We start from the raw sequence: 56,512 nt of genomic DNA, 5'->3' as shown, positions 1-56,512 counted from the left end.
GGCGGCTTGATCAGGATCAGTTTTTTTGTAAAGCTTCTTTGTTCGTCTTTGGAAAGCGGAAGAAAAAGCGACCTGGAAGCATAAAGATGTCCGCGATAGAAGGGATCCGTATTAGCTCTGATTTCCCCCTTTCTCACCACTTCTGTCTGCTGATATTCAGAAAACGCCCATTCAAACAGATTTCTGTGATCCAGCCAGTCGTTGCCGTCATTGAGCGTGACCGCAATCAGATTCAGATGATTTTTTGAAGCAGTGGAAATCAGCGTGCGCCCGGCCGTTTTGGTGAATCCCGTTTTTCCGCCTGTCGAGAAAGAATATTGAGTGAGCATCTTATTTTTATTCCGCCAGACACGCATGCCCTCTTTATTAGTTGCCGCTGCCTTGTAAACTTTTGTTTGAACAATTTTTTGGAAAAGGGAGTGACTCATCGCGTACTGGGTGAGAATGGCCATATCTTCCGCTGTCGAATAATGATCGGGATTATCGAGCCCGTTCGAATTCGTAAAATGTGTATGCGTCATCCCGAGCAGCCGGGCTTTCTCATTCATCCTAAAGACAAATCCGGCCTCGCTTTGCCCCACTGCTTCGGCTATGGCTACTGCAGCATCGTTCCCGGAGCGGAGCATCAGACCGTAGACCAGATCCGCCAGCCTGATTTTTTCCCTTGGCTTAAGATAGATTGAGGACCCTTCGGTTTTGACGGCCTGGGGGCTTATCGTCACCATTCGGTTCATTTTGCCCGACTCGATGGCCAGGACGGCGGTCATTACCTTGGTTATACTGGCAATCGGAAGTTCTTCCGTACCGTTTTTCTCATATAAAATACGGCCTGATGAACGATCCATTAATACGGCTGCCTGTGCCGAGACCCCCGGTCCCGCACCGAGGGCCTGTCCGGGAAGAAAAGAAAAACAGATTGCCGTACAAAAGAAAATGCAGGCCGCTTTTTTTAACGTGACCCTCATGACACCCATCCCCTGTCCTGACGTTAATACAAACTTATGCTTGGACAGGCGGATTATGAGTATGAGTGAATCTTTTTCGTCGCTTTTTGAGAAACAGGGAATAGATAGGGGAGCAGGAAAAGAACGGGGCGGACCGCGCACGGCCCGGGCAGCGGGAGATCGATGCAGTCATAAACAAACGATCTCCCGATTTGTTTTCGAAAGGAGCGGAACGTTATAAATCTTTTATTGTTTCTTTATATTTATCGTAGAAAAGATCAAAAGCGTCAAGCTGCTCGTTCGGGTGGATCGTCTCATTCAACAGCGGCGGCAGGTCGTCGATCGTGTGCAGTCCGAAATAATCCAGAAAAACGGATGTGATTCCATAAAGAATCGCCCGTCCCGTCCCCTCGGCCCGACCGACTTCTTTAATCAGGCCCTTTGCCATCAGTGTATGGAGTGCTCTCTCCGACTTGACCCCCCGCACTTCTTCGACGGCTACCCGGGAAATGGGCTGCTTGTAAGCGATGATCGCAACCGTTTCCAGTGCAGCCTGCGAAAGCGGGGCCGTTTGGGGAATGGCCGTGAATTTTTCAGCGTATGCTGCCATAGAAGGCTTCGTCGTCATCCGGTAACCGTCCGGCAGGTCGACGATCATCAGGCCGGAAGCCTTGTTTTCCAGCCTGTCCTTTTTCAGTTTCTCAACCGTGTTTCTGATTTCTTTTTCGGAACAGTCCGGAATGACCCCTTTGATTTGATCCATCGTCAGGCCTTCTTCGCCGGTCAGATAGAGAAGGCCCTCAATAATTGAACACATCTGTTCCTGATTCAAACTGATCAGCTCCTTTTTCAAGCCCGACCACAATATCGGCAAAATTTGTTTCCTGCACACAATAGATTGCATTTTTTTTCATAAGTTCCAATAAGGCCAGAAAGGTAACGATCACGCTGGTCCGATCCGGACGGCGAAAAAAGGAATCGAAACGGATCGGGCGCCCGGCGCGCTTCAGAGCGTTGAGCATTTCGTTCATTTGATGTCCGATCGGAAGCGGCTGCCGGTTAATTTTTGTGTCAAGGGGCTCTTCCAGCCTTTTGCGGATCATCATCCGCTGAACGGCCTTCAGCATATCGTGAATCGTCGCCCGCCCGGATACGGGAATCGGCGCTGCGTCCCGGTTTGTATAACAGCTCAGATCGCTTGGAAGTTTTGAGAAAAGCTGCAGCCGTTCCGTCTCGTTTGTTCTCAGTGCCTCGGCCGCTTCCTTATAACGCCGGTAGTCGATCAGCTGCTGCATGAGCGCCTCACGGCTTTCCTCCGGATCCTCGTAGGATTCGTCCGCTTCTTCATCAGGCAGTGCAGGTTTCGGAAGCAGCATCCGGCTTTTCATAGCAACGAGCGTTGCAGCCATCACCAGATACTCGCTGGCTACATCCAGATTAAGTTTTTGCATCTGATGGATAAAATCCAGATATTGGTCGGTGATTTCCGCAACCGGAATATCGTAAATATCGATTTCCAGTCTCTTGATTAAATGCAGAAGCAAATCAAGAGGCCCCTCGAAAGCGTCAATTTTCACTGTGTACTCCAAACTTCATCCCTCTGATTCATGCCTGACGGCAATATCAACGCCTAAGCGTATGTATCCGTGCATCTGCTCCCAGCCAGTGCCGCCGGGTTCGCAGGGCCCGCCGGACATGGCCTGCTTTCTTTTATTCCGGTCCGTCCGGGGGAGACTTTCCCGCCCTCCGTAAAGTCCTGCCGCATGCAATCTGAGAGAGCAGATGGCTTCCCCCTGCTGAAATGAAAAAAGAAACCCTTACTCCTTGGTTTCTTTTTCTTCTTCACGGAAGCAGTTATCAAAATAAGATTTTATTGCGGCCGACGGCATCACCTGAACATTTTCACCGAGCGCCCCGCCCAGGGCAAGAATAATCGCCTTGCCGATGCCCTGGGCTCGATACGACGGGTTGACGCTGATATGTTCGATTTCCGCCTCATGGTCGTCCTTAAAATGGATACCGATCACACCGATGATGTCGTCCCCGTCTTTCCATAAAAACAACTGCCATTTTTCGTCTTCTTCGTACTTTTTTATCGTCTGCAGAAGCGCCTTTATCTCTTTCTCCGACGGGACAAAAGACAGCAAACCCATTGCTATCTTTTCATAACTCTTTTTGTAACGAATCAGCATTTTTTGACCCCTCATTACCACGAGATAATGAATTTTGCGCACGTGAACCTTCTTCTAAAATAGATCACGCTCTATATTATAACCAAAAGCGGTGAAAAGTGCATCTATAGAATCGGGGAGCCGGTTTCACGCCGCCTGAAGATGGAATCATTGGCGCGAAGAGAAGGTTCGCAGCGGTACATCGTTCCGAATCAGATCCTCATAAGTCTCTCTGCGCACGACAATGGATGCCTCTCCGTCTTCTACAAAAACAACCGCCGGATTCGGCAGCCTGTTGTAGTGGCTGGCCATCGAATATCCGTAGGCTCCGGTACAGAAAACAGCCAGAATATCGCCCATTTTGCACGATTCGGGAACAAAAGCATCCTTAATCAGGACGTCGCCGGTTTCACAGCATTTTCCGGCAATCGTTACTTTTTTTTCCGCCGGTTCATCGGCACGGTTCGCACAGATGGCTTCATAATTTGCCTGATACAGAGCCGGACGGATATTATCGGTCATTCCTCCGTCGATGGAGATGAATTCCCGGATACCCGGAATAGTTTTTGACGAACCGAGCGTGTAAAGTGTCGTTCCTGCTTCGCCGACGATCGAGCGGCCCGGCTCAATCCAGACCTCGGGTATACAGAGGGAATGGCGTGCACACTCATCCTCAATCGTGTCGGCAATCACGTCAATGAAGCGGCCGATCGGAAGCGGATGGTCCTTGCTGGTGTACTTGATTCCGAATCCGCCGCCGACATTCAGTACCTTCATGCGAAAATGCATGTGGTGTTCCCACTCGTTCATATGGCTGAAGAGTGCCCGGATAGCTCTGATAAATCCCTCCGTCTCGAAAATCTGTGAACCGATATGACAATGGAGGCCCTTCAGAATAAGATGCTCAGAATGGAGAGCCAGGAAGACGGCCCTTTCGGCCATTCCGTTGTCCAGATTAAATCCGAACTTGGTATCGTCATGCCCGGTCATAATAAATTCATGTGTATGTGCTTCAACCCCCGGTGTGATCCTGAGCAGAATCTCTATTTTCTGTCCTCTTGCGGCACACATCTGCTCAAGCATGCTCAATTCCGAAAAATTATCAACGATGACCGTGCCTATTTTGGCATCCAGGGCCCGGGCCAGCTCATCCGCCGATTTGTTATTGCCGTGAAAGTGGATACGTTCCGGCGGGAATCCCGCTTTCAGAGCGGTATAGAGTTCGCCGCCTGAAACGACATCGAGCGAAAGGCCGAAATCACCCGCGAGCTGAATCATCGCGAGCGTTGAAAAAGCCTTGCTGGCATAGGCAATCTGCCAGTTCAGGGCGCTGTGTCTGGAAAAGGCCTCCTGAAACAGCCTGATTTTCTGTTTTATCAGTGCCGTATCATAAACATAAAGCGGCGTTCCGAACTTTTCCGCAAGCCGTACGGCATCCGATCCGCCGATATAAAGATGACCGTTTTTCCCAATCGTTTGTGTCCCGTGCAAAGAAATCTCCTCCCTCCGTCATGCCGATACACATTCGCCCGATTTCCGTTTCATCGCTTCGTCGATTCAGAGGATGCCCGGGGCGATAGCACAAATAAGACCTGTATAGCGAAGTGTATACAGGCCCTGTCGTATCTGTTCGCCCGAAAAGTGCTCCAACGCTTCATCATTTATCGGCAGTGAGACCGACGGCAGCCCGGCAGCCTGCCCCTGGGAAAAAAGACGTTCCGGCAAGTTGATCTTTCCGGAATGATGTCTGCTTCCCGGGCTCCCATTCCGTACTCATTCGCCTTGCTCCTCATATCTGTTGAAAGGATGATCGTGTGTGAAATTTAGTGTCAGTGTACCATGATCGGGAGATAAAGACAAGTTTTAATTCGGTTTGCTTTTCGGCGGCTGCCGATATTTATCAAGCGGACGGACAATACTGGGGCGGAGCACAGATGTCGGCATCGCCCGGCGCATCAGTATATTGTAGAGGCCGGTCGGGTTAAAGGGGATAAACGGCCATAGATAGGGTGTATTCAGATTTTTCACATGCGAAAGATAGATGATGGTTAAAGTGATTACAATCATGAAACCGGGTACATGAAAAAAAGCGACCGTCAGGATCAGCAGGATCCGGATAATTTTATTGGCCAGCTGCAGATCATAGCTCGGCGTCGCGAATCCGCCGACCGCGGAAACGGAAGTATAGAGAATCACTTCCGGTACGAAGACGCCTGCTTCGATGGCAATCTGTCCGATCAGGACGGCGGCAATTAGGCCGAGTGCCGTCGAGAGCGGCGTCGGCACATGGATCGCAGCCATCCGCAAGGTTTCGATACCGACCTCCGCAATCAGGATTTGAACGACCAGCGGAATATGAAAGTCTTTTTTGTCCGGTCCGATGAAACTCAGCTGTGACGGGAGCAAATGATCCTGCACGAGCAAAAGCCAGAGAGGCACGAGAAAAATAGAGCCGAATATAGCAATAAAACGCACCCACCGTTCAAATGCGCCCGATATGGTGACCTGCCGGTATTCTTCGGCATGCTGTATATGATGAAACAATGTGGTCGGCAGAATCATGGCACTGGGAGAAGTGTCCGTAATCATAACGATGTGGCCCTCCAGGATGTGTGCGGCCGCTACATCCGGACGTCCGGTGTAGCGTGCGAGCGGAAACGGATTCCATCCCTGTTTAAGAATAAATTCCTCCACAGCGTTGTCCGCCATCGGAATTCCGTCGATTTTGATAGACTGAAGTTCTTTTTTTATTGTTTTAATCAGGCCCGGGTTGGCCACATCCTTTAAATAGCACAGGCTCACATCGGTTTTCGACCGCAAACCGACCTGGATTAAGTCGCTGCGAAAGCGCGGATCGCGAATCCGGCGGCGGATCAGGCCGGAATTTTCAATAATATTTTCTGTAAATCCGTCTTTTGATCCGCGGACGACTTTCTCGACCTCAGGTTCTTCCGGCTGGCGTCCGGGATAATGGCGCAGATCGATGCTGAAACCGCTCGTCTCGCCGTCAACCAATACGATCATTCGTCCGGTGAGCAGCCGGTCGACCGCGTCATCGATCGTCTGTATCTCCTCGACCTGTTCGTGAACAAGATGCTGCTTAATTTCCTGAAAAACATCGGAAACGTGCTCATTACGGTTGGAGAGGCGCATAAACTCGCGCATCATAACGACTAAAATGCTCGTATCCATCAGACTGTTCGTATAATAAATCTTGCTTTCCCGCCCGAGTATCTTAATGCTGCGCTCGCCCATGTCAAAATTGGCCGGACCGAAATCAAAGATCCGATACATTGTTTGGGAATTTGCGCTGATATCGGCACTGATCGGTGTCTTTTCATCCTGCTTTTGCATAGCCTCTGACTCCCCTTTGACTTTTCGCCTATCCTCTCGGTTTGAAGAAAAGTGCGATAAGAAATCCGAACAAAATAGCCGAAGTGATACCGGAAGAGGTCAGCTTAAAAATTCCGATTGCAATTCCGAGATAACCGTGTTTATGTCCCTCCGACATCGCACCGTGCAGGAGAGAATGGCCGAAACTGGTGATCGGAACCGTCGCCCCGGCCCCGGCAAATTCAATCAGTTTATCGTAGAGACCGAATGCGTCGAGCACCGCACCGAGAACGACAAATGAGACAACAACATGAACGGGTGTGAGCTTGAAAACGTCTAAAAGCAGCTGCCCGATTACGCATATAGCACCGCCGATAAGAAAAGCATAGAGAAAAATCATTCTGCTCCCACCTTTGCCGTTTCAAGAACAACCCCGTGGGCAATGCACGGAATGGTATCTTTCTGTTTCGCCGTTGCATTATTGAGAAGCGCTCCCGTAGCCACGACCAAAACCCGCTTCAGGGAGCCTTCGGCCAGTCTTTTGTACAAATAACCGTAGGTCACCACTGCGGAACAGGCGCATCCGCTTCCTCCCGCACCGACAGGCTGGTCCGGGCTGTAGATCATCAGTCCGCAATCCTGATGTACATCCGTAATATCCAGTCCCTTTTCAATCAGCAGTTCCCTCAGGATCGGAACGCCGACACTTGAAAGGTCGCCCGTCACAATCAGATCGTAATCTTCGGGCACCCGGCCTGTGTCCTGAAAATGAGCCCAGATGGTGTCCGCGGCTGCAGGGGCCATGGCCGACCCCAGATTGTTCGGATCCCCGATTCCCCAGTCAATGACTCTGCCGATTGTCGCCTCGCTCACCCGGACTTTACCCGGTTCTTTTGTCACGATTGCCGCACCCGCTCCGGTCACCGTGAACGTTTGGGTTAAATTGGAAGGCCCTCCGTATTCTGTCGGATTTCGGAATTGGCGCTCGGCCGTCGCATTATGACTGCTGACCGCGCAGAGGACATTGTCCGCAAACCCGCTGTCGACCAGCTGTGCCCCGGCCGCCAGCGTTTCCATTGACGTTGAGCAGGCTCCGAACATGCCGAAAAAAGGAACCCGGTTTTCCCGTGCAATAAAATTGGAAGTCACCGTCTGGTCCATAAGATCTCCTGCCAGAAACAAATCCATGTCCCCTTCTATTTTTCCCGCTTTGGCAAGACAGTAAGAGATCGCCCGCCGCATCAAAGTTTTCTCTGCTTCGATCCAATCCTTTTCTCCGCAGTTCAGCGATTCATAGGCTTTGTCAAAATTTCCCGAAAGCGGACCGCGCGACTCGAGCGGTCCGACCGTTGTTCCGGTTGCGGCAAGAAAAATCGGGTGATCAAACCGCCATGTTTGTTTTCTCAGCTTGCTCACTGGCGTTTCCTCCTCTCTAGAAAATCTGCTCAATAAATAGACGGATGATGCCGAGGACGGCTGCAGAAACGACTCCGAAGACGATCACGGCCCCGGCCAGCGAAAATAAATTGGTTGCGATGCCGAGGACGATCCCTTCATTTTTGTGTTCCAGAGCCGCACTGGTTATCGAATTGGCAAATCCGGTAACCGGAACGATTGAACCCGCTCCGGCAAATCGGGCAATTTTATCATAGAAGCCGAATCCGGTCATTAATGCCGAAATAAGAATCAGTGTTGCGGCGGTCGGATCGCCTGCCGATTGTTTTGTAAAATGAAAAAAGTAGATATAGCCGGTCTGGATACACTGGCCGGCGAGACAAATCAGGCCCCCGACGAAAAAGGCTTTCAGGCAGTTCATGAAATACGGAACTCTCGGTTGAAAGGGTTTAATATTCTTGCTGTAATTTTTCGGGTCATTTAGCATCGTGATCAAGCTCCCTTCTGAAATTTTATTATCTGCCGGATGGTGAAAAATATGCAGGCCTCCGATTCACAGTCAGGCGAACCGTTGCCTTTTTTAATCCGGTACCGTTCAAAAAAAATGATCCGGCTCTGCGGAAAGAGCGGATCATTTTTTTTGAAGGCTATTCAGCCATCTGGCTTTTAATTTCTTCCAGTATTTTTTTTTCAAGCCGGGAAACCTGAACCTGGGAAATTCCCAGACGTGAGGCGACTTCGGTCTGTGTCTGGTCTTTATAATAACGAAGATAGACAATCAGCTTTTCCCGTTCATCAAGATGCTCCACAGCTTCCCGGACGACCATCTTATCAAACCATTTGCCGCTTTCCCCATCTGAAATCTGGTCCAGGATTGTGATCGGATCGCCGTCATTTTCAAAGACCGTTTCATGAATGGATGACGGTGCCCGGATCGCCTCCTGAGAAAGCACAATATCTTCAGGAGATAGATCGAGCGCATCGGAGAGCTCGCCGATCGTTGGATTACGTCCGAGCTTCTTCGACAGCTCATCGCGTTTCTTCCTGACTCTGATCCCGGTTTCCTTTAATGAACGGCTGACCTTGACCGCACCGTCGTCCCTGATGAAACGCTGAATTTCCCCGATAATCATCGGTACGGCGTACGTCGAGAATTTGACATCAAAAGAAAGATCGAATTTGTCAACCGACTTCAGCAGCCCGATACAGCCGATCTGAAACAGATCGTCCGGTTCATAGCCCCGGTTGATAAACCGCTGAACGACCGACCAGACGAGTCTCATATTCTTCTTCACCAGCTGATCGCGTGCTTCATGATCTCCTGACTGACTGCGCTTAATCAGTGCCTTGACTTCTCCGTCGTCCAGCAGCGGTTCCTTGGCTCCGATTTTCCGATCAAGCTCCATACACATATCTCCCTACTTGCAGACCGCTCTGTTATGAATCATTTCCTTTGTCATGATCACGGTCGTTCCTTTGCCTTCCTCTGTTTCCACCGTCACATGATCCATGAAATTTTCCATAATCGTAAAGCCCATTCCCGATCGTTCCAGTTCCGGTTTCGTCGTAAAGAGCGGCTGCTTCGCCTGCTCAACATCTTTTATCCCGACTCCGTCATCATGAACGCTTAAACTGACGGTTCCGTCTTCAAGCGAAACCGTGATTCTGACCCGGCCTTTTCCGCTGTTTTCATAGCCGTGAATGATGCAATTTGTAACGGCTTCGGATACAACCGTCTTTATTTCCGTCAGCTCGTCCAAGGTCGGATCAAGCTGAGCTACGAAAGCCGCCACCGCGACACGGGCAAACGATTCATTTTCGCTGACTGCCGAAAAAGAAAGCGACATCTCATTTTTCATTCAGGCCACCCCCAGAGTGTGCAGGGCATATTCTTCATCCGCTTCAAAACGGATGATTTTAAACATTCCGCTCAGCTCAAACAGCCGGCGGACGGACGGCGATATCGAGCAGACAACCATTTCGCCGCCAAGGCCGACAATCTTCTTGTAGCGGCCAAGAATTACACCAAGGCCCGAACTGTCCATAAATGTCAGATTTCCAAGATTCAGCAGAATATGATGAACCATTTCTTCTTCCATCACCGCATTAACTTTTTCCCGCAGTTCATCCGCTGTATGATGATCCAGTTCCCCGGCGAGCCGGATGCAAAGCACGCCGTTTTTCACTTCCAAATCGATTTGCAGACTCAATCTGACTCTCTCCTCTCCCGGTTAAAGCCTTTTTTAAGCGTCGGCTCCTTCGCTGTTTCAGGATAAAGGGGCGGATATGCCGACAGGCCGCAGATATCAACCTGCCGTGAATCCGTCTTGTATGTGTTCTTTTCGCCGCCCTTTTCCTGTGTTCCTGCCTGCCGACAGAACTAGTGCTTAATCAGCAAATCTCGCGTTTTTGCTTAATGGGTCAGGATCGATCCGGCGCTTCGCTTAAAAAGCTGCCACCAGGACGCCCGTTTAATATTTTCATTCACGACCAAAGGCGTCCGCGAAATAACCTGATGATTCTTGCTGATCGTGTAATAGCCGACAACGGTTCCCGCCTTGATTGGTGCCTGAAGCGAGTGCGGTATGTCGACCTTTTTCTGAAGCCCGTTCGCGTCCTCCCCTTTCTTCAGGAGCAGGACGGCAGGATTTCCGGTAACAACGGGGACTTGCCCGCGACTCCCCTTGTTCACTTTAGCTGAAGCGACCGTCGCGTTTTTCCCAAGGATCTGCTTGGTCGTGTAATTGGCAAAAGCTTCGTCCATCAGCGCCGCTACTTCCTTATTTCTTTCTTTTGGAGAAGGGGCGCCCATGACAACGGCAATCACCCTCATACTGCCCCGTTTTGCCGTCGCCGTCAGGCAGTATTTGGCCTCATTCGTAAAACCTGTTTTCAATCCGTCCGCGCCCGGGTAAGTTTTGATCAGTTTATTGGTGTTGACCAGCCAGAACTTCTTATCTGTGTTCTGGCGCAAGTAGTCCTCATATTTGGAGGTATAGTTAAAAACCTGATCATATCGGGCAAGTTCGCGGGCCATGACGGCCATATCGTGTGCGCTCGAGTAATGGTCCTGTACAGGAAGGCCCGTCGGATTCTGGAATTTCGTGTGTGTTAATCCAAGTGATTTCGCTTCCTGATTCATTTGCAGTACAAACGCTTTCTCAGATCCGGCGATATATTCAGCCATAGCCATCGATGCATCGTTCCCGGAGGCAATGGCGATCGCTTTGAGCATCTCGTTGACAGTCATGGTCTCCCCCGGTTCAAGAAAAACCTGCGAGCCTCCCATCGACGCGGCATGCTCGCTGACCGTTACCTTATCATTCAGCGAAATCTGATGCCGGCTCAGCGCCTTAAAAATTAGTAAAAGCGTCATTATTTTCGTCATGCTTGCAGGCGGCAGTTCCTTGTCTGCGTTCATCTGATAGAGCACTTTCCCCGTTCCCTCTTCGATGACGATGGCCGACTTCACCTGCTGCGCCTTCCCGGCCGGTGTGCCGGCCGTCTGCGCGGAAGCTGCCGCCGCCGGCACAAGTGTCGCGAAAAGCAGCAGCGTACAGAGCAGAAATGCTGAAAAAGCCTTCATGATTCTACCTCCTCCTATAATCTTCTCTATTTTTTCCAGAATCGGATCTTTTATACTGAATAAAGGCGAGAAAAAAAGATCCCGCCGAAGCAGGATCTTAACCTGATGAAGAATGCCCAAAGGAATCGTACGGCGGAGGAGAACTGTCCTTTACACAAGAAAAACCGGAGAAAAATTTTCTTGCAAATTTCTCTCCGGTTCTTGAATTTTAAAAGGCTTTTAGGAGAGCCTCCTCTGTCCTTTCCATACCGAAAACAGCTGCTCCTCTTTTTTATAAGAATCATAGTGTCTTAAAGCTGCTCTGCCCCACAGTTGCCGGCGCCTTTTAAAGTTCTGATTATTCACGCTTATTGATTCTTCAGCCGCTGCTGTCGCTATTCTGCGTTTCATTGTTGATTCTTGGACTCTAACTGTTGATATTGGGCTGTTTGCTGACAATATAGCGGCGGGTTACGGATGATCGTGGCAGCTGACCGGCGGTTTTCCAGCGGGGTATACCCGGCGATTTTGTCTGGATGCCGATGAATTTAAAAAGCGGGCATTTCCGCGATTTAACGCCTCTCCGACCACGATATCACCCTTCAGAGAAGTCTATCGCTGCCCGCACCGACAAAAGAATAGATATCTGCCTCTCATCAGATGAGCGGATGAAGGCCTCGCACTCGCGGCCGGCCGAATACAGGAACCAAAGAAATATTCATTTTTTTAAAACAGCTTATTTAAAAATCTTCAGCAGGTGCCGATCGTCCGTATAATCTCTTTAATCAATCCTGTGAAATTTTCTTTCACCCGACGGGCCGTATCCATCACTTCTGTATGGGAAAGCGGCCGGTTGAGAATGCCGCTCGCCATATTCGTGATACATGAAATACCGAGGACTTTAAGGCCGGCATGGTTTGCCTCAATGACTTCAGGTACGGTCGACATGCCGACGGCGTCGGCACCGAGAGCGCGCATCATCCGGATTTCTGCCGGAGTCTCATATTGCGGACCGGGAGTTGCCAGATAGACGCCCTCCCTGATATTGATGCCGATTGAAGAAGCCGCCTTCTTTCCCAGATCAATCAGAGCGGCCTGATAAGCCGCGGACATATCCGGAAAACGCGGGCCTGTCTTCTCATCGTTCGCTCCGATCAGCGGGCTTCCGCCGAGCATATTGATATGATCGCGGATCAGCATCAGATCGCCGGGGCGAAAGTCCGTGTTGATTCCGCCGGCGGCATTGGTCACAATCAGATACTCAATTCCGAGCGCCTTCATCACACGGACAGGAAAAGAAACTTGTTTCAGCGAATAGCCTTCATAGTAATGATAACGTCCCTGCATCGCAATGACATTTTGATCTTCCAATCGGCCGATCACAAATTGTCCTTTGTGGCCCTCAACCGTCGGCTTTGGGAAGTGGGGCAGCGATTGATAAGGAATCCGGTCGGCGCCGGCGATAGCCGCCGCAAGATCGCCGAGCCCCGAACCGAGAATCAGTCCGATCTTCGGATTCTTCCGGGTCTTTGCCCGCATGCATTCAATGACTTCTTCGACCTGCTCCATCTTCATCTCTCCACTCTAATTGGCGATCCTTTTTTCCGCTGCGTCAGGCACGGGGATGGCAGCGGGCATAAACATCTTTCAGACGCTCTTTCGCGGGGCGCGGGTATCTTTGTGAAGCCAGCTTGTCCGTGCGTCCCATCAGCTCTTCAACCGATTCGGGATCGGCTCCGTTTTCAAGCAGATGCGCTTCCAGTGAATGCCGGAGCGTTTCCGGGGACAGCGATGCCCTGATACCCGTTTCCTGTGCATATCGCTTGAGAATCTTCCAGAAGCCCTGCCTCGTAATCCGCCGTCCCTGATGATTGAGAAAAAGCGCTTGCCTATCCGAGCAGCGATCCGTTTTTTCCCGAACCTCGGTTATGTATAATTGCACCGCCTGCCGGGCCTTGCTGCCGAGAGGAATGACACGCTCGCTGCCTTTTCCGGCGCTGCAGCGGACAAATCCCATCATCAGGTTCAGATCATTAAGGTCCAGCAGGACAAGTTCGCTCACACGCATACCGGTCGCATACAATAATTCCAGCATCGCGCGGTCGCGGCGGCCCGCATCACTTCCTTTATCGGGTGCATCGAGCAGTGTCTCAATTTCGCCGATCGACAGGATGCTGGGATATTTCGGTTCGACCCGCGGTACCTCGATTGCATAGGACGGATCGCGGTCTGTCTGGTGTTTTCTCAGCAGAAAGCGGTGAAAACCGCGGACTGCGGCTGCCTTACGGGCCAGCGTCGCCGGAGCGCTTCCTTTGTCTCTCAGCCAGTACAGGTACTTCATCACGTGAATCTCCGTCACTTGCGTCCAGAAACGGCACCCGGCTTCGGTTTTCAGAAAATCGATATATTGGATAAGGTCTCTTCGGTAGGCATCCAGAGTGTTCATTGAAAGACCGCGTTCGCGCTTCAGCCCATTCAGAAAATCATTCAGCTGTTCCTGCATGCTTCTCATTCTCCGTCCTGCAAAAATTCACGGATCCGCATCCAAAAATCCCGGGCACTGTCTTCAAGCATGCCGGCCGGCTGTTGGCCGGCACTGACTTTGACCGCGTCGTTCCCGCGTTCATCATATCGATGAAAATTGGCCTGCTGCCGGTCCACCCAGGCCAGTCCCAAATAAAAGAAGACCGTCAGCGCGATGAAAACAATTAACATTTTCCAGACCCGCAGAGTGATTTGCAGATACTCCTTCATTGCCCCGTTCATCCTCATTGATCAGGCATATCCCGTAAAATCAGGATTTACTTATGGATATGCCTGAAGCTCCCGCAAATATTCCGGAGAGAGCTGCTTTGTTCAATGATAGAATCAGATTGAATAGCCAGCACCGTAACCGTTGTTTCCGGATGCATTCGGGAACAAGCAGGCCGGACAAATGAAAAAACAGCCTGCCCTTTCCTCTTCAGACTGTTTTACCCGGCGGATTTTTGATACAAATTCCGCTGCCTTTGATTGATATTATACTTTTTCCACTTCATGTTCTTGTTCATTTTCACGGGCCTGGTTCTCTGCTTCATGTTTTTCCAGGCAGCGGTGGCAGATACCGTGAAAAGTCAGACGGTGGTCTTTTACTTTAAAATGCCATCTGCGCTCTACCAGTTTTTCCACATCGCCGAGAAGATCTTCCTGTATCTCGTCCACTGCACCGCATTCGATGCAGACGAGATGATGATGAAAATGGTTGGCCCCCTCCTGACGCAGGTCATAACGCGAGACGCCGTCTCCAAAGTTGATCTTGTCAACGACTTTTAGTTCGGTTAACAGTTCAAGTGTCCGGTAAACGGTAGCCAGACCGATTTCCGGCGCCTTTTCTTTCACGAGGAGGTAGACATCTTCCGCACTGAGATGATCTTGTTCGTTTTCAAGCAAAACTCTGACTGTTGCTTCGCGCTGAGGAGTCAACTTATACTTCTGCGCATGAAGCTGTTTCTTGATTCGATTGATCCGACCTTCCACGCAAATCCCCCCTCGTCTGATCTCAGAGAAATTATAATCCTTATCAATTGCGCTGTCAATTTTAAATAAAATAATTTTTAAATTGAAATCATTTTATTTTGAGAAAAGCATATTCGTCGATAAATCGCCATGAAATGAAGCCTTATTATCATTTAACCAATTCTCACATCTTATACCGCAAATAATTACGGGACAAAAAGGCGAATCAGAGCGGGTGAAATGTACGCTTCATATCCGGACGCCGCAGCCAGGACAACGACCGAGCCGGCGAACATGATCCCATAGCCGATCAGCTGGTGGAAAATCGGATCACGGTTGTTTTTCACGATCAGCCGACGGACGATCTTCAGAGAAAAGGCGACAGAAATAACTGCGAGAAACAGATAATTAGGCATGATCAGCAGATTCTGAGGAAAAACACTCACCATTGAGGCAAGAAAACCGTGAAGGCCCAATTGGCTGACGAGAAACCCGACCGTAAAACCAAGTATCATGCCCTTAACAAAAACAAGCAGAAAAATAATCGGAAGCCCGATGACCGAAAGCCCCAAAAGAAAGATCAACCCCACATACTGCAGGCCGTTAAGCAGGCTCTCTTTAAACAGACGACCTGGGTCTGCAATCTGCCCGCGCGACAGTTCTCCGAAAAACTGCTGAAGATAATGGAGCAGATCGCTTTTTGAGCCATAGGAGAGACTGTTTACGACAATTGCCCCGAATATAATGCCCATCAGAAATAATCCAGTAACAAATGTGTAAAGCGATAAGTATTCTTTGACGTGCCGAAAAACGATTTTTTTAATTCTCTGCCCGACCATTTCGGAACCTCCCGCCGGATTCTCTCAAATAGAAACGATAATCTATTCTATGATTTTTCGGGAAAGCTATGCCCGGGGGAAAGAGAATTTACACAGCCGATGTCAGCGCGTTATTTTTTCGCGGCCTTCAGCTGCAAGTATTGGACGGCATAAACCGTTTTCGCATCGGCAATCCGGTGATCGCGCACCATTTGAACGGCTTCGTCCAGGCCGACTGCATAGACTTCAAGAAACTCGTCATCATCAAGGTGCTGGCTCCCATCTGTCAGCGTATCGGTAAAATAGATGTTCAGCAATTCATCGGAAAAACCGGGCGAAGAGTAAAATGAAGCAACCTGTTCCATCCGCCTGCATCGATGCCCCGTTTCTTCTTCCAGTTCGCGTATCGCTGAATCATTCGGATGTTCTCCCGGTTCCAGTTTTCCCGCCGGAATTTCATAGATAATCTTGTCGAGAGGATAGCGATACTGCCTGACGAGGAGCATCTCTCCCTGTTCATTGACCGCGATAATCGCCACGGCACCGGGATGTCTGACCACCTCTCTGGTGGCCTCATTGCCGTTCGGAAGGCCGACTTTGTCAACCAGAAGGTGAACGATCTTTCCTTTAAAAATTTCCGTTGATCCTTTTTTCTTTTCCGTTAATCGATCCATTGCACTGGCACGCCCTTCTTTTTTTACTATTAAGTATAAAATCTTTTAAGATGATAGTATATATAAAAATGGCCGGGCCTCGGCATAATCGGTGTAAAGCCGTCCCGGCTGAGGTTTAGTCTGAGCAAAGGTCTGGCGCAGCCGATTTTTATCAGTTTAATTCTACCATATCCGTTCGCGTTTTTTGATTTTCAGCCGTCCCGTCCGCTTATTGACGGCAACCCGAAGAGGGCATACACTGACTTTATATTATGAAAAATCAGCCGGGATCGTACCATCCGCTGCATTACCGTTTTAGATATCGAACGAAATGGACGATCCCGATCGTTAAAAAAGAGGCATGAAAGTATGGACAATGCACGGCAGGCAGCACATTTACGAAGATATCCGCAGCTCATCAAGCCGCTGGCTGTTTCACGGGCGTTCCGTGCTTTGTGGATCGGCAATTCGCTGTCTGTCTTCGGTTCATCGATTACGAGCGTGATCGTGCCCGTCATTGTTTACTCACTGACTCATTCAACGCTGACAATGGGGCTGGTTATGACGGCTTATATGCTTCCCAATGTCGTCATTCTGCCTTTTGCCGGCCTGATCGTCGATCAGATCAATCGGGCCTCATTAATGAGAACGGCCGACCTGATCCGCTGCCTGATCGCCTTTGCCGTCATGTTCTGCGGATTTGCCGGCCTGCTCGATGTGCACATATTGCTGGTTGTCGCCGCTTTTCTCGGACTTATGGACGGTTTATTCCAGCCGGCTTTCTCGGCCATCCGCGCAACGGTTTTTGTCCCTGAAATACGTACCTCGGCCAACGCGCTCACCCAGCTCACCGTGCAGGGCATGCGCCTTTTCGGGCCGGCAGCCGGCGGACTGATCATCAGTATTTCGTCGGCCCCCGTCGGTTTCGGCGTCGACGGACTGACTTTTCTCATCTCATTTATTTGTCTCCGCTTTTTGAGCAAAGAAGGACAGGTCCAAAGAAACGGGGCAGCAGCTGAAAGGCCTTCTTTCTTTCGGGAATGTTTCGCGGGAATTTACGTTATCAAGAAAAATACCTGGCTCTGGGTAACCATCCTTGCCTTCAGTTTTATTAATATATGTACGACGGGAATCGTTGTCATACTGGTTCCCTGGCTGATCAATGTCCATCTGCATCTTCCGTCATATGTATACGGACTGGTTATGTCCGGAGAGGCAGCCGGAGCCGCTTTGACCGCTTTGCTCTTCGGAATGCGGAAAACATGGCATTATCGCGGACCGATCGCCTACGGCTGTGTCGGTGCCGGCGGACTGGCCCTGCTTTTCATGCCGCTGACGCATGCTGCCTATCTGCTGACGGGGTTTATGATATTGGAAGGTGCCGGCATGATGATGTTCGGGCTGATCTGGGAAACAAGCCTTCAGGAGCTGGTCTCTCCGGCAGCATTCGGCCGTGTCGCCAGCCTGGACATGCTCGGATCCTTTGCCCTTCTCCCGGCCGGCTACTTATTTACCGGATGGTTCGCCGGCAGCATCGGCGGCTCTGCCGCCATGATCATCCTCGGCGCTGCTGTCGTTTTTTTAACGGCTCTCGTCCTTTTTATTCCCGGCATCCGCCGATTCGATTAAATTCATTTGAAGACGGGATTCATCCGTGCCCGATTTCTTCTAAAATCTGCCGGTAGCAGAAACACCCGGTTTCATGATCATTGACCATTCCGACCGCCTGCATAAAAGCATAACAGATTGTTTCTCCGACAAACTTAAATCCGCGTTTTTTAAGATCCTTGCTCATTAGCCGTGATTCCTCACTTGCGGCGGGAATTGTGTCATGAGCCGAATAATGATGGACAATCGGACGGCCGCCGACAAAATGCCAGAGATACTGACTGAAGGGCTGTTCTTTTTCGATTTCCAGGCAGCTCTTCGCGTTGGCAATAATGGCCTCTATTTTTCTGCGGTTGCGAATAATGCCGGGATCCTCCATTAATTGCGCCACGTTCTCTTCTGAATAGTCTGCGATGATCCGCGGATCAAATCCTGCAAAAACTGCCCTGTAATGATCGCGGCGTTTCAGAATCGTGATCCAGCTCAGCCCCGCCTGCATTCCTTCCAGGCAGAGCATCTCAAACAGCAGGCGCGAATCGTACCGGGGCCTTCCCCACTCCCGGTCATGATAAGCCAGATAAACCGGATCCGACGTATTCCAGCTGCACCTCTTAATCGGTTCACTCTTCATTCGTCCGTCCCCCTTTTTTATTATAATAGCACATACGTTCCCTTTTATGCAATTAAAAAACCCGGTTGCCCGGGACAGTCATTGCATCACTTGAGCGATCAGTTCAAACGAGCGCAGCTTTGCTTCAAAGTCATGAATATTTGTGATGATCATGACTTCGTCAGTCTGATAGGCCGCCGCAAGGTTTTCCAGTTCACGTTTCACTTTTTGCGGGCTGCCGACAATCATCCGGCCGCGATTTTCTTCTATTATCTTCCGTTCCTGTTCCGACGGATCAAACTGTTCGGCGTGTTCGATCGTCGGGATGGGTGCCGACCGGCCCTGAGCGGTTTCAATCATCCAGTAGCGGAGTGTCGAAGCCTGTCTTTCCGCTTCCCCGTCGGTCTCTGCACAGACCGCAAAGATGCAGACGGCCGGCTTTGGCACTTTATACAGGGCCGAGCTTTGAAAATGGCTTCGATAAGAACGGACGACTTCAATGCCGCCGTACGGGTTTATAAAATGGGCAAACATGAACGGCGTTCCCAGTTGCGCCGCAATGCCCGCACTTCCGTCCGACGATCCGAGCAGGAAAATTTCGGGTATCTTATCGGATTGCGGCGTCGCCCTGACCGTTCGGAGCGGATGATCCGGAGGCAGATGATCCGTCAGGAAACCGATCAGATCGCGTACTTTTCGCGGAAAATCGCTCAGATCACGCCGCCCTCTGTCATTTAAAGCCCACGTGGCCCCCGGCATGCCGCCCGGAGCACGTCCGATGCCTAGGTCAATCCTGCCGGGGTGCAGATTCTCAAGCAGGTGAAAGTTCTCGGCAACCTTATAAGGGCTGTAATGCGGAAGGAGCACGCCGCCTGATCCGACATGAATCCGCGACGTCTGTGCGGCAACGTGGGCGATCATGATTTCAGGCGAAACGCTTGCCAGTCCTTCAGAATCGTGATGCTCCGCGAACCAGATGCGCCGATAGCCCCATCCTTCGGCAGCCTTAGCAAGCCGTGTACTGTTTTCCAGTGCCTGCCGCGGTGTCGATTCCTCGGAAATCGGCGACTGTTCCAATATACTCAGTTTTAGCATACTCTCATTCATCTCCCGATCACTGATATTGAGCGCCTCAGGCCATCGCCTGCGGCACTCTGAATGGAACCGGCATTTTCTGTCGATCAAAATTTCTTGAAATTTCTATGACAGACGGCGCATTCTCTCCCGGCCGCGAACCGGCGCCCGCCTGATGCGGCGGTCCGCCGAACGGAAGTTTCATTTTCCTTCTGTCCTTTTAATTTATCATGTACGGCAATGAAGGCAAAGAAATAGATCCCGGCCGTGCACGTGCAAAAAAGTTGGCACGGATCATCCGATTTGATAGAATAATGACAATCTGGAAAACTGAATTCGGAAGAGGGAGTCTCGTAAATGAAAGCTATTGAATCAGCAGAGGAATTTAAAGAAGTCATCGGCGGGCCGAAAACGGTGATCGTCAAATTTGAGACAACCTGGTGCCCGGATTGTAAAAGACTGAATATGTATGTTGATGACATTGTGAAAGATTTTGACTTTGAGTGGTTCTCGGCCGATCGTGATAAATTCCCGGATCTTGGCGAGAAATACCAGGTGCTCGGCATTCCGAGTCTGCTGGCTTTCAGAAACGGTAAAAAAACAGCGCATTTGCGGGCAGATGACAAATCGCCGGATGAAATAAGAAACTATTTAAAAACGATTGATGCATGAAAATTTATCCGGCCGGCTTAGTTTAATATATCTTTTTTGAACCAGAAACTCTTAAAGACTCCGCCTGCCGATCATTTTACTGAGAGACCAGACTAAAAAACATCCGCACGGATGTTTTTTTCCTATGCATGCGTCTGCTGCTTCCCGCCGGCGCAGTCTGTATGACAGTCTGAAAAATCCGTTCCTTCGATCTGGATCGTCGAATGGCCCAGGTTGTACGATTCCAGGACCCGCTCGACTTTTCTGAGCATTTCATCCCGATCCGCTCGTTTATCGACTGTCAGATGGCAGCTCAGCGACAAAAAACCGGAAGTAATCGTCCAGACGTGCAGATCGTGAATCCCGCGTATTCCGTCGACTTCCATGATCCGGCTGCGGATTTCTTCGACGTTCAGGTTATCCGGCCTGCTCTCCATCAGTATGTTGATTGAAGCCCGGGTTACCTGCCAGCCGCTCCTGACAATAATCAGCGACACGACGACACTTGCGATCGGATCGGCAATTTCCCAGCCGAAAAAGCCGATCAGCAGCGCCGCCGCGATGGCGCCGACCGATCCGAATAAATCGCCGAGCACATGCACAAACGCGCTTTTTACATTCAGATTTTCTTCCGTTTCCCCATGCATCAGTATCCGGGCAACGGCAAGATTGACGACCAGTCCGGCAAAAGCAACAATCAGCATGCCGGAGCCGGCCACTTCCACCGGATGCCTCAGTCGCAAAATAGCTTCATAAATGATCCACACCGATATAATCAGCAGCAGGATCCCGTTAAAAAGAGCGGTGAGAATCTCAAATCTCCGATAACCGAACGTTTTATTATTGTCGGCCGGCACTTGCGATCCGACAATGAGAGCGATCAGACTGAGGCCGAGTGAGATGGAATCGCTCAGCATATGGCCTGCATCCGATAATAGGGCAAGGCTGCGGCTGAGCAGGCCGCCGATTATTTCAATAACCATAAACCCGGTAATCAACAGAAAACCAGCCAAAAGCGCCTTTTTATTTGCCGAATGGTCATGAGCATGCAAAATTTCATGATTATGCGCAACCGAATCCTCAGTATGAGCGGTTTTCACCAGGGTCCCCCCTCCAAGCTTAAAAATCGGCTTCACCCGTTGCCGACGGTGCCGCCGTGATTGATACATATGAATGAGTATTCATATGTTTAATATGACCGATTCTCTCTTAAATGTCAACAGATCGGTTGAAATTCGTAAGAACGTTTCTATTTTCTCAATCAATTATCCGTTTCTGATATACTATTCTTAAGTTTTTCATTTTGACTGGGGGATTATTCATGCAAAGTCTGGGGATTCATCACTGTGCTATTATCTGTTCCGATTATCGGAAATCGAAACATTTTTACGTGGATCTGCTTGGTTTTAGAATTATCCATGAGGCTTATCGCGCCGACCGGCACTCCTATAAGCTTGATCTGCAGATCGGCGACGATTCATGCGGACAGATCGAATTGTTCTCCTTCCCGGAACCGCCGGAAAGGCCGACACGTCCCGAAGCACGGGGGCTGCGGCACCTCGCATTCAGCGTCGGCGATGTCGGGAAAGCTGTGCGTGAACTGGAGGAACAGGGAATCGAAACTGAACCGGTCCGAATGGACGAATTTACGGGAAAGCCGTTTACATTTTTCAGGGATCCCGATAATCTGCCGCTTGAGCTCTATCAAAAATAACGGATAAAGTCCCGTTCATGTTCCGGTATGGTAGACTGAAAGAGATCGGGCCATCATCACAATCCGAGGAGGAATAAAATGAGTATCCATATCGAAGCAAAACCGGGAGAAATCGCCGACACCGTCCTGCTCCCCGGCGATCCGCTCAGGGCAAGATATATCGCGGAAACCTATCTTGAAGACGCGGTCTGCTATAACAACGTACGCGGCATGCTCGGATATACCGGCACCTACCGGGGGAAACGCTTATCCGTCCAGGGGACAGGCATGGGTATTCCTTCGATTTCTATTTATGTCAATGAATTGATTCGCGATTACGATGTCGGAACGCTGATCCGTGTCGGCACATGCGGAGGCATCCAGACGGATATACACGTCCGCGACGTCGTTCTGGCCATGTCCGCCGCGACAGATTCGGCAGTGAATCACGCTGTTTTCCCCGGCATCGACTATGCGCCGACAGCAAACTTCGAATTGCTGAAGAAAGCATTTGATATCGGGACGGAGCTGGGCGCCTCTCTCCGTGTCGGGAGCGTCCTTTCCGCCGACGTGTTTTACAGAGACAGTATGGACATTATGAAAAAACTGGCCGATTACGGCGTCCTGGCCGTCGAGATGGAAACAAGCGCGCTTTATACACTCGCGGCCAAGTACGGTGCGCGCGCATTAACCGTTCTTACGGTCAGCGACCATGTTTTCAGCGGAGAAGAAACGACGGCTCAGGAACGGCAGACAACATTTAACGATATGATAAAAATAGCCCTGGGCGCCTCGATCGGCTGACCGCCGTTAAATGGCCGGAAAAAAGGACCCGCTGTGATAAAACCGGGTCCTTTTTTCCATGCAGACTTTCACCATGACGGTATTTTCAGGCAAACAAAACTCAGATCGCCGCCCGGCGCCTCATTCATTTATGAAAGTAGTCATCCAGAATATATCGATGGCTTTTTAATATCTTGTTCGGAAGATCCTCCGGTGCCCGAAATTCAAATTTGATCGATTCATTAGCATCTACAACTAAATTTCCTCTAAAAGTGCCGGCCGAATAAGCAACCGTAACAGCATAAAACTGATCGCCGTTTTTAGCGGTCACATAATTCTGCGGGCCGGAATAGACATTGATCAGCCGAAGCCGGTCAACGGACAATCCGGCCTCTTCGAATACTTCCCGTTTGACGGTTTCTTCGGCTGATTCTCCGAGTTCCATCAGTCCTCCCGGAATCCCCCACATGCCGACTGGAAATTTGCGTTTCTGCATCAGGATCCGGCCGCTTTGATCAGCAATAACGGCCACCGCGCCGACGAGAATCAAAGGCTTGTGCCCGACCAGCGCTCTTAACTCTTCAATATAACCCACGTCTTTCTCTCCCTTCACCCATCAAAGTATAGCATAAAACAGCGTACTGGCACGGCAATTTGACTGCCGATCCGCCTGATTTGTGAAGCGGGAGCGTATCGCTGCCTTCTCTTTGCAAAGAAAAAGCCTGTCTGAAACGGAAGGGTCTGAAAGAATAAAAAGGGAAGAGACAAGCCGTCCGTATCCTGCAGCGGTTTGTCTCTTCCCTGAAATCTCCGTGGATCAAAACGGCTGCGGATTCCCCGTATAGATCTGTTCCGGGCATCATCAGGCCGCAGCCGTCCAAGCTCTGAGGCTGACTGCTTACTTAATTAACATTGATCCGGCCTCTTCTGACGGGCCTGTTCTGGCGGCGGCGCGCCTGCAATGCTTTCCATGCATTAGCGGTCAGCAGTCCGACAAGCAGGTAGGACAGCTTGCTTAAATATAAAAATGCCGCTCCGCTGACAACGGCAGCCAGGAATCCGAAAAACACCTGCTCCGAGTATTTCGCAGGGGAAGTCGGAGGATCCGTCAGCATAAAGAAGGCAAGGAACAAAGCGGAATTAATATAAGGCATCCGCAGCGCGTCGCCCGCACCTGTTACCCCGAGAATGCCGAGCACGAGAAAAAAAAGTATATAAACGGCCAGAAATGAAAAGACAAGCGGAAATTTATTGATCCGGTCGGCTATGATGAAGCCGGCAACGATTAAAAGGACCGTGGTCCATGGCGAAAGCATGGACAACCCGCTCCACCAGCTGTCGCCGGCTGCAAAGACGGTCGCACTGAAAAGCAGTCCGATGGCCGCAGGGTTAAATATAGGTTTTCGTTTATCCTTGAAGATATGTTTGAACCCCAGCGCAACAACCGTTGTCAGCATGACAAGATACCAGGACGTCGCCGGGCTGAGTATGCCGCCGATGATCAGCCCGGTGACCAGCGCTCCGTCCGAAAAACGCACCGGCCTCTCCATCAGATAGGCCACGACATAATCCATAAACAAGCCGGTGACGACGGCCAGAATGATATTCCTGATGCCGCCCGAGCTGTTCGGATAATCAAGCCCGATCAGTGAAAGGATCGTTAAGATCGAGAAAACAATCCCTTTAGGCGATTTGATGAATTTTTTGAATGAGAAACCGGCGCGCTTTTTACTTTTTACCGGATGCATTCGTTCCATTCTCGAATCGCGGACCTTTCGCAGGCCGCGCTGCATGTCCGTTTCTATTCGTTCCATGACCACTTCTCCTTAAATTTATTTGTCGCACGCACGTCTTGCGATCGCGTCACCATCACACAATCCAGGTGCATTTCTTCCATTTTCTTCAGGCCTCTGTTGCTGCCCATGATGAACGAAGCGGTAGAAAAGGCATCCGCCAGCATGGCGAATGGGGCAATAACGGAACAGCTGGCTATGTTTCCCGGAGAACGGTCCTTGTGCGGATCGAGCAGATGATTCTGACCGGGCAGTACCTTGCTGGGCCGCTCATAGTCCCCTGACGTACAGATTGCCGCATCGGACAAGCGAATCGATCCGATCTGTTCCGATCGTCTGACAGGATCCCTGATCCCGATTTTCCACGGCCTTTCCTGTTCATTCAGTCCCGCTGCATAAACGTCGCCGCCGGCATTAATGATAAAATGAACAAAACCTTTATTACGGACGGCTTTTGCCGCTACATCGACGGCCATCCCTTTCACTACGGCGTTCAGATCGATGACCATCGGTTTTTTTAATAAAATTTTTCTGCGCTTTTCGTCCAATGAAAGATCCTTATAACTCGTTTTTTCACTGTCGGCAAAAGTCGACCGGACTGTTTTTCCCGATAGATAATTTCGATCAAACCCGTGCCGTTCCATAGATCTTCCTATAGAGGGATCGAACGCGCCGTCTGTCTCGCGCGCCGTTTCCACGGCAAATTTAACGGCCTGATATAAAAGCGGCGACACGCTCACGCTTTCGCCTGTACGGCGCGACAGCCGCATCAATTCACTATCCGGATCAAAGCGGCTGCACGTCCGTTCAATTTTGTAAAAAAAACGCGCCGCCTCGTCTATCGCCTGATCGACTTTATCTGTTTTTTGCTGTGAAAGAATTTTAATCAATACCGTCGTGTCCATACAGATAAACTTCTTTTCGTCAGAAAACATCCGAAAAAAGGACCGCCTCCCCAGTTAGATTACGCCTGCGCCTGAGAAAGCGCCTGCTGAACCGCCGTTATAAAATCGTCAGTGCTCTCGGTCGCACCCGATACGTTGTCGACATTTGAATTTTGACGGGAAACCACCTGAGCCGGCAGCGGATCAATAGCGCTTTGAGGGAAGGATGTCGTGCAGTCAGTAATCTGAACATTCGCAATTTTTCCTTGCTTTATCGTCACACTCACGGCGACCGATCCGATCCGGTTCTGCCCCTGACCGGTATAAGTTCCGTCTTTATAGCCTGATTGAGATTGCGCCGTACTGCTCCCCTGGCTGCTTTGATTGTTTTGATTGTTTTGATTGCTTTGACCGCTTGACGCATCCGAAGCGGCTGAACTGCTGCTGCCTCCCTGACTGCCCTGTACACCTTGACTCTGCGAGCCGCCCGTTCCCGTCTGTACATTCTGTTGCGGTACGGAAACCGCAACGGCTTTCGGTTCAGTGACTACATAACCGGCTGTGTAGGCCAGACCAATGGCCGCCGTGCACAAAGTAATCCATTTTGGACTAAGCTTGCTCATCCAGCAAACCTCCTAGAGTATAAATGTTTCATCAACTGCCTGTTTCTTGTTTCAATTTTGAATTCTAACAGGCAAGTCTGAAAAATTACTGAAAAAGATTTTTGATTAGAGGCATTCAGGCGGAAAAAACGCCTTTCAGATTATTTTTTTCGGAGCTGCAAGAGTTGATAAGTGCGCGTGACAATGACTTTGCAAACCGCATAGACGGGGATAGCCAGAAGCATGCCGATGATTCCGGCCAGATTGCCGGCAGCAAGCAAAAGACAGATGATCGTCAGAGGGTGGACATCCAGTTTTCTTCCCATGACCATAGGAGAAATCACATTTCCTTCAATCTGCTGGACAACGACGACTCCGATAATCACGTAAACCGCCAGAATAGGATTTTGGATAAAAGCGACAATAACTGCCGGTACGGTGGCAATGAAGGAGCCTATAAAGGGAATTACATTGGTAAAAATGATGACTAATGCCAGTATCAGGGAATAGTTTAAGCCGATAATCGAGTACCAGATAAATATGAATACAAAATCAAACAGGAGAACGATCATCTGGCCCTGTATGTAGCCGCTCAGTGCCTGATCCATATCGGCAAGAATTTCCACGGCCTTCTCGCGATGTTCTTCGGGAATTAATTTAATGATCCCCTGCGGCATTTTTTCCCCGTCTTTTAAGAGGTAGAACAGGATGAAAGGAACGGTGACGATAATGAGGAGCGTTCCCGTGACCGACTGGATGATCGACAGAACATTGTTTCCTACGGATGTCGTTAAAGACGACAGATATTTTGAAATTTTGCTTGTGTTGACCAGGGAAATATCATTCAGGTGAAGCTTAATAAAAAACTTGTTGTGCTGCAGCGTGTCCAGCTGATAGCCGAGCTGCTGGACAAGACGCGGCATACCGGTAACGAGAGAAAGAAATTGTGCGTAAAGCAGCGGACCGATCCATAAAATCAGAAGCGTAATCGCTCCGGCGGCCAGCAGATAAATCATCAGTATGGCGACAACCTTCGGAATTTTCAATGCCATCAGCCCCTGAACGAGCGGACGCAAAATATAGTATAAAAGTCCGGAAATAATCAGCGGAGCTGCAAGTGAGGTAATCAAAGTGCCGATCGGCTGAAGAATAAAGGTCAGTTGCGAACCTACCAATAAAATTAGTAGAATCAAAAGCAACCAGACAGCGAAACGAAAATATTTTGACTGTGGCATAATGGCTCCCCTATCCGTCGAATTTGCCCGTGTTGACGATTTAATACGGCGTTATCTGTTCGGAATCATTTGAACAAAGGACCGGCTTTTTAGATATACATGACACGGCTCTTTGACTGCCGGCAATTGCGATAAGCGAATGGACGGTAAAAATTAATTCCGTTTATTGCCCGGCTTTGCATGTTCTCTTACAATATTGTAACCTATTTTTGTCTAAAATAATCCATTGAATTCAATCGCTTCTTTTCACTAGAACAGGGCGGCTCCAAATCGGTACAATTGGAACCGCCCTGTTTCTCTGAATGATCGTTTCATTGTTCAAAGATTTATGTTTGCCGCCATCGCCATTGTTATAAGTCTTTCTCTCCGCAAAACATGATTGAATAGCTAGAGGACAAGCTTAAGCGGAGCTTCAAGATTCGCCTTGACGGCCGCAAGGAACTCCGCGGCGGGTGCACCGTCAATTGCCCGGTGATCGAAAGTCAGGCTGAGCGGCAAAAAGTTTCTTTTTTCAATATCGGCTCCCCTATACGCCGGCTGTTCGCTGATCGTTCCGACACCGAGTATGCCTATCTCCGGCGGATTAAGCACGGGAGTAAAAAAGCCGATTCCGTAAGTCCCCAAAGAAGTGATCGAAAATGTCGAGCCTGTTAATTGCAACGCCTCCAGGTGGCCTTCCCTGGCGGCCCTGGTCGCCTGGCGGATCTCCCTGGAAAGAGTGCTCAGCGATTTCTTTTCCGCATCCCGGATGACGGGGACAACCAGCCCTTCTTTCAATGCCACGGCAACGCCGAGGCTGACTTCATCATAAGTTGTGATCGTATCATCCGCGCAGGTGCTGTTCATCTTCTGATGCACCAGCAGGGCATTGATCACGGCCTTTGCTACAAAATCCGTGACCGTCAGCCGCACTTCATCGTCAACCGGATAAGCTTGCCTGGCTGTTTTCTGAAAAGCAAGCAGGTCGGTGACATCGGCAGTTGCCTGCAGTGTGAGCTGTGCGGTCTGCTGAAGGCTGTCGTACATACGCTGAGCGATCACTTTCCTCATGCCGGCGACTTTTCTGACCTGCCCTTTTCCCTGTACAGCCTGTTTTTCCTTTAGTGGAGACGCGGTCCGCTCGGGCAGGCGGTTGTTCGGCCGATCAGCCGCCGCCGCGGCGACGTCTGCCTTGGTTATTCGTCCCAGCGGGCCGGTCCCTTTAACCGTGCTCAGATCGATTTTCTCAGTTTTGGCAAGCTTTCTGGCGGCCGGAGAGACGCGCAGCCTGGGCTGCACTTCGCCTTTATCCGTCCCGGCCGTATCGCCGTCCCGTTCCCCGTCTGTCTCCGCGATCCGGACAGACGGCGTCTTGCTTTCTTTGAAAATGACATCCTTCTGCACGAATGCTTCCCCTTCTCTGCCGATATAGCCGAGCGGCCGTCCGATCGGTACAACTGCATCCGCTTCAGCTTCAATGCCGATCAGCACGCCGTCTTCGGGTGCTTCAATATCTTTTTCAATTTTATCCGAGCTGATCGATACAACCGATTCCCCCTTTTTCACCGGGTCTCCTTTATGCTTCAGCCATTCAACAACAGTTCCTTCTTCCATCCCCATACCCATTTTAGGCATAATGATTTCCGTCGCCATTTTGTCCACCCCTTTTTGATCGAAAAATGAGAGAGGAACACCAGCGGGCATTCAGGAAACGGCCCATGCCGTCTCTCACCCCGCGAAACTGCCGCCTTTCTTTACACGCCCGTGAAAACGCGGTCACCGACCATCGCAGCGAAAGCATCAATGACCTTCTCAGGGGAAGGCAGATACAGTTTTTCAAGCGGCGGAGAGAAAGGAACCGGACTGTGCGGCGCCGTCACCCTCTTAATAGGCGCATCCAGATAGTCAAAAGCTTTATCTCCTACGATAGCAGCAATATCCGTAGCGGCGCTGCAGCGAGGATAGGCCTCATCGACAATGATCAGCCGGCCGGTTTTTTGCACCGAGCGGATGATTGTTGCTTCATCCAGCGGCGAAAGCGTGCGCGGGTCAATGACTTCCGCTTCAAAGCCCTTTTGTGCCAGTTGATCGGCCGCTTTCAACGCGGTATGCACCTGCTTGCCGATCCCGACAATCGTCAGATCTTTTCCGGGCCTCTTAATTTCTGCTTTACCGAACGGAACGGTGTAAAAACCTTCGTCCACCTCGCCTTTCATGCCGTAAAGTGTCTTGTCCTCGAACACAATCACCGGATCGTCGTCAAAGATCGCCGTCAGCAGCAGCCCTTTGATATCGTACGGATTGCTCGGCACAACGACTTTCAGCCCCGGGATATGGGTAAATAGAGCATACAGACTTTGCGAGTGCTGAGCGGCCGCATTAAAGCCCGCACCGTCGATCGTCCGAATGGTCAGCGGCACTTTGGCCTTTCCGCCGAACATATAATGAAATTTTGCCGCCTGATTCATCACTTCATCCAGGCAGCTTCCGATAAAATCATTAAACATCAGTTCGGAGACAGGCCGCAGACCTGTTGCGGCTGCCGAAACGGCAGCGCCCATATACCCTGCTTCCGCGATCGGAGTATCAAGTACCCGGGTGCGTCCGAATTCTTCAACGATTCCCTTGGTTACTCCGAAGACGCCTCCCCATGCGCCTTCATCCTGCAAGTGATCGACCTCGGCACCGCCTGCGACGTCTTCCCCGATTAAGATAACGTTTTCGTCTTTGCGCATGGCAAGCCGGATTGCATCATTAATTGCTTCCGAGTAGGTCATTTTTTTGGCCATCATGAATCACCTCCGGATACTATTGACTCGCATTTAATAGGAGACATAAACATCGGTTGTCAGTTGTGAAGCATCGGGGAACGGGCTTTCTTCGGCAAATTTGACCGCATGTTCGATTTCGGAATGAACGTCGGCATCAATTTTTTTCACTTCTTCTGCGCTGAGCAGTTCATGCGATTCGGCATAATTACGGAATCGTAAGATCGGATCATCTTCATGCAGCGCGCGTTCCTGAACCTCCTTATCTTTATAAGTCTGCGTGTCCCCTTCGAAATGTCCGTAATCGCGGTAAGTCAGGCATTCGATAATAGTAGGACCTTCCCCTTTCCTGGCACGGCCGACGGCTCTTCCGGCGGCTTCATAGACGTCCGGCAGATTGCGGCCGTCGACGGTTTCACCGGCAATTTTATACGTCTTTGCAAAATCGGAAACACGGTCGCAGGCCGCGGCATAATCGAAGGGCGATGCCTCGCCGAACCCGTTATTTTCACAGACAAAAATAACCGGCAGCTTCCAGATCGCAGCCATGTTGACCGATTCATGGAATGTCCCGTGATTGCTCGCTCCGTCTCCGAAAAAACAAACGGCTACATGATCCGTCTGCTTCACCTTAGCCGTCAGGCCTGCGCCGATCGACAAAGGCAGTCCCGCGCCGACAATGCCGTTGGCTCCCAGCATTCCCTTGGAAACATCGGCAATGTGCATCGAACCTCCCTTTCCCTTGCAGAGGCCGGTTGCCCGGCCGTAAATTTCCGCCATCATGCCATCGATATCGCATCCCTTGGCAATACAATGTCCGTGTCCCCGATGTGTACTCGTAATACTGTCACTTTCAGTCAGATGGGCGCAGACGCCGACAGCAACGGCTTCTTCGCCGGCGTAGAGGTGTACAAATCCTGGAATTTTGCCTTTTTCGAAAATTCCGTGGACAGCATTTTCGAATTGGCGGATTTCCTGCATCTTTTTATAGATCCACTTCGCCTTCTCAACGGTCATGTCTCCTGCAGATGCTTTCGTTCCGGCTTGCATTCTGTCTCCTCCCGTCTATTCATGAATATTGCTACACCGAGCCATAACGGCATCTGATGTAAGCGTTTTCTTTCTATTCAATAATAAACGATCCGGCTTGTTTTTGCAAAACATACGGAATATTACAACGGCCATTATTTCATTCTAAACCAGCGGCCGCCGATTTTTTCGACAGGCACGGGGAATAACTGATAAATTTTTGCAGCGAGGCCCATATACCAAGGCAGACTGATCTCTCGTTTTTTCTTTTCAACGGCCTGTACAATCCGGCGGGCGACGGTTTTCGGATCCAGCATAAACGGACCGACCCTGGCCGCATACGTGCCGGCCGGGTCGGCCGTCTCAAAAAAAGCTGTACGAATCGGACCCGGATTAACGGCTGTGACCCGGATCCCCTTATCTTCCACTTCCATTCTCAGCCCGTTTGAAAAACCGAGGACGGCATGTTTTGTTGCCGCGTAAACGGTTGATTTCGGCGTAGCCAATTTCCCGGCGATTGAAGCGACATTGACAATCTGCCCGCTTTTTTGCCGGATCATCAGAGGCAGCACCGCTTTTGTGCAGGCCATCAGGCCGATCACATTGACGGAGAACATCTTTTTCACGTCTTCCATATCGGTTGAAACAAGAGGCGCAAATTGACCGATACCCGCACAATTCACCAAAACGTCTATTCGGCCGTACTTGCCGGCTATCTCTCCGAAAACCTTTTCAACCTGGCCGCAATTCCTAACATCAAGCGTAAAACTGCCGGCGCTGTCTCCGCGTTCTCTGATTTTGCGTTCGGCATTTTTTAATTTTTCGGAATTCCGCGCAATAAGCACGGTTTCTGCTCCCTTCTCAGCACACAGAAGGGCTGTCTCCCGGCCGACTCCGCTTGAAGCTCCGGTGATCACAACCACTTTTTTATCAAGCATTTCTTCACTTTCCTTCATTTGGACACTGTCATTGAATTGTTGAAAGTTCATGCCGACGCTGCAGACAGCCGAAGATCGCTGATCCGATCCCTTTGTTCATCTTCCGGGCAGTCTGTCTTCTTACAGCCCGGCAGCATCACCGTACCGCTATTGTCATAGTCTTAAAAAGATGGTTCAATAGAAAGGCGGTCTGGACAGCTCACTAGAATTCCGCCCACCCCCAATGGACAAAAGGAGATGCTAAGATGGCTAAAAAAAGGACACTGATCATTATTTCAATTTTAATCATTGCACTTGCAGCGATATCCTGGCAAGTTTTCCGTCATTTTTCACTATCCGCAAAGCCGCAGCCGGTCAATAAAATGATCGCATCAATGAATTGGCAGAATAACGGCCAGAACAATGAATATGTAACACAGCTTTATAAAGGCAGCCCTGTCACAAAAACGATAAAAGGAACGGTCAAAACGGATACCGACTGCAAGCCCGATCAACGGGGGATCAGCAGGTGCCACAACCAGATTCAGCTGCAGAATAACAGCAAGATAACGGTCATTACCATTCACAATATGCAACACTTCAAATGTTTCTCTCCCGGCAACAAAGTAAGCGTCGGATCTCTTAATGACAAATGGGTGAAAATCTCAAAACTAAAATAAAAAAGAACCGCTCATCCGAATAGATGATTCAGTCCATGTGAGGCGGAAGCAGAGCTGAATCGTTTAAAGAACCAAATGATTCAGCACCTTGCTTAGATCTTCCAGCATTTTTCCTTCGTCGCCGCGATGCAGGGCATCCGTCATACAGTCCTGCAAATGATCCTGAAGCATTAATTTTTCGACTTCATTCAGCGCCTCTTTGATCGCTGCGATTTGCAGAAGAATTTCCGGGCAATCCCGCTCCTTTTCTGTCATTGATTTTACGCCGCGCACCTGTCCCTCGATCCTGGCTAAGCGGTTGATAATTTGTTTGTAATGGTGATACTTGGGCTGTTCATGTTGGGTTTCCATTTTTTCTTCCGTCCAACTATCTTTTTTACAAAACTTTTAATCTACTGAAAAGAGCTGTTTATTGAATATAATTCATCGGATTAACAGAACCATTGTGCGGAGCCGGAGTCCACGGACCTATGTACAATTCAAAGTGCAGATGCGATCCGGTTGATTCGCCTGTACTGCCCATTTTGCCGATCAGCTGTCCCTGTGAGACGCTCTGGCCCGCAGACACATTATAAGAAGATAAGTGAGCATAGACCGTTGTATACAATTTCCCGCCGGCTCTGTGGGAAATCATCACCGTATTTCCGTAGCTTGATGATTGATAGGACCTGAAGACGACGCCGTCCGCTGCCGCTTTGACAGGTGTTCCGATACTGTTGGCGATATCAACCCCGGGATGCAAACGGTTATCAAAGGATCGGAAGCCGAAACCGGATGTAATATAGCCTTCCGCTGGCCTGATAAAGCCTGCAGAACGCGTATCGGCAGAATCTTTTTGCACCGCAGGAATCGCGGGAGAATCAGCCTGAGAGCGGATCATGTCGGATTGTACCTTCGCATTATCCGTTTCTTCACTCTTTGCCATCATTTCTACTTTGATTTTGGAAGCCCTGTCTCTCAGCAGGGCCAGTTCGCTCTGCTGTTCTTTCTGCTCCTGATCAAGATTTACTTTCAGTTTCTCTAAATCAGACAAGTTCGCCTGCATTTTTTTCAATTCCCGCCTGAGCCTATCCTGCTTTGAAACCTGCTCTTTCTGATCCCGTTTCTGATCTGCCATCACTTGATGATCGTGATCGGTGATCATTTTCAGGGCAATCACGCGATCCAGAAAATTACCGAAGCTTTTTGCTCCAAAAAGAACATCCAGATAACTGACTGCACCGCCGTTTATGTAGACGGATCGTATACGTTCTTTTAATAATTTGTTTCTCTCGTCAATCCGTTTTGCGAGCAGATTGATCCGGCCTGTCAGAAGAACCCGGGCAGCCTCGCTGCGGCCGATCTCAGTTCTTTTGCCGGTTATTTGGCTGTTAATCGTCTGAATATGTTTATCAGATGATTTAATACTGGCAATGACGGAATCCTGCTGATGAACATTCTCTGAGAGCCGGTTATTAACCGTGCCGCTCTGAGATTCTATTTGTTTCTTTTTTACTTCGTTGAATTGGGAAGCCGCCAGAGCGCCGTTTTCACCATAGCCCGCTGTGATCAGCATGGCAAGTCCGAAAGCAATCGTTTTTGTCATGTTATTTCTTTTCAAAATCACCGTTCCCCTCTGCACGTTGTGTCTTCGTGTTGATCATTGGGTCATAAAGCGGCCGTTCAGAATTGATGAATTGAATAGAGCGGCTGCCGTGAATAGTTTTAAGATAGCAATTTAATGTGACAAATTCCGACAGGAAAAGGTAACATTTTTATTTCATTTGATGTATTCCGCGGTTCGGGAAAATTTTATGTTGATTCTTCATCCCCTTTCGTTCTGCTCTATGAAAATCGTAACCCATGAATATGTAGAATCCATGTCGAAAGCCGATGAAATCAGTTATTTTGCTGGAAATTAAAAAATTGCGGACCAAAAATCATCCTGTAGATGAAGGTAATTTATTTAACAAACCGTTCTTGAAGCGGGAAGGGATTTGATCGATCCGGTATGCCCGGAGAATCGGCGCTTACCGGTACATTCGCAAGAATGAAAAAAAAACGGCCTCCCGCTGAAATCAGGAGGCTTTTCATAATCGATCAAGTTTAATATAAAACGATGGCTTAAAACAGAGGCGATCCAAAGCGGCATCGACGTCAGCGAATCGGCAAAGTTATCAATGGTGTCTGCCAGCAGTACCGTGCTTTCGGTCACTGAACAATGACTGCCTGAAAAACGGCTGCCGCTATCAGTGCATTGGGAGAAAGAAGCAATACCCGGGTCGCCTCTTGGTTCTGCAGGATACCGCCGTCAACACGCCCATGACTGTGCGGGTGAATCTTTTCCATCGCCAATCGCCTCCAAGGGTAAAGTTTGGTTGATACAATCAACCGCCTTGTCCGGCAAAAATGCAACATGAGGAACTCGCAAATTCAGATTCGTAAAAGCTGATCTTTCATTTGTGAACTTAAGAAACTCATGATACTGCTTTGAAGCCGCGTTACAAAAGGCTCTCAAAATAGCAAACAAAGCAGTTACAGGTACCCGTCATTAAAAATCCTTTTTCTTCGGAGAATGTTTTCGCTCATATTCCGGTTCAGCGTGAATGAGAATTTGGGCCCGGGGAATTTCGCGTTTAATACTCTCCTCGATCTGATCGGATAATTCTTCCACAGCGTCGATTTCAAGATGGGAAGGAACAACAAGGTGAAATTCAATGTACTCCTCCGGACCTGATCGTCTTGTACGAAAGTTATGAAATTCGATGTACTCTTTTTTATAGGTTTCAATAATACTCATAATTTTATTTTCTTCCTGATCCGAAAGATGTGCATCTAATAACGGAGGGAAAGAGGCCCTCATCAGTTTTGTTGCTTCAAACATGATAAAACATGCCAGCACAATGCCAATCATCGGATCCAGGACAGACCATCCGGTTAATGCAGCCAGCAGCAGGCTGACGGCGACACCAAGCGACGTATATACGTCTGTCAGCAAATGAAAGGCATTAGACTTCATCGCCACGGAATGGCTTCGCTCGGCCGTCCGGTCAATTAAACGTGATACGAAAAAGTTGACCGCCGCACCGGCCAGCATAACCATCACACCCAGAGCGGGAAGTTGTATGGGTTCAGGCTGAATCAATTTTTTTACAGATTCATAAATGATCCAGATACCCGCCGCATAGATAAGCAGCGTCTCAACAGTGCCCGATATATTTTCGACTTTACCATGTCCGTAAGGATGGATTTTATCAGCCGGTCTTCCCGATATGCGTACCGAGAAAAAAGCAATGAGCGACGCTGCCAGATCAAGTGTCGTGTGGATAGCTTCAGACAGCACGGCTACAGAACCGGTAATAATCGCTACAATGATTTTTAAGGCCACCACGAGTGTATTGCTCAGTACAGACAGAAATGCAACTCTTGACGGTTCCATCGTTTTTCCCCCTCGTATTTATTTACGTAGATTCATGTTAACAAATGGCCGGCAGGTGGGTCTACAACAATCTTTTTTCAGTTAAGAATGTAATTTACCACAATCAAAATGTGTTTTGCCTGAGCAACTTAATCAGTTGCATAAGAGCCCGCTTTATGGCCCTTTTCTCGCTCACCCATTCATCACTAATGATCATCAGGCATTTCCAATAAGCTTTGCATCTAAACCCATCGTACAAAGAGCATCAGGTCTGTTCATTTCAAATTTATAAACTCAGTGTCACTTTGTGACCATAACGTCTGTCAATGAAAAGGAATAACAAGTAATAACATATGAATAATGTGCTATAATTCATATAATAACGATTATCCCATATTCGAGAGGAGACGACTTTTATGCCGTTGAAAACTTTTAAGGCTACTGTAAAAAGAAAAAAAGGATTGGCCGTTAAAGCGGAATCAAGAGGGTTTAAGATTATCGGTGACGAACCGGAAGACCTGGGCGGGACCAATACCGGAATGAACCCGGTCGAACTTTTGCTGAGCAGTCTCGGTTCCTGCCAAACCATAGCGGTCGCAACCTTTGCACAGAAACAGGGAATTATTCTGAAAGATTTTTGGGTGGAGCTGGAAGGCGATCTGGATACCGATGGATTCTTAGGATTATCCGATGTAAGGCCCGGCTATCAGAATATAAGAGTCAATATGCATATAAAAACCGACGCATCGAAAGAACAAGTTGAGAAATTTATTCAATTTGTTGAAAAACATTGCCCGGTCGGCGACAGTATCGGAAACGGAGTAAAAATTGATCCGGCAAAAATTACAATAGAACCGTAAGCTATATAAATCTCCCGAATAAAAATCCGGGGGATTTATATATGATCCGAAATATTGGCAGAACCTATTCGCGGTTGTTTCAGCCCGCCCTGCCTCCTTTATCTTCCGGAAAAACAGAGCTTGATCCGGAAAGCTGTCGGTCGCTTTTTATTTATTGACTGTTCACCGTTCTATTATAACTCATGGCCTGTTTTCTCATTTGTTCCCAGGCTTTTTCAAAATCATTTCGATTGACTTCCTCATTGCTACCTCCGAGCGGATTATTAATAAATATTGAGTCGTCGGTAAACCCGGCAACCAGGACGGCATGTTCTTCATAAGTTACTTTCCCCCCTTTTTGTCTCCGCGTGGCTCATTGGCTTTTCAGATTGAAGAAGCGGCCATATGATTTAACTATTTTGAATCTCTTGTACAGTTTGCCGTAATCTCTTTTTCCTTCCAATACATCAAAAACCAGGTTCAACAATTTAGGAAAACGAGAAACCATTTTTTGCATGAATTTCGGGTCTTCATAGAATTCCTGACTGAACTGATACAATGCTCGGAGTTCGGGCATGATCGTCTGATCGACATCTTTTTGATAGGCCGAGAAAGCCTCTTTATTACCTTCCTTAAACGTTTCTATTAAATGGCCGGCAAGCAATTCAGCGCTCCATAAAGCATAGTAGATGCCCTCGCCGGCAAATGGGTCAACTAGTCCGGCAGCGTCCCCGATCAATGCCGTCCGTTGTGTCATGATTGGCTGGCGGATCCCGCCGACAGACAAAAAAGCTCCCTTCGCGCTCAGCAAATCTCCGTTTAAATTCCGGCTGTCCAGAAATGAATGCAGATAGCGGTCCATCTGTTTCTGATTTAACGAGTAAGAACCGATGCCTGTCGACAGAATTCCATTTTTCGGAAAAATCCAGGCATATCCGCCAGGCACACTTGTATAATCAATGACGATCCTGTTTTTATAATTTACCGCTGTCGTCCGGTCGCATCTGAATTCATACTCTAATGCCAGAGTCTTTCTTCGTTCCGACATTAACCCGGCCTGTTTCGCAACAAGACTGTTTACGCCGTCGGCCCCGACCAAATACCTGCCCGAGTAGTGTTCATTTCTTGTGAATACATCCACCCGATCACGGTGCTCGACGACTTTTTTAACAAACGAATCTTCCTTCAGCTCTGCACCGCAGTCAGCGGCATGTTCCGCCAGCAATTGATCCAATTCGGTTCGCAAGACCATAAAAACAAAAGGTGTTTTGTGTCTAAACACCTGAAAATCATGATTTCCTTCCACGGTGACAAACGAAGTAACCCGATCGCGAATAACCTGTGTAATATCGACCGGCATTTTCAGAAAAGCCCTCTTGGTTACCCCGCCGCCGCAGACTTTATCGCGCGGAAAGCTCTGCTTCTCCAGCATCAAAACATGAAGTCCCGCTTCGGCCAGTTTCGCCGCAAGCGAACTGCCGCCGGGACCCGCACCGGCAATGATCACATCATAAATCTTTGCATCCATTTTGTTGCCCCCCGATTCTGCGCCTTTTCATCCTTTGCAGATCTGATGTAGATGACGATATCTGCATCATCGTAATGGCAGAAAAGCATCTCATGCTTTCTTTCTGTCTGTTATAGATGATTTTACCGCTGTTTATTTAATATCACCATGATGGTTGTGTGTGTACGGGGTCTGAGGTCTGTATTCTCCATGCCCGAAGGAGGCTGAATGATCGCGCCGACGGTCTGAGATACGGTGGAAAAGACGATCGTGATCGAAAGAAACGAAGAAGTCACATACACCGATGCGACGGATCGTTCATGCTTCCGTTTGCATTTCGCTGTGAACAGAAAACGGATTGAAATGGCCGTGGAATGAGCAGCAGAATGATTTTTAAAACGGGAGGGCCTATTAAATAGAACCGCCCCGATCGACGTCAGGCCGACGGTAATCAACAATACATGCAGTCAGTGGCGAGACGTGGCAATGATAGCGAACAGAACGGATCCTGCAGACTTCAGCCACGTTTTTTTCCGACCTGATTTTTTCATTTCCGAGATTGATCCTGATTCTCTTTTTCCCATATCGTCTCTCTCTAATTTTCCCGGCTCCGCAGCTTTCTGCGATGTCCTTTTGTCTGCCTATAGCACCCGATCATAAAACCAATGGCTATTAAAATCGTGGCCAGAGCGGTCAGCTGGGCGACTTTCAAATTCAGAACGGTCCTGAGACTGTCGCCTCGCCAGAATTCCAGCACAAATCTTAAAACCGAGTATAGTTCAAGCATCAGAAGAAACAGAAAACCTTGGAATGGTTTCTTGTATTTAATCAGAAGCAGCATGCCTAAAATAATCAGGTCGCCGATCGCTTCAAATAAAGGCATCGGCAATACCGGCGTACTGCCGAATACATTGTAGACAAACGTTCCCGGAGGATACTGGACAGCGAGAAATGAACGGCTTGGAATACCATAGGCATCGCCGGTCAGAAAATCCGAAATGCGGCCGATGGCCATCCCGAGTATGAGCGGCGGAGCCACGATGTCCGCGACCTGCCAAACCGGCAGCCTGTGCTTTTTTGCGAGCCGGATTCCTGTTAAAATTCCGCCGAGAATGCCGCCCTGTATTGCCAGTCCCCCCATCCAGATCATAAAAATCTCTGCAGGATGAGCGGCGTAATAGGACCACATGAAAAGTACAAACCATAACCTTGCCCCTGCAACTCCTCCGAGTACACAATAAACAGCAAATTCGGTCAAGTAATCGGCATGGATGCCCTGCCTGCCGGCCTCACGATTGACGATCCATAAACCAAGAAGCGTAGCCAGAGCGACCGCCGCTCCCAAAGTATTTATCGGTATCGATCCGATTCTGAATAAAACGGGTCCCGGAAACCACATGAACTTTGATCCATCCTTCTCTATCCATAGCATTTGATAACCTGTATCCTAAAGCAAACATGTGTGGAAACAATGTGGAAGTGATAAATTTAACCATTAAAAATAAATTAAGGCTTCAGAGATCGGCCGAAAGAATAAAAAAAGTCATTATTATTTTTCTGCAGTTAACGACCGGACAATTGTTAGGCCGGGCTCACAGAAAAACATTCAAATTTCCTTTTGAATAAAAGAAATAACGATGTATAATATAATCAAATAGCTGTTTGAATGATAGCGGGGTCGGCAAAATGGTCGAAAAAGATGTATGTGAAATTTATTGCTATGACGAAGACAAGGTTCAGCGGGTCCGGGGCATTTTACAAAATAAGCGCGATGACTTGTCCCGTATCGTTCAAGTGTTCAAAGCACTGTCTGATGAAAACAGAGCTAAAGTTATCTATTCCCTGTGTCAGGAGAAAGAACTGTGCGTCTGTGATGTGGCAAACATTATTGGCTCATCAGTTGCAACAGCGTCCCATCACCTGCGCGTGCTTCGGAAACAGGGACTGGTTAAATACCGGAAAGTTGGGAAAATGGCATTCTATTCGCTTGATGATGAGCACATCAGGCAGATCATCTCCATTGCATTAACACATAGAAAAGAGAGGAATGTACATGTCTGAACAGCCAGTCAAGTCTTACCGCGTTCAGGGGTTTGATTGTGTAACATGCGCCAATACGTTCGAAAAAAACGTCAAACGGCTGGAAGGTGTCGCCGACGCCAAGGTCAATTTTGCTGCGGCCAAAATTGCAGTGACCGGAAACACAACGATTGAAGCGTTGGAGAAAGCAGGGGCATTCGAGCATTTAAAGGTGCGCGATGAATCGGAACCAGCCGTTGAACAGATTCCGTTCTGGAAGCAAAAAGAAAATATTAAAGTGTATCTTTCGGCTGTTTTACTGCTCATTAGCCTGATTATAGGGATTCGATACGGAGAACGGAGCCTTGTTCCGACAATCGGTTTTATCGCCGCGATTGTAATCGGCGGTTATGCTTTGTTTATAGCAGGATTCAAAAACTTAATCCATCTCGACTTTGATATGGAAACCCTGATGACGATTGCCATCCTGGGGGCCGCCGCGCTCGGAAAGTTTGAGGAAGGAGCAACGGTTGTGATACTCTTTGCAATCAGCGAAGCATTAGAGAGCTACTCCGGAGATAAAGCAAGAGAATCGATCCGATCTCTGATGAAAATTGCCCCTAAGGAGACGCTGGTCCGCCGGGACGGCCGTGAGTTCACTGTCCCGGTAGAAGACGTCCGGATCGGCGACATCATGATCGTGAAGCCGGGCCTGAAGCTGGCGATGGACGGTGTGGTAACGAAGGGAACCTCGACATTAAACCAGTCAGCGATCACCGGCGAGTCGGTTCCGGTAACAAAAACGATTGACGATCCAGTATTTGCGGGGACACTGAATGAAGAAGGGCTGCTGGAAGTCAGAGTCACCAAAAAAGTTGAAGATACCACCCTTTCGAAGATTATCCATTTAGTGGAAGAATCACAGGCGGAGAAAGCTCCTGCTCAAACTTTTGTTGACCGTTTTGCGAAAGTCTATACACCGGCAGTTATTATTTTTGCCGTACTTTTAGTAATAGTTCCTCCATTAGCTGCGGGAGCTTCCTGGGGCTATTGGATTTACCTTGGGCTGGCTCTGCTTGTCGTCGGCTGTCCGTGTGCGCTCGTTATTTCGACACCGGTCGCTATTGTGACGGCAATAGGAAACGCCGCCAAGAACGGTGTCATCATCAAAGGCGGGATTCATCTGGAAGAAGCCGGTTCCCTCAAGGTCATTGCTTTTGATAAAACCGGTACGTTAACGAGAGGAGTTCCGGAGGTTACAGACGTGGTGGCCTTCAAAGATAATGAAAAAGATATGATAACCCTGGCGGCCGCTCTTGAAAAAGGCTCTCAGCATCCGCTCGGATCGGCTATTGTTAGAAGAGCCGAGGAAGAACGTCTAAAATTTAATGATATTGCGATTGAAAATTTTCAATCGATTACAGGTAAAGGTGTCAGCGCCAAAGTTAAGCAGACCGTATACTATATCGGCAGCCCGAACCTTTTTGAAGAAATTCTGACGAACGGTATTGAAAAAACGGTCCATCATCAAGTGATCGGCCTGCAGATGCAGGGAAAAACGGTGATGGTTTTGGGAACGGACAAAAGTGTTCTTGCTGTTATCGCTGTGGCTGATCAGCTGAGAGATTCAGCGAGAAATGTTATCCAAAAGCTCCGCCAGTCCGGCATTGAACAAACCGTGATGCTGACCGGCGACAACAAAAGAACAGCCGGGACAATCGGGAAAGAAGCCGGTGTTTCTGATATTAAAGCGGAATTGCTGCCTGAAGAAAAACTGGCCTATATTAAGTCCTACCGCGGGAAACAAAAGGTTGCAATGGTCGGCGATGGGGTGAACGATGCCCCGGCACTGGCAGAAGCCACTGTGGGTATTGCTATGGGGGGCGCCGGAACAGACACCGCTTTGGAGACGGCCGACATTGCTCTCATGTCCGATGACTTAACAAAACTGCCCTATACGATAAAACTGAGTCGCAAAGCGCTGGCCGTTATTAAGCAAAATGTAACGTTCTCGCTGACTATTAAGGCTTTGTCTATCCTGCTTATTTTCCCCGGCCTGTTGACCCTTTGGATTGCTATTTTAGCCGATGTGGGAGCGACAATAGTGGTCACGTTGAACAGTTTACGGCTCACGAAAGTTAAAGAGTAAAGTTATAGAAAAGTAACCTCCTGTATAAACGTGACCCCCTGAAGCCGGACAATTAAACTCCGATTCAGGGGGTTTGAGCTTGATTATGAAAGATGACAGACGTATAAGTGAACAGGGCCGGTTATGATGGAGCAGTACCGTTTTACTCTTATCATTACAAATAAGATCCATTTTTTCAGGTTCATCACAGAACGATTCAGGGAGTGCGTATCAATATCATACATAGCAATAACTATTTAAAAAATCATGCAGGAAAACATAAAGACAGGATCATCCGTCAGCTTCCTTTAGTCTGTTCTCTCTTAGTGAAGCCGGGAAAATGAATTCTGGGAACAAATCCGGGCACTTTTTTCATATACTCCAGATAGTCTCCGCCGAACTCATGAATCATGATTTGCTCTTCCCTTTTTGCCAGTCTCCTGTACATAATCAATAACGTGGGAGCCATGATCAGAGTAATCAATGTCGGCCATTGAATCAGGAAACCGATGATGGCCACTCCTGTGCCCTTAATTGATGATCGACTTCTCTCAAAAGACGGAGAGCGTTTCCACAATAAACTGCCGTCACGGTTGACAAACCGGGTTTACCATCTGCTGAAGACCGATTAAGCGCCGGCGCCGGCCGATAATCCGAGTATAACGACCGATAAACTGTTAAACTGCCTGCCGCGGTCGATCTCACGTTTGATTCAATCAATCGGGTACAGGTACGACTTACTGTTCCGATTATCCGCGCTTATTGATTCCGGTCCGTTTACGATTTACCACGATTTACAGGACTACGCAGCAGCGGACCGAAAAAAAGGTCAGAAGTTTCCGCCATGTAACGCCTGTCCGCGCAGGATATACTCCTTTTCCAATAAATCGCCGCTCGTGCAAACGATCGTTTTTCGGAATCGATGCCTTCACGACGGGGATACATGAATTGGGGTTCATGTATATTTATTCAGTCTTTCACAATAATCTTTCCTCTGAACATGCCCATCTGGCAGCTAAAGTCATAGGATCCCGTCTTCATCGGAGGAAGATCGACAATGACTTTTTCTCCTTCCGGCAGCGTCGCACTTTTCTCAAAATCGGGAAAGACGACCATTCCGTCACAGGCTCCCGTTTCAACACGGGTAAATTCAAATCGGACCGGCTTCCCGCTTTTGACAACGATACGGGATGGATTATATCCATTCTTGACTAAAATCTTCGCTTCCTGATAGCCGGAAGTGTTTGTTTCTGCTAGGCTTCCTCCCTTTTTCGGCCCCCAGAAAAACCAGGCGATCAAACCAATTAATAACAGTCCGGCCACTGTAACGATCCAATTCATGCAGATCATCTCCCCTTTTTAATTGAACTTGAACTTCAGTCTTTTCAAACGGTTGGCGTTCAGGACAACGGTTAAGGAACTGAATGCCATGGCTGCCGCGGCAACAAGCGGCGATAACAGAATGCCTGTAAAGGGATAGAGGATACCAAGAGCAATGGGAATGCCGATCGCGTTGTAAATAAAGGCGCCAAACAAGCCTTCATAAATGTTTTTCATCGTCGCTCTGCTGACCTTGACGGCGCTGACGACTCCCTTCAGGCTCCCGGAAATAAGGGTAATATCACTGGCTTCGATGGCGACATCCGTTCCGGTTCCGATGGCAATGCCGACATCAGCCTGCGTGAGCGCCGGCGCATCGTTAATTCCGTCGCCGACCATCGCCACTTTCTTCCCTTCTTCCTGAAGCTTGCGGACATTTTCCGCCTTATGCTGAGGAAGCACCTCCGCCAGGACCCGATCAATCCCAACCTGCCTGGCGATCGCGCGGGCCGTTCGCTCGTTGTCCCCGGTAATCATCACGACCTCTAAGCCCATGGATTGCAATTCACGAATGACGGAAAACGAGTCCTCCTTGACAGTGTCCGCTACTGCGATGATCCCGCCGGCTTCCCCGTTAACTGCCAGAAACATCGGCGTCTTTCCTTGATCGGACATCGTAGCGGCATAACGGTTAAAGCCGTCCAGTGGAATGCCCTTTTCTTCCATCAGTTTTAAATTACCGAAATAGATTTTTTTCCCATCAACCGTTCCTTCGACTCCGTGTCCCGGAATCGCATGGAAGCCCTCACTTTTAACCGTCGCCAACCCTTCTTCTCTGGCCTTTTCCACAATAGCGGAGGCCAGCGGATGTTCGGATCCCTGCTCGATCGAAGCGCTGATGAGGAGAAGTTCTTCCTCGGTAAATTTTCCAAGGGGAACGATATCCGTCAGTGAAGGCTTTCCTTCCGTGATCGTGCCGGTTTTGTCCATGACGATCGTTTTCAGTTTCTGTGCAATTTGCAGCGCTTCTCCGGAGCGGATTAAGATCCCGTTCTCCGCCCCTTTTCCGATGCCGGTGGTCAGGGACATCGGCGTTGCCATGCCCAGCGCGCACGGGCAGGCAATGATTAAGGTCGTCACCGCGACAATCAATGCGTAGACCCATCCCGGCTGCGGCCCGAAATCATACCAGACGATATAGCCGAGTATGGCCGCAATAATGACACCCGGAGTAAAGAATGACGAAACCTGATCGACAACTTTTTGCACGGGAATACGCGATCCCTGGGCCTGCCTGACCATTTCCACAATATTGGCTAATGCCGAGTCCTTTTGCTCTTTGGTGACTTTGAACGTAAAACTTCCTGTTTTATTCAGCGTCCCTCCGAAAACATCATTGCCTTCATTCTTTTCCACAGGTATCGATTCCCCGGTCAGCATCGACTCATCAATAGCTGAACTTCCGGAGACAACGGTTCCGTCTATGGCAATCTTTTCACCGGGACGGACAACAATCTGATCGCCGATTTTTATTTCCTCTAACGGCACTTTGACTTCTTTTCCATCCCTGACAACGTTGGCTGTCTGCGGCTGAAGGGCGACCAGTTTATTAATCGCTTCGGATGAACGCCCTTTAGCTCTCACTTCCAGTGCCGATCCGAGAACGACGAGCGCTGTGACAACGGTGGTGACATCGTAGTAGACATCGGCCATTTCCGGTCTCGGAAAAATCTGCGGCCAGAACAGGGCGACCAGCGAATAAAGCCACGCCGCCGAGACGCCGGTCGCGATCAGCGTGTTCATATTGGCGGAACGCTGTTTCAAGCCTTCCCAAGTGCCGATAAAGAATTGACTGCCGCTTCGGATCACAACATACAGGGCAAGCAGTCCCATGATCAGCCGTGCCCACCACAGTTGTCCGCTTCCCATCGGGAATAGATTTCCCAATCCAAATAAATTGGGATAAGACACTAAAATAACAGGAACGGATATAATTGCTGCCCGCCACCATTTCTTCATTAAAGAGCGATATTCCCGTTCTTCAGAAGAATCCTCCGGCCGGTTTTGATCCTGCATCGTTTGATGGCTCATCACCTCATGTCCATGCATCCGTTGTTCATGCCCGTAAATGTGCTGTGTACTGTCTGCTTCCATCGTGCATTCTCCCCCTCGCATAAATTGATAAAAGATAACGTCCCGGATTGCTGTTTCCAGACAAATGTTTATAAAAAGATTGCTGTATATATTCGGAGCGGGGTATGACCTTTACAAAGATTTTCCTCTTTCATGGATAACACTAGCCGGTAATCGTGTAGAACCTGAGTGGAAAGCATGTAGAATCTGTTAAAATCAAAAAGGAATATCACTGGGTTACAAAACTCTTCTGTTTTTTCCCCTGAATTCATTTTTTTGATGTACGCATCCGCTTTTCAATTTTGAATGGTTGTGAAAATGGGATTCTCCTTCAGTTGACGCACGCGGATCCGGTTCCTTCGGGAGAACATGATGCTGACACAGGTTTCCTAAAACGTCTGAAATGAGTTCACCGGCTGCGGGAGGTTCCTGCTGAATTTCACAGAAACGCTTTCTTTACTTACAGCTCAAAACATTGAAAAAAATACGTTTCCCTTATATCTGCCTGTCTTCAGAATTCAACTTTTTATCTGTGCATAACATTCCGAAAACAACAGTTTGTAATGATATAAAAAATAATGAGCTTTTTACTTTTCAGGACGTCGCTTTCTCGCCATCACCGTCGGGTGCTATATATTCTCCCCTTTCATACAATGCCTTGATTTGTCCGGCCTCCAGTGTCTCAACTTTCAGCAGGGTTTTGGCGATCAGCTCCAGCCGGTCACGGTGTTCTGACAGCAGCTTCTTACAGCGTGCATACTGTTCTTTTATTATGCCCTGAACTTCGGCATCAATCTCATAAGCCAGCCGATCACTGATACTTTGTTCACCTTGCATAAGACCGAGCAGCGTCTGTCTGCCGTTTGGACTGCCGAACTGTATCGGCCCGAGTTTCTCGCTCATTCCCCATTCTGTCACCATCCGCCTGGCAATGTTTGTTGCATGCTGAAAATCATTGCTTGCTCCCGTCGACGCTTCACCGAACACGATTTCTTCCGCCGCCCGCCCGCCGAGCAATCCGGCAATTTTATCCAATAGTTCCGGTTTCGTCATCAAATGCCGCTCTTCTCTAGGCAGAGATATCGTATAGCCGCCGGCCTGTCCGCGGGGAATGATGGTTACTTTGTGTATCTGATCGGCACCTTCCAGGGCCAGACCGATAATCGTATGACCGGACTCATGATAGGCAACAATATTTTGCTCTTTTTTAGAAATGACGCGTGATTTTTTAGCAACGCCGGCAATGACTCGTTCAACGGCTTCATTAATGTCTTCCATGTCAATGAGAATTTTGCCGGCACGTGCCGCGATCAGCGCCGCTTCATTTAACAGATTTTCTAAATCGGCTCCCGAGAATCCGGGCGTCATCCGGGCTACCGTCCGTAAATCGATCGTTTTCGACAGCAATTTGTTTCTCGCGTGAACCCGAAGTACGGCTTCACGCCCGTTCAAATCCGGCCTGCCGACAGGAATCCGGCGATCAAAACGGCCGGGCCTCATTAAAGCGGGATCAAGAATATCCGGCCGGTTCGTCGCCGCTATAACGATGATCCCTTCATCAACGGCAAAACCGTCCATTTCAACAAGCAGCTGGTTCAAGGTCTGCTCCCGTTCATCGTTGCTGCCGCCGAGACCCGCGCCGCGCCGGCGGCCGACCGCGTCAATTTCATCAATAAAAATAATGCACGGTGAATGCTTCTTGGCCTGCTCAAACAGATCACGGACACGCGATGCGCCGACCCCGACAAACATTTCCACAAAGTCGGATCCGCTGATTGAATAGAAAGGAACGCCCGCCTCTCCGGCCACGGCTCGGGCCAGCAAGGTTTTGCCGGTACCCGGAGGACCTTCCAGTAAGACGCCTTTCGGTATTCTCGCGCCAAGAAGCGCAAACTTTCTGGAATCTTTAAGAAAATCGACAATTTCGGCCAGTTCCTGTTTTTCTTCATCCGCACCGGCGACATCGCTGAATGTAACTCTATGCTTATCCTCGCTATAAAGCCTGGCCTTGCTTTTCCCGAGGTTCGTCATCTGTCCCCCGCCGTTCCGCATGCGATTCATAAAAAAGAAAATCAATAACCCCATCAGAACAAACGGAATCAGCGAAGTGAAAAATATAATCCAGCCGGGCGTTGTTTCTTCGGGGCTCACTGTTAAGCTGAACTGCTTGTCCCTTGAAGTAATCTGATTCATCGCCTGTTCACTTACCGGAACGTAGGTCTTGAACGTTGTATTTGTCTTGTCATTCTTTAACCGGCCCGTGGCGACATAGGTGCTGCCTTCCGGTTGAAGTGTCAATTTACCGATGTCTCCCTCGACGAGGTGGCGCTGGAATGTGCTGTAAGACATCGGCCTGATCACGTTATTTGAACCGGATAGCCATTTAGCGGTTCCGAATGCTATCAGAATTATAAAAATATAGATCATTGTATTTCTATATACTCGTTTCATTTGTATCCTCTCCGGACAAGAAACCATCATTTTAAAATGACGCTCGGTTTCCACTGTTTATCATACCCTGAATCAGAAATTCAAAAGCCTTATGTACGGCCGCAGAAGGGCCATCCGCGATCACAGATATTATTATAAATAAGCTTATGGCATGAAAGACATTGCTAAACCTCTGTTCCGACATGTCCTTTTTTATAAAGATTTCTTCTAAAAATCCTCCGCCTTCTTGTTGCTGCCAATTCTTCTTCTTTTTCTAAAATCGGGTATACATATTCTTCTCTGATTTTTTGTTTCTGCCAGGCTAGAGTGCCCGGCTGTGCTTTATTTATTGATCTTGTCATTTCCTGTTTCAGCTCACTTTACTTTTAATTTCTTTGAGTATTCCTTTAGCTCATGCCCACACCGTGCAGTGAACGTATGATCGGCTCTTCCCGGGGTTATCCTCTTCTCTCGGAAGATGACATCATTTCCGGGGATCGGTAAAATTCCGAAAACGACTGATATAATGCGGCAACAGCCGATAAATTACGGAGACAGCTGCTGTTTTTACCTGATTGCCGCTTATTCATATGAACCGCAGTTTATCCTGAACCGGCGGGATCATCTGTTTGATTCTGCGGGTAGAGTAATAAAGACGAAAAACCCCGAGCGATTTTTCGTCCCCTCATTGAAAGCTCTCGTTGAAATCGTTCATTCAGCAGATCAATGGTGATGACCATTGCCTTTCTTCATCATGCTCGGCATCATGAACAGATGCATTAATGGGCAAATCAGAACCGCAGCCAGTATGAGCAGGTTGCCCGAACCTGAAACACCGCCCGTGAAGAATAAACCTGCGATGACAGCAATCGGAATGAGAAAACAAATGGCCATCATCAAGTTATGGCTGTGCTGATGTGTTCCGTGACTGTCGTGGTTTTCATGATTCTGGGCATGATTTTCATGTCCCTGATCGTTATGATCGTGGTTTCCGCAACAAAGCATGTTGATCCCTCCCTGACTTTTCAGCTTTTTTCATTTTTAAGCTGACGAAGTTCTTTTCTCAGCTGTTCATTCTGTTCTTTGACTGCGTTCAACTTGTTCTGCTGATCCTGTAGGTGTTGATGTGTTCCGTGCTGATGGTCCCCGCTCTGATGACTCTCATGATGATGATTGCCGCAGCAAGACATATAGCATTCCTCCATTATTATTCCTTATTTTTTAACTGCTGAAGTTCTTCCCGCAGAAGGTCGTTCTGCTCTTTCAAAGCATTCAGTTCATTTGCATCTTTAGCCTCTTTATGGTGTTCAGAGTGATCCGTGTCTGAATGATGTCCCTTCATCATAAACATCATCGGGAGCATCATCAGGGGACAGGCAAGTAATAGCAGCCAGCTCAGGTCCATGGTCCTTCCCTCCTCTCTACACTTAGTAGTGTAGAAAAGAATTGTGTGGAATCTGTGTGGAAAACATGTAGAATCGGAGTATTAACAAAAAATGTTGATTGCTGATGATCGATCTATTGTCCGACCGCAGCCATTATGGGCCGTTTATCAGCCATAGCAGCTGGTTGATCAGCCGTTACAGAGAGGTAATCGACATTACGTCTGATTGACTCATCGTTGCCGGGGAATATTGATCGAGAAATGGGGACGCTCTTTAAGGGAGTCGATTGCTTCGAAAAGAACCCTTTATAAATTCGCGGCACAGTGCGGCCGTGAACGAAAGAGGCAATCATCATCCAAAAAGTAAAAGCGTTATCTCTTCTTCCTGAAATGAAACCATATATAAAAGCCGACAAAAAGAAGCACCGGGCAGGCCAGCCACATGCAAACCCGGACAAGAGTCTTTCCAAAGGAAAGTAAATTTTCATGGCCGAATGCATTTGCAGAAAAAAGAAGACAGGTCAGCCCCATAATGATCAGAAGGAGCGAAAAAAACCAATCAATTTTTTTCATGACTTTATCCTGCCTTTCCCTTGCTTTTCTTCATAAGGCAAAATCAATCGGAATGTAGTGCCGCTACCCGGTTCGCTGTCAACCTGAACCGTGCCGCCCTGCATTTCAACATATTTCTTGACAATAGACAATCCTAAGCCGGTTCCGCCGAATTTCCGGGCCCGCGACTTCTCGACCCGGTAAAAGCGCTCAAAAATATAAGGCAGCTCATCTTTTGGAATACCGACGCCGGTGTCCGAAACGGAGAGAACGGCTGCTTCCTTTTGCCCGCTCAGTCGGACAAGAATACTTCCCTTTTCCGTATAACGGATCGCATTTTCCAGAAGATTTAACAGGACCTGTTCCATCCTTTGGCGATCCCCGCGGACGAAAGGCACCCGATCGTGCAGATCCATCTGCAGACTCAAATGTTTCTTTTCTGCCCTGAGTTTCACTTTCTGGACGGCTGTCCGGATGATTTCCCTCAGATCCAGCGGCTCCGGCTTCAGTTTGATCTGCCCCTCCTCCATCTTGGAAAGGGTGAACAGATCATTAATTAAATGTTCGAGACGCAGCGATTCCTGATAAATAATCGACAAATATTGTTTTTTTTCCTTGTCGGATTCAACCAGTCCGTCAGTCAGAACTTTGGCATACCCCTGCAGATACGTGACGGGTGTCCGCAGTTCATGCGAAATATTGGAGAAAAAAGCCTGCCGCGTGTCCCGGTATCTTTGCAGACTGGCTGCCAGATCATTAATCGAGTGTCCGAGCATCCCGATCTCATCGCGGCTTCCGACCCGGAGCCGTGTATCCCAATTCCCGTTCGCCATTTTCTCGGTCATTTGCTGCATTTGAAGCAGCGGCCGGGACAGCAGTTTGCTCATGATCAGAATCATACCCAGCGCAAGAAGAAAGGCACCTAAACCGGACAGCATCAGTAAATTTCTGAGCCGTCCCAGAGAGTTGTCAATTTCTGTCATAGAAGAGACAATATAGATCGCCGGCCGGGCCGATGAATCCGTCCTGATCGGTCTGCCCACCACATAAAAGCGCCGGCCGCTTGTATTGCCGGACATATATTCTACCGGGTATCCGGACAGGAGCCGCTTGGTATCACGTGCCCTGACGAAAGACGGATCCGCCAGTTTTGTTCCTGAAAGCGTCAGGACCTTTCCGTCATCACTGAGCCAGTAGACTTTCACATTGGAAAATTCGGCAAAATTGCGGATCATGGACTGTACAGAAGAATCGCCGGACTCCGCCATCGTCGTAAAATGATCGGCTATTCCCTGTGCGTTATCTCTCATTTGCGCATCATAAAAATTAGTGAACAGCCGATCGACGGCAAAGCCGGCGGACGCCAGGATCACAATCATGAGTACAATGATCGCCGCACCCAATTTCAGTCCGATTCGATTGATATTCATGGCCTTCTGACCTCGGCCTCGAATTTATAACCGACTCCCCATGTCGTTTGGATGGGGTTATATGCTAAGCCGGATTTTTTTAATTTTTCTCTTATATTTTTAATATGAATATCAACGACCCGGGCATCGCCTTCGAAATCATAGCCCCAGATTTGTTCAATTAACTGCTCGCGCGACAGAACCCGTCCGCTGTTCTGAGCCAGTACGGCAAAGAGATCGAATTCTTTGTGTGTCATCTCGATGGGCTGTTCATGGACAAGAACCCGGCGCCCGTCCCGGTCAATCGTCAATGCCGGGAAATTCAGGACGTTGTCTGCCGTCTGTTTCGTTGAAACGGAAGATGCCCGGCGAATCAATGCATGAACCCGGGCAATCAATTCATCCGGATCAAAGGGTTTTGTTAAATAATCGTCGGCTCCGATTTCCAGTCCCTGTACTTTCTCCTTGGTCTCGCCTAAAGCGGTCAGCATCAGAATGGGAACGGATTGTGTCTGACGAATCGACCTGCAGACTTCCCAGCCGTCCATATTGGGCATCATGACATCCAGTATGACCAGGTCAAAGGACAGATTGCGAACCTTCGTCATCGCTTCGCGGCCGTCTGATGCTTCAACGGTATCAAATCCTTCTTTAGACAGATAAATGCGCAGCAAATTGCGCAGTTTCCAGTCATCATCCACCAGCAGGACTTTTAATTTCTTCATGCTCATCACCTTCTCCCATCATACAACAGATTTTTCTTCTTCGGATGACATTTTTTAACAGAAAACAGCCAATGGCAAACCTCTCCTCTGAAAGGCGGCCTACTCATAAAAATAGTTGGAAAACTTGAACAAGCAGATGGATTTATTTACCCATTTTTCTTAACAGCTTCTTATGGCATACGCTTAGTATGATAATAGCAAGAACAATCAATGCTAAAATGAATAAAGCGGCATGCAGGAAAAAGGTTTCCGGAAGTATGTTTATGACCGGGTCGGCAACGGGATCAAATAACCAGTCATTATTTCTAAAAAAGAGCAGATGGAACACTGTGAATGATGCATCAAAGTTCACAACGAACGCTGCCAGTACCGCAATGATAAAAGACAAAAGAATAAGAGACGCTGTTTTCAGAAAAACGACCTTCCCCTGTTTCATGCTGCGGTACAGGCCGGATCAGGCCAGTTATAATTAAGAGTATTTCAATAGAAGTAATAATCTTCCTTACATCCGCAATGTGAATTTGTCCGCGCTCTGAATAGGGCAGGGACGGAAGCCTGAAAGACTGGGATAGCGGATTGGACAACTAGTGAATCATGTAATGATAGTTTTTCAATAATTCCGGTTCTGCTGATTCCGGCCAGCCTGTCAATCCCCAGATAGCCAATATCAATAAAGCGGCTTAAATAACAGAGCAATTACTATGGCAAGGCTGACGACAAAAAGAGCAGGATTTATCGAAAGCAGGAGCTGAAATCGTCTGGATTTTTCTTTATGCATCGGCGGCACCCAACCTGTATGAAATAATATTTTTAAACGTGATCAGAGAATTGGGAAATAAAATTCTGCCAGTCATCTGCTTATGCTTTGTTCGTTTAAAATCCGCAGTATTCTCTTTCCGATCTATTGTTGACAGAGCCGATCAGCGTTTTATCTGCTTCTTTTTAAGATCCTCCCAAAACTTCTTGTATTGATTTTAGGCGGCGAATTATTATTTGGAACTTTTATCCTTTGATTTTTAGGATAAACATTATTGGACCCTTGACCGCTGTTTGACTTGAAAATCTTCCCGCTATTTTTCTCTACTGAATGAATCGCCTGTCCGACATCTTTTGTGACGTTGTCTTTTATTTTTGAGAAGGTACTTGAAAATGTGTTCCCGTTACTGCCGGAGCGGCTCCGTTTAATGATCGAGCCGGTCGTCTGCTTCGTTATAGGAGGAATAATTTTCTTCTCAGCGGCTGTCGCCGCCTGATACTTTGCCTTCGACCGGATCGTATTCCCGTTTGCGTATCCGCGATAACTGCCCGGAGAACGGCCTAATTGATACAACTTGTCAAGAAGGACTCCGGAAAGAAATCCCTGGAGAAATGACGAACTGTAGTTGCTGCGGACAAATTCTTTATTACTCACTTCAATCAGAGTATTTTCAGGATTCTTCTCGTCTCTCTGAAGGTTGTATAATTCGTCCGGATAAACAAGAAACATCTGCTGATTGCTGTTTTTGGATATCTGATCCGGTTTTTTCTGGCTGCTCAGTTCCCTGGCCACTTCGGGAACGGACTTTTTGTCAGCCTGATAGATATAGGATTGCTGATTTCCGTTTTTGGACACGGAGATCAGCGGATAGCCCCCTTTTACGGCCTGCTGCCCGGACCCGGAACATCCGGCTAAGAGGGATGCCCCGATAACTAAAGCCAGAACAATCTTTAGGATGTTCGACCATCGTTTGAACATATTCAACGCTCCTCCCGCTCACGACTGAATGACTTTGACATCTGCCGGCAGAACCTCTTCTCCTTCGTAAAGCATGATCCGGCCCGCCTGCCATTCGATGCGAAGCAATTTCCAGTTATCCGATTGGAAGTCCCAGAGGTAGCGCTCATCGGAAGATGGAAACGGGGTATTGCCCGATGAATGGGCCGGGCCGATCGCCTGATCCTCCATGTGATAGATTGTTCCGTCCATTTCAATCGTTGTCGGTATTTCATCAATGTTTTCCAGGCGCCCGTCAATCGCCTCATATAGGGACAGTTCCAGTTTTTCTCGTTTGGCAACCCGTAAATATCGAATCGTGCTGCCGTCTTTTATCGTAAAAAAAACTTCCTGACGCTGCGGGAAAAGTGTTTTGCCGGCAACAGTATAACTAGTGAGAGAAATATCAACAACATCGTTTAGTGACAGCGTATAAGCTGTTTTTTCTTCAATTGGGGGTTCGGGTTTTTTCACCAAATTGACGATTCGCTGAAAGATTGACATTCTTTTCTCCCTTCCGCAAAAATAACGCCGACAGCCGGCTTGGAATACCGCTCGGCATGTCGGCTGACTATTTTTGCCTGTCGTTCTTTTATTTTTTATGCTGTTCGATCAGTCTTGCCAGTTCGTCCTCGACTTTTTTGTCCTTCCCCAGGTTCTCAAATTCTTCATCGATCGACTTCTCTTTTTTATAGACTTCTCCGCTTGCTTCGGCCTCTGCCTCCATCTGCAGTGTCTTTTCTTCCATCCGTTTCAGGCCTGCCATGGCCGTGCTGGAATCAAAGCCGGACATCGTGTCATTAATTTTTTTCTGCGCCTCGGCGGCATTGACCCTTGCGACCAGCGTCTCTCTCCTGTCTTTCAGTTCGGCAACCTGCTTGCGCATCTCTTCCAGTTTCTGACGAAGATTTTCAGCTGCGGCTTGATTTTGCTCGTAGCGTTCCTTGTATTCGCTCATTTTCTGTTCGGCGTTTTGTTTGTCCTCAATGACTCTTCGCGCCAGATCTGTATCTCCGTTTTCAACAGCCAGGTGCGCCTGTTCTTCCCGTTTGGCAACCAGCGCTTTTTGTTCCTCATAAAGCGTCTTGAATTTTTTTTCAAGGGCAATTTGCGAAGCGACGCCCCGTTCAGCCTCACTCAGATCTTCCTGCATGTCGCGCAGATACTGGTCGGTCATTTTAACCGGGTCTTCCGCCTTTTCAATTAACGCATAGATATTGGAAGCTGTCAGATCACGCAATCTCTTAAATAATGACATTCTATAGAACCTCCTGACTGTTTTTCGGATTGTTTTTGCTGCGTGCAGAGGATGCCGGCAAAACGAACCCGGTGCTTATCCAAGCGATAAGGATTCGCTCGTTTGACTTTTATCAGCAGCCATGCTCCCCCCTTCTCCGTTATAAACAGATTACATGATAATTATGTAGAAACCATGTAAAAGGAACACTATTTTTCGTGAAAGCAATGCTTATTTTAACGATCAGGGCTTATTTGATGGTGCTGTTCCTTTTATTGATCAAAAAAAGTGCCCCTCCCCTCTCAGGCGGGACACTTTCCGGATTAATGCTGCCCGACGACATCGTAGCCCTGTTCTTCGACTGCGTCTTTCATGTTGCTGAACTGCACTTTAGCTTCATCATAATGAACATTGACTTTACCGGTATCGAGATTAACGTCGACTTCGGAAACACCATCAAGATCCCTTAAAGCATTTCTCACGGAAGCTTTACAGTGCCCGCAGTGCATGCCTTTAACATCCAGAGTCGTATGTGTCATCATTTACATCTCCTTATTTTTAATTTGTCGCTGCAGGCCGTCGAAAGCTTTCAAAAAATAATTGGCTGCCTTTTTAATCACTGCTGTCCGACGACATCGTAGCCTTTTTCTTCGACCGCTTCTTTCATGTTGCTGAACTGCACCTTGGACTCGTCATATTCGACTGCTGCTTTTCCTGCCTTCAGATCGACGTCAACGGCCGACACCCCGTCAAGATCTTTCAGCGTCTTCGTGACTAGGTGTTTGCAGTGATCCGACATCATACCCTTAACTTCAAGTGTTGTTTTTGCCATAAGTATTCGATCTCCTTTTTTTATTCTTTCTTTATTTCGAACCTCGCTCACAGTCCAATGGTCCGCACAAAATCAGACTTTAACCCGTTTCAGACGCAAACTGTTTGTCACAACGGAAACGGAACTGAAGGCCATCGCGGCACCGGCTACCCATGGGGCAAGCAGGC

64 protein-coding genes, 1 pseudogene and 1 riboswitch (2 of these 66 only partly in view) are annotated in these 56,512 nt (G+C 48.6%); of the genes and pseudogenes, 9 read left to right on the top strand and 56 right to left on the bottom strand.

Annotated elements, in window-relative coordinates; all coding sequences use genetic code 11:
* Positions 1-965, bottom strand: partial view of a D-alanyl-D-alanine carboxypeptidase family protein gene (locus OYT88_RS08695; RefSeq protein ID WP_274399353.1) — the 5' portion only. Its footprint begins 181 nt before the window's first position; the window shows 965 of its 1,146 coding nt (coding positions 1-965); it begins with the start codon at positions 963-965; its stop codon lies beyond the left edge, outside the window.
* A gap of 61 nt (positions 966-1,026) precedes the next feature.
* Between OYT88_RS08695 and OYT88_RS08690 the strand changes: the two genes are divergently transcribed.
* The gene (locus OYT88_RS08690) at positions 1,027-1,185 is read left to right on the top strand and encodes a hypothetical protein (RefSeq protein ID WP_274399352.1); all 159 of its coding nucleotides are present in this window, start codon (positions 1,027-1,029) and stop codon (positions 1,183-1,185) included.
* Here the strand turns inward: OYT88_RS08690 and scpB are convergent.
* The 18 genes from scpB to OYT88_RS08600 form a co-directional block, all read right to left on the bottom strand.
* Positions 1,180-1,776 (bottom strand): SMC-Scp complex subunit ScpB, encoded by a 597-nt coding sequence (gene scpB, locus OYT88_RS08685; RefSeq protein ID WP_274399351.1) that lies wholly within the window; start codon positions 1,774-1,776, stop codon positions 1,180-1,182. The genes OYT88_RS08690 and scpB overlap by 6 nt on opposite strands.
* Entirely contained in the window at positions 1,745-2,533 is a 789-nt protein-coding gene (locus OYT88_RS08680; RefSeq protein WP_274399350.1) for a segregation/condensation protein A, read from the bottom strand. The genes scpB and OYT88_RS08680 overlap by 32 nt, the downstream gene beginning before the upstream one ends.
* Before the next feature lie 228 nt (positions 2,534-2,761).
* Complete coding sequence (locus OYT88_RS08675; protein WP_274399349.1) at positions 2,762-3,136, bottom strand: GNAT family N-acetyltransferase; 375 nt, start codon at positions 3,134-3,136, stop codon at positions 2,762-2,764.
* A 147-nt stretch (positions 3,137-3,283) separates the two neighbouring features.
* Positions 3,284-4,606: a diaminopimelate decarboxylase gene (gene lysA / locus OYT88_RS08670; RefSeq protein WP_443217499.1), complete on the bottom strand. Its 1,323-nt coding sequence runs from the start codon at positions 4,604-4,606 to the stop codon at positions 3,284-3,286.
* A 140-nt stretch (positions 4,607-4,746) separates the two neighbouring features.
* Positions 4,747-4,916, bottom strand: a riboswitch (Lysine riboswitch).
* 62 nt (positions 4,917-4,978) lie between these two features.
* A complete protein-coding gene (locus OYT88_RS08665; protein WP_274399348.1) occupies positions 4,979-6,469 on the bottom strand; it encodes a spore germination protein in 1,491 nt (496 codons plus the stop codon).
* A 28-nt stretch (positions 6,470-6,497) separates the two neighbouring features.
* Positions 6,498-6,848, bottom strand: a complete 351-nt coding sequence (spoVAE, locus tag OYT88_RS08660; protein WP_274399347.1) for a stage V sporulation protein AE — start codon at positions 6,846-6,848, stop codon at positions 6,498-6,500.
* On the bottom strand, positions 6,845-7,864 hold the full coding sequence (spoVAD, locus tag OYT88_RS08655; RefSeq protein WP_274399346.1) for a stage V sporulation protein AD: 1,020 nt from the start codon (positions 7,862-7,864) through the stop codon (positions 6,845-6,847). Before spoVAD ends, spoVAE begins: the two co-directional genes overlap by 4 nt.
* Before the next feature lie 16 nt (positions 7,865-7,880).
* Positions 7,881-8,330: a stage V sporulation protein AC gene (spoVAC, locus tag OYT88_RS08650; protein ID WP_274399345.1), complete on the bottom strand. Its 450-nt coding sequence runs from the start codon at positions 8,328-8,330 to the stop codon at positions 7,881-7,883.
* 160 nt (positions 8,331-8,490) lie between these two features.
* Positions 8,491-9,249 (bottom strand): RNA polymerase sporulation sigma factor SigF, encoded by a 759-nt coding sequence (sigF, locus tag OYT88_RS08645; RefSeq protein ID WP_274399344.1) that lies wholly within the window; start codon positions 9,247-9,249, stop codon positions 8,491-8,493.
* Between the two features lie 12 nt (positions 9,250-9,261).
* Positions 9,262-9,702: an anti-sigma F factor gene (gene spoIIAB, locus OYT88_RS08640; protein WP_274399342.1), complete on the bottom strand. Its 441-nt coding sequence runs from the start codon at positions 9,700-9,702 to the stop codon at positions 9,262-9,264.
* Entirely contained in the window at positions 9,703-10,053 is a 351-nt protein-coding gene (gene spoIIAA, locus OYT88_RS08635; RefSeq protein ID WP_274399341.1) for an anti-sigma F factor antagonist, read from the bottom strand.
* 203 nt (positions 10,054-10,256) lie between these two features.
* Entirely contained in the window at positions 10,257-11,429 is a 1,173-nt protein-coding gene (locus OYT88_RS08630; RefSeq protein ID WP_274399340.1) for a D-alanyl-D-alanine carboxypeptidase family protein, read from the bottom strand.
* Between the two features lie 729 nt (positions 11,430-12,158).
* The gene (locus tag OYT88_RS08625) at positions 12,159-12,983 is read right to left on the bottom strand and encodes a purine-nucleoside phosphorylase (protein WP_274399339.1); all 825 of its coding nucleotides are present in this window, start codon (positions 12,981-12,983) and stop codon (positions 12,159-12,161) included.
* Between the two features lie 37 nt (positions 12,984-13,020).
* The gene (locus OYT88_RS08620; protein ID WP_338000544.1) at positions 13,021-13,920 is read right to left on the bottom strand and encodes a tyrosine recombinase; all 900 of its coding nucleotides are present in this window, start codon (positions 13,918-13,920) and stop codon (positions 13,021-13,023) included.
* On the bottom strand, positions 13,917-14,162 hold the full coding sequence (locus OYT88_RS08615) for a DUF4227 family protein (protein ID WP_274399338.1): 246 nt from the start codon (positions 14,160-14,162) through the stop codon (positions 13,917-13,919). The genes OYT88_RS08620 and OYT88_RS08615 overlap by 4 nt, the downstream gene beginning before the upstream one ends.
* Positions 14,163-14,426: 264 nt before the next feature.
* On the bottom strand, positions 14,427-14,924 hold the full coding sequence (fur, locus tag OYT88_RS08610; RefSeq protein WP_274399336.1) for a ferric iron uptake transcriptional regulator: 498 nt from the start codon (positions 14,922-14,924) through the stop codon (positions 14,427-14,429).
* A 185-nt stretch (positions 14,925-15,109) separates the two neighbouring features.
* Complete coding sequence (gene spoIIM / locus OYT88_RS08605) at positions 15,110-15,742, bottom strand: stage II sporulation protein M (RefSeq protein WP_274399333.1); 633 nt, start codon at positions 15,740-15,742, stop codon at positions 15,110-15,112.
* 110 nt (positions 15,743-15,852) lie between these two features.
* Positions 15,853-16,395, bottom strand: coding sequence for an NUDIX hydrolase (locus OYT88_RS08600; protein ID WP_274399332.1), 543 nt, complete (start codon positions 16,393-16,395; stop codon positions 15,853-15,855).
* A 348-nt stretch (positions 16,396-16,743) separates the two neighbouring features.
* On the opposite strand from OYT88_RS08600, the gene OYT88_RS08595 reads away from it, so the two are divergent.
* The gene (locus OYT88_RS08595; protein WP_274399331.1) at positions 16,744-18,003 is read left to right on the top strand and encodes an MFS transporter; all 1,260 of its coding nucleotides are present in this window, start codon (positions 16,744-16,746) and stop codon (positions 18,001-18,003) included.
* Positions 18,004-18,022: 19 nt separating this feature from the next.
* On the opposite strand, the gene OYT88_RS08590 is transcribed toward OYT88_RS08595, so the two are convergent.
* From OYT88_RS08590 to OYT88_RS08580, 3 genes are all read right to left on the bottom strand, one after another.
* Positions 18,023-18,613, bottom strand: coding sequence for a DNA-3-methyladenine glycosylase I (locus tag OYT88_RS08590; protein ID WP_274399330.1), 591 nt, complete (start codon positions 18,611-18,613; stop codon positions 18,023-18,025).
* Between the two features lie 78 nt (positions 18,614-18,691).
* On the bottom strand, positions 18,692-19,687 hold the full coding sequence (locus OYT88_RS08585; RefSeq protein WP_274399329.1) for an LLM class flavin-dependent oxidoreductase: 996 nt from the start codon (positions 19,685-19,687) through the stop codon (positions 18,692-18,694).
* Between the two features lie 37 nt (positions 19,688-19,724).
* Entirely contained in the window at positions 19,725-19,871 is a 147-nt protein-coding gene (locus OYT88_RS08580; RefSeq protein WP_274399328.1) for a hypothetical protein, read from the bottom strand.
* Between the two features lie 152 nt (positions 19,872-20,023).
* On the opposite strand from OYT88_RS08580, the gene OYT88_RS08575 reads away from it, so the two are divergent.
* Positions 20,024-20,338, top strand: a complete 315-nt coding sequence (locus OYT88_RS08575; protein ID WP_274399327.1) for a thioredoxin family protein — start codon at positions 20,024-20,026, stop codon at positions 20,336-20,338.
* A gap of 122 nt (positions 20,339-20,460) precedes the next feature.
* Here OYT88_RS08575 and OYT88_RS08570 read toward each other — a convergent pair whose 3' ends face one another.
* On the bottom strand, positions 20,461-21,417 hold the full coding sequence (locus OYT88_RS08570) for a cation diffusion facilitator family transporter (protein ID WP_274399326.1): 957 nt from the start codon (positions 21,415-21,417) through the stop codon (positions 20,461-20,463).
* A gap of 221 nt (positions 21,418-21,638) precedes the next feature.
* Here OYT88_RS08570 and gloA2 point away from each other — a divergent pair, with 221 nt between their 5' ends.
* Both gloA2 and deoD read left to right on the top strand, forming a co-directional pair.
* Positions 21,639-22,031, top strand: a complete 393-nt coding sequence (gloA2, locus tag OYT88_RS08565) for an SMU1112c/YaeR family gloxylase I-like metalloprotein (RefSeq protein ID WP_274399325.1) — start codon at positions 21,639-21,641, stop codon at positions 22,029-22,031.
* Between the two features lie 78 nt (positions 22,032-22,109).
* On the top strand, positions 22,110-22,814 hold the full coding sequence (gene deoD, locus OYT88_RS08560; protein WP_274399323.1) for a purine-nucleoside phosphorylase: 705 nt from the start codon (positions 22,110-22,112) through the stop codon (positions 22,812-22,814).
* A gap of 124 nt (positions 22,815-22,938) precedes the next feature.
* Here deoD and OYT88_RS08555 read toward each other — a convergent pair whose 3' ends face one another.
* From OYT88_RS08555 to OYT88_RS08515, 9 genes are all read right to left on the bottom strand, one after another.
* Positions 22,939-23,388, bottom strand: a complete 450-nt coding sequence (locus OYT88_RS08555; RefSeq protein ID WP_274399322.1) for an NUDIX hydrolase — start codon at positions 23,386-23,388, stop codon at positions 22,939-22,941.
* Positions 23,389-23,695: 307 nt separating this feature from the next.
* Complete coding sequence (locus tag OYT88_RS08550) at positions 23,696-24,607, bottom strand: RnfABCDGE type electron transport complex subunit D (protein ID WP_274399321.1); 912 nt, start codon at positions 24,605-24,607, stop codon at positions 23,696-23,698.
* Positions 24,595-25,491, bottom strand: a complete 897-nt coding sequence (locus OYT88_RS08545; RefSeq protein ID WP_274399320.1) for an FAD:protein FMN transferase — start codon at positions 25,489-25,491, stop codon at positions 24,595-24,597. Before OYT88_RS08545 ends, OYT88_RS08550 begins: the two co-directional genes overlap by 13 nt.
* Before the next feature lie 59 nt (positions 25,492-25,550).
* Positions 25,551-26,093, bottom strand: a complete 543-nt coding sequence (locus OYT88_RS08540; RefSeq protein ID WP_274399318.1) for an FMN-binding protein — start codon at positions 26,091-26,093, stop codon at positions 25,551-25,553.
* A gap of 140 nt (positions 26,094-26,233) precedes the next feature.
* A complete protein-coding gene (locus OYT88_RS08535; protein ID WP_274399317.1) occupies positions 26,234-27,307 on the bottom strand; it encodes an AI-2E family transporter in 1,074 nt (357 codons plus the stop codon).
* Between the two features lie 387 nt (positions 27,308-27,694).
* Positions 27,695-28,939, bottom strand: coding sequence for a dihydrolipoamide acetyltransferase family protein (locus tag OYT88_RS08530; RefSeq protein ID WP_274399315.1), 1,245 nt, complete (start codon positions 28,937-28,939; stop codon positions 27,695-27,697).
* A 101-nt stretch (positions 28,940-29,040) separates the two neighbouring features.
* The gene (locus OYT88_RS08525; protein WP_274399314.1) at positions 29,041-30,075 is read right to left on the bottom strand and encodes an alpha-ketoacid dehydrogenase subunit beta; all 1,035 of its coding nucleotides are present in this window, start codon (positions 30,073-30,075) and stop codon (positions 29,041-29,043) included.
* 33 nt (positions 30,076-30,108) lie between these two features.
* On the bottom strand, positions 30,109-31,104 hold the full coding sequence (locus OYT88_RS08520; RefSeq protein WP_274399313.1) for a thiamine pyrophosphate-dependent dehydrogenase E1 component subunit alpha: 996 nt from the start codon (positions 31,102-31,104) through the stop codon (positions 30,109-30,111).
* 134 nt (positions 31,105-31,238) lie between these two features.
* The gene (locus tag OYT88_RS08515) at positions 31,239-32,021 is read right to left on the bottom strand and encodes an SDR family NAD(P)-dependent oxidoreductase (protein WP_274399633.1); all 783 of its coding nucleotides are present in this window, start codon (positions 32,019-32,021) and stop codon (positions 31,239-31,241) included.
* Between the two features lie 245 nt (positions 32,022-32,266).
* Here OYT88_RS08515 and OYT88_RS08510 point away from each other — a divergent pair, with 245 nt between their 5' ends.
* Positions 32,267-32,680 (top strand): hypothetical protein, encoded by a 414-nt coding sequence (locus OYT88_RS08510; protein ID WP_274399312.1) that lies wholly within the window; start codon positions 32,267-32,269, stop codon positions 32,678-32,680.
* A gap of 63 nt (positions 32,681-32,743) precedes the next feature.
* Here OYT88_RS08510 and OYT88_RS08505 read toward each other — a convergent pair whose 3' ends face one another.
* The 4 genes from OYT88_RS08505 to OYT88_RS08490 all read right to left on the bottom strand — a co-directional run bounded on the left by OYT88_RS08505 (position 32,744) and on the right by OYT88_RS08490 (position 36,098).
* Positions 32,744-33,031: a metal-sensing transcriptional repressor gene (locus OYT88_RS08505; RefSeq protein WP_274399310.1), complete on the bottom strand. Its 288-nt coding sequence runs from the start codon at positions 33,029-33,031 to the stop codon at positions 32,744-32,746.
* 58 nt (positions 33,032-33,089) lie between these two features.
* Positions 33,090-34,280 carry a murein hydrolase activator EnvC family protein gene (locus tag OYT88_RS08500; RefSeq protein ID WP_274399308.1) on the bottom strand — a complete coding sequence of 397 codons (1,191 nt, stop codon included), beginning with the start codon at positions 34,278-34,280 and terminating at the stop codon, positions 33,090-33,092.
* A gap of 590 nt (positions 34,281-34,870) precedes the next feature.
* Entirely contained in the window at positions 34,871-35,008 is a 138-nt protein-coding gene (locus OYT88_RS08495; protein ID WP_274399307.1) for a hypothetical protein, read from the bottom strand.
* A 202-nt stretch (positions 35,009-35,210) separates the two neighbouring features.
* Positions 35,211-36,098, bottom strand: a complete 888-nt coding sequence (locus OYT88_RS08490; protein WP_274399305.1) for a cation diffusion facilitator family transporter — start codon at positions 36,096-36,098, stop codon at positions 35,211-35,213.
* A gap of 395 nt (positions 36,099-36,493) precedes the next feature.
* Between OYT88_RS08490 and OYT88_RS08485 the strand changes: the two genes are divergently transcribed.
* Positions 36,494-36,937, top strand: a complete 444-nt coding sequence (locus OYT88_RS08485; RefSeq protein ID WP_274399302.1) for an OsmC family protein — start codon at positions 36,494-36,496, stop codon at positions 36,935-36,937.
* A 151-nt stretch (positions 36,938-37,088) separates the two neighbouring features.
* Here OYT88_RS08485 and OYT88_RS21075 read toward each other — a convergent pair.
* The 3 genes and pseudogenes from OYT88_RS21075 to lgt form a co-directional block, all read right to left on the bottom strand.
* A pseudogene (locus OYT88_RS21075) lies at positions 37,089-37,256 on the bottom strand (C39 family peptidase); the annotation flags it as partial.
* A gap of 33 nt (positions 37,257-37,289) precedes the next feature.
* Entirely contained in the window at positions 37,290-38,444 is a 1,155-nt protein-coding gene (locus tag OYT88_RS08480) for a geranylgeranyl reductase family protein (RefSeq protein WP_274399301.1), read from the bottom strand.
* A gap of 574 nt (positions 38,445-39,018) precedes the next feature.
* Complete coding sequence (gene lgt / locus OYT88_RS08475) at positions 39,019-39,855, bottom strand: prolipoprotein diacylglyceryl transferase (protein ID WP_274399300.1); 837 nt, start codon at positions 39,853-39,855, stop codon at positions 39,019-39,021.
* A 254-nt stretch (positions 39,856-40,109) separates the two neighbouring features.
* On the opposite strand from lgt, the gene OYT88_RS08470 reads away from it, so the two are divergent.
* Together OYT88_RS08470 and OYT88_RS08465 are read left to right on the top strand one after the other, a co-directional pair.
* Complete coding sequence (locus OYT88_RS08470; RefSeq protein ID WP_274399298.1) at positions 40,110-40,484, top strand: ArsR/SmtB family transcription factor; 375 nt, start codon at positions 40,110-40,112, stop codon at positions 40,482-40,484.
* The gene (locus OYT88_RS08465) at positions 40,477-42,591 is read left to right on the top strand and encodes a heavy metal translocating P-type ATPase (RefSeq protein ID WP_274399297.1); all 2,115 of its coding nucleotides are present in this window, start codon (positions 40,477-40,479) and stop codon (positions 42,589-42,591) included. Before OYT88_RS08470 ends, OYT88_RS08465 begins: the two co-directional genes overlap by 8 nt.
* Before the next feature lie 277 nt (positions 42,592-42,868).
* Here OYT88_RS08465 and OYT88_RS08460 read toward each other — a convergent pair whose 3' ends face one another.
* The 17 genes from OYT88_RS08460 to OYT88_RS08385 all read right to left on the bottom strand — a co-directional run.
* Positions 42,869-43,090: a methyltransferase family protein gene (locus OYT88_RS08460; protein WP_274399296.1), complete on the bottom strand. Its 222-nt coding sequence runs from the start codon at positions 43,088-43,090 to the stop codon at positions 42,869-42,871.
* Positions 43,091-43,539: 449 nt separating this feature from the next.
* The gene (locus tag OYT88_RS08455; protein ID WP_274399294.1) at positions 43,540-43,911 is read right to left on the bottom strand and encodes a cupredoxin domain-containing protein; all 372 of its coding nucleotides are present in this window, start codon (positions 43,909-43,911) and stop codon (positions 43,540-43,542) included.
* An 18-nt stretch (positions 43,912-43,929) separates the two neighbouring features.
* Positions 43,930-46,044 (bottom strand): copper-translocating P-type ATPase, encoded by a 2,115-nt coding sequence (locus OYT88_RS08450; RefSeq protein ID WP_274399293.1) that lies wholly within the window; start codon positions 46,042-46,044, stop codon positions 43,930-43,932.
* 573 nt (positions 46,045-46,617) lie between these two features.
* Positions 46,618-48,474 carry an ATP-dependent zinc metalloprotease FtsH gene (gene ftsH, locus OYT88_RS08445; protein WP_274399292.1) on the bottom strand — a complete coding sequence of 619 codons (1,857 nt, stop codon included), beginning with the start codon at positions 48,472-48,474 and terminating at the stop codon, positions 46,618-46,620.
* A 702-nt stretch (positions 48,475-49,176) separates the two neighbouring features.
* The gene (locus OYT88_RS08440; protein WP_274399290.1) at positions 49,177-49,458 is read right to left on the bottom strand and encodes a DUF2933 domain-containing protein; all 282 of its coding nucleotides are present in this window, start codon (positions 49,456-49,458) and stop codon (positions 49,177-49,179) included.
* Positions 49,459-49,660: 202 nt separating this feature from the next.
* Positions 49,661-49,858: a DUF2933 domain-containing protein gene (locus OYT88_RS08435; RefSeq protein ID WP_274399288.1), complete on the bottom strand. Its 198-nt coding sequence runs from the start codon at positions 49,856-49,858 to the stop codon at positions 49,661-49,663.
* Between the two features lie 351 nt (positions 49,859-50,209).
* Positions 50,210-50,410: a hypothetical protein gene (locus OYT88_RS08430; protein ID WP_274399287.1), complete on the bottom strand. Its 201-nt coding sequence runs from the start codon at positions 50,408-50,410 to the stop codon at positions 50,210-50,212.
* Positions 50,407-51,819 carry a HAMP domain-containing sensor histidine kinase gene (locus OYT88_RS08425; protein ID WP_274399286.1) on the bottom strand — a complete coding sequence of 471 codons (1,413 nt, stop codon included), beginning with the start codon at positions 51,817-51,819 and terminating at the stop codon, positions 50,407-50,409. The genes OYT88_RS08430 and OYT88_RS08425 overlap by 4 nt, the downstream gene beginning before the upstream one ends.
* Positions 51,816-52,529, bottom strand: a complete 714-nt coding sequence (locus tag OYT88_RS08420) for a response regulator transcription factor (protein WP_274399285.1) — start codon at positions 52,527-52,529, stop codon at positions 51,816-51,818. Before OYT88_RS08420 ends, OYT88_RS08425 begins: the two co-directional genes overlap by 4 nt.
* Positions 52,530-52,665: 136 nt before the next feature.
* Positions 52,666-52,959, bottom strand: coding sequence for a TIGR01906 family membrane protein (locus OYT88_RS08415; protein ID WP_274399284.1), 294 nt, complete (start codon positions 52,957-52,959; stop codon positions 52,666-52,668).
* Entirely contained in the window at positions 52,865-53,107 is a 243-nt protein-coding gene (locus tag OYT88_RS20900) for a lipoprotein intramolecular transacylase Lit (protein ID WP_443217498.1), read from the bottom strand. The genes OYT88_RS08415 and OYT88_RS20900 overlap by 95 nt, the downstream gene beginning before the upstream one ends.
* A gap of 344 nt (positions 53,108-53,451) precedes the next feature.
* Positions 53,452-54,258 carry a DUF4247 domain-containing protein gene (locus OYT88_RS08410; RefSeq protein WP_274399283.1) on the bottom strand — a complete coding sequence of 269 codons (807 nt, stop codon included), beginning with the start codon at positions 54,256-54,258 and terminating at the stop codon, positions 53,452-53,454.
* Positions 54,259-54,276: 18 nt separating this feature from the next.
* Positions 54,277-54,780: a DUF4178 domain-containing protein gene (locus OYT88_RS08405; protein ID WP_274399281.1), complete on the bottom strand. Its 504-nt coding sequence runs from the start codon at positions 54,778-54,780 to the stop codon at positions 54,277-54,279.
* Positions 54,781-54,868: 88 nt separating this feature from the next.
* Positions 54,869-55,534, bottom strand: coding sequence for a PspA/IM30 family protein (locus tag OYT88_RS08400; protein WP_274399279.1), 666 nt, complete (start codon positions 55,532-55,534; stop codon positions 54,869-54,871).
* 302 nt (positions 55,535-55,836) lie between these two features.
* The gene (gene copZ, locus OYT88_RS08395) at positions 55,837-56,052 is read right to left on the bottom strand and encodes a copper chaperone CopZ (RefSeq protein ID WP_274399277.1); all 216 of its coding nucleotides are present in this window, start codon (positions 56,050-56,052) and stop codon (positions 55,837-55,839) included.
* 77 nt (positions 56,053-56,129) lie between these two features.
* Positions 56,130-56,345 (bottom strand): copper ion binding protein, encoded by a 216-nt coding sequence (locus tag OYT88_RS08390; RefSeq protein ID WP_274399276.1) that lies wholly within the window; start codon positions 56,343-56,345, stop codon positions 56,130-56,132.
* Positions 56,346-56,417: 72 nt separating this feature from the next.
* On the bottom strand, positions 56,418-56,512 hold the 3' portion of the coding sequence (locus tag OYT88_RS08385) for a heavy metal translocating P-type ATPase (protein WP_274399275.1). Its footprint extends 2,305 nt past the window's final position; the window shows 95 of its 2,400 coding nt (coding positions 2,306-2,400); the start codon falls outside the window, past its right edge; its stop codon occupies positions 56,418-56,420.

The sequence above is a fragment of the Sporolactobacillus sp. CQH2019 genome (assembly GCF_028765345.1).
Lineage (GTDB): Bacteria > Bacillota > Bacilli > Bacillales > Sporolactobacillaceae > Sporolactobacillus.
Note: the sequence above shows the minus strand (reverse complement) of the source record. Positions and strands in the feature narration are given on the sequence as shown.

Coding starts and splice junctions, on each gene's coding strand:
- spoIIAB (WP_274399342.1), bottom strand. CDS start 9,702: ATGAAAAATGAGATGTCGCTTTCTTTTTCGGCAGTCAGCGAAAATGAA.
- OYT88_RS08505 (WP_274399310.1), bottom strand. CDS start 33,031: ATGGAAACCCAACATGAACAGCCCAAGTATCACCATTACAAACAAATT.
- OYT88_RS08625 (WP_274399339.1), bottom strand. CDS start 12,983: ATGAAGATGGAGCAGGTCGAAGAAGTCATTGAATGCATGCGGGCAAAG.
- ftsH (WP_274399292.1), bottom strand. CDS start 48,474: ATGAAACGAGTATATAGAAATACAATGATCTATATTTTTATAATTCTG.
- OYT88_RS08550 (WP_274399321.1), bottom strand. CDS start 24,607: ATGGAACGAATAGAAACGGACATGCAGCGCGGCCTGCGAAAGGTCCGC.
- OYT88_RS08495 (WP_274399307.1), bottom strand. CDS start 35,008: ATGGAAAAGATTCACCCGCACAGTCATGGGCGTGTTGACGGCGGTATC.
- gloA2 (WP_274399325.1), top strand. CDS start 21,639: ATGCAAAGTCTGGGGATTCATCACTGTGCTATTATCTGTTCCGATTAT.
- sigF (WP_274399344.1), bottom strand. CDS start 9,249: ATGGAGCTTGATCGGAAAATCGGAGCCAAGGAACCGCTGCTGGACGAC.
- OYT88_RS08600 (WP_274399332.1), bottom strand. CDS start 16,395: ATGGATCGATTAACGGAAAAGAAAAAAGGATCAACGGAAATTTTTAAA.
- copZ (WP_274399277.1), bottom strand. CDS start 56,052: ATGACACATACGACTCTGGATGTTAAAGGCATGCACTGCGGGCACTGT.
- OYT88_RS08615 (WP_274399338.1), bottom strand. CDS start 14,162: ATGAAGGAGTATCTGCAAATCACTCTGCGGGTCTGGAAAATGTTAATT.
- spoIIM (WP_274399333.1), bottom strand. CDS start 15,742: ATGGTCGGGCAGAGAATTAAAAAAATCGTTTTTCGGCACGTCAAAGAA.
- OYT88_RS08675 (WP_274399349.1), bottom strand. CDS start 3,136: ATGCTGATTCGTTACAAAAAGAGTTATGAAAAGATAGCAATGGGTTTG.
- OYT88_RS08590 (WP_274399330.1), bottom strand. CDS start 18,613: ATGAAGAGTGAACCGATTAAGAGGTGCAGCTGGAATACGTCGGATCCG.
- OYT88_RS08520 (WP_274399313.1), bottom strand. CDS start 31,104: ATGCAAGCCGGAACGAAAGCATCTGCAGGAGACATGACCGTTGAGAAG.
- OYT88_RS08400 (WP_274399279.1), bottom strand. CDS start 55,534: ATGTCATTATTTAAGAGATTGCGTGATCTGACAGCTTCCAATATCTAT.
- OYT88_RS08535 (WP_274399317.1), bottom strand. CDS start 27,307: ATGCCACAGTCAAAATATTTTCGTTTCGCTGTCTGGTTGCTTTTGATT.
- OYT88_RS08530 (WP_274399315.1), bottom strand. CDS start 28,939: ATGGCGACGGAAATCATTATGCCTAAAATGGGTATGGGGATGGAAGAA.
- spoVAE (WP_274399347.1), bottom strand. CDS start 6,848: ATGATTTTTCTCTATGCTTTTCTTATCGGCGGTGCTATATGCGTAATC.
- OYT88_RS08440 (WP_274399290.1), bottom strand. CDS start 49,458: ATGCTTTGTTGCGGAAACCACGATCATAACGATCAGGGACATGAAAAT.
- OYT88_RS08405 (WP_274399281.1), bottom strand. CDS start 54,780: ATGTCAATCTTTCAGCGAATCGTCAATTTGGTGAAAAAACCCGAACCC.
- OYT88_RS08490 (WP_274399305.1), bottom strand. CDS start 36,098: ATGGAACCGTCAAGAGTTGCATTTCTGTCTGTACTGAGCAATACACTC.
- OYT88_RS08620 (WP_338000544.1), bottom strand. CDS start 13,920: ATGAGAAGCATGCAGGAACAGCTGAATGATTTTCTGAATGGGCTGAAG.
- OYT88_RS08580 (WP_274399328.1), bottom strand. CDS start 19,871: ATGAAACTTCCGTTCGGCGGACCGCCGCATCAGGCGGGCGCCGGTTCG.
- OYT88_RS08430 (WP_274399287.1), bottom strand. CDS start 50,410: ATGAAAAAAATTGATTGGTTTTTTTCGCTCCTTCTGATCATTATGGGG.
- OYT88_RS08450 (WP_274399293.1), bottom strand. CDS start 46,044: ATGGAAGCAGACAGTACACAGCACATTTACGGGCATGAACAACGGATG.
- OYT88_RS08595 (WP_274399331.1), top strand. CDS start 16,744: ATGGACAATGCACGGCAGGCAGCACATTTACGAAGATATCCGCAGCTC.
- OYT88_RS08435 (WP_274399288.1), bottom strand. CDS start 49,858: ATGGACCTGAGCTGGCTGCTATTACTTGCCTGTCCCCTGATGATGCTC.
- OYT88_RS08525 (WP_274399314.1), bottom strand. CDS start 30,075: ATGGCCAAAAAAATGACCTACTCGGAAGCAATTAATGATGCAATCCGG.
- OYT88_RS08585 (WP_274399329.1), bottom strand. CDS start 19,687: ATGCTAAAACTGAGTATATTGGAACAGTCGCCGATTTCCGAGGAATCG.
- OYT88_RS08415 (WP_274399284.1), bottom strand. CDS start 52,959: ATGAAACAGGGGAAGGTCGTTTTTCTGAAAACAGCGTCTCTTATTCTT.
- OYT88_RS08540 (WP_274399318.1), bottom strand. CDS start 26,093: ATGAGCAAGCTTAGTCCAAAATGGATTACTTTGTGCACGGCGGCCATT.
- OYT88_RS08575 (WP_274399327.1), top strand. CDS start 20,024: ATGAAAGCTATTGAATCAGCAGAGGAATTTAAAGAAGTCATCGGCGGG.
- OYT88_RS08410 (WP_274399283.1), bottom strand. CDS start 54,258: ATGTTCAAACGATGGTCGAACATCCTAAAGATTGTTCTGGCTTTAGTT.
- OYT88_RS08455 (WP_274399294.1), bottom strand. CDS start 43,911: ATGAATTGGATCGTTACAGTGGCCGGACTGTTATTAATTGGTTTGATC.
- OYT88_RS08690 (WP_274399352.1), top strand. CDS start 1,027: ATGAGTGAATCTTTTTCGTCGCTTTTTGAGAAACAGGGAATAGATAGG.
- OYT88_RS08465 (WP_274399297.1), top strand. CDS start 40,477: ATGTCTGAACAGCCAGTCAAGTCTTACCGCGTTCAGGGGTTTGATTGT.
- OYT88_RS08515 (WP_274399633.1), bottom strand. CDS start 32,021: ATGCTTGATAAAAAAGTGGTTGTGATCACCGGAGCTTCAAGCGGAGTC.
- spoVAC (WP_274399345.1), bottom strand. CDS start 8,330: ATGCTAAATGACCCGAAAAATTACAGCAAGAATATTAAACCCTTTCAA.
- OYT88_RS08545 (WP_274399320.1), bottom strand. CDS start 25,491: ATGGACACGACGGTATTGATTAAAATTCTTTCACAGCAAAAAACAGAT.
- OYT88_RS08665 (WP_274399348.1), bottom strand. CDS start 6,469: ATGCAAAAGCAGGATGAAAAGACACCGATCAGTGCCGATATCAGCGCA.
- OYT88_RS08470 (WP_274399298.1), top strand. CDS start 40,110: ATGGTCGAAAAAGATGTATGTGAAATTTATTGCTATGACGAAGACAAG.
- OYT88_RS08390 (WP_274399276.1), bottom strand. CDS start 56,345: ATGGCAAAAACAACACTTGAAGTTAAGGGTATGATGTCGGATCACTGC.
- OYT88_RS08630 (WP_274399340.1), bottom strand. CDS start 11,429: ATGAAGGCTTTTTCAGCATTTCTGCTCTGTACGCTGCTGCTTTTCGCG.
- OYT88_RS08480 (WP_274399301.1), bottom strand. CDS start 38,444: ATGGATGCAAAGATTTATGATGTGATCATTGCCGGTGCGGGTCCCGGC.
- OYT88_RS08425 (WP_274399286.1), bottom strand. CDS start 51,819: ATGAATATCAATCGAATCGGACTGAAATTGGGTGCGGCGATCATTGTA.
- deoD (WP_274399323.1), top strand. CDS start 22,110: ATGAGTATCCATATCGAAGCAAAACCGGGAGAAATCGCCGACACCGTC.
- OYT88_RS08485 (WP_274399302.1), top strand. CDS start 36,494: ATGCCGTTGAAAACTTTTAAGGCTACTGTAAAAAGAAAAAAAGGATTG.
- OYT88_RS08420 (WP_274399285.1), bottom strand. CDS start 52,529: ATGAGCATGAAGAAATTAAAAGTCCTGCTGGTGGATGATGACTGGAAA.
- lgt (WP_274399300.1), bottom strand. CDS start 39,855: ATGCTATGGATAGAGAAGGATGGATCAAAGTTCATGTGGTTTCCGGGA.
- OYT88_RS08510 (WP_274399312.1), top strand. CDS start 32,267: ATGGCTAAAAAAAGGACACTGATCATTATTTCAATTTTAATCATTGCA.